The following is a 57,671-nucleotide window of genomic DNA, read 5'->3' on the forward strand; positions in this document are numbered from 1 at the left end:
CCGCAAGTCCTCCACCGCTCGCGTGTTCCTGCGCAAGGGTACCGGCAACATCACCGTCAACGACCGTCCGCTGGACGAGTTCTTTGGCCGTGAGACTGCACGCATGATCGTGCGTCAGCCGCTGGAACTCACCAAGAACACCGAAAGCTTCGACATCCTGGTCACCGCCTCCGGCGGCGGCACCACCGGCCAGGCCGGTGCGATCCGCCTGGGCATCGCCCGTGCGCTGGTCGAGTACGACGAAACCCTGAAGTCCGAGCTGCGCAAGGCTGGCTTCATGACCCGTGACGCCCGCGAAGTCGAGCGTAAGAAGGTCGGTCTGCACAAAGCTCGTCGCGCGACCCAGTTCTCCAAGCGCTGATCCATTGCGTTTGTTGCGTCCCGGTTCGCCGGGGCGCCTACTTCAAAAGCTCGGCCATGCCGGGCTTTTGTCGTTTTGGGGCCTGCGCAGTGGGCGCCTGCAGTCGGTGGCCTGCTGTGTCGAGGTAGATTTTTCCTTGCCCAGGTCTGGTGACTTTCGCAAACGCTGGCTGGTCATCTCGTGTGTACCGGCCGCTGCGCCTGCGCACGGCGGCATGGGGTGACGCCGCGGTGGCCGGGCTCTGTGCCTGACTGTTGGGTGCCTGTCTGACCCGGTATCCATTTTCGACCAGGGTGGGTGTTGCCTTCGGTGATCGCTGTTCGGCCTTGGGGCGGGAATGCCTGCTGCACGAATGCCGGCAAGCAGTAATCGGGCAACAAAAAAGGCCCGATCGTCAGATCGGACCTTTCGTGTTTGGCTGCCCCGGATGGATTCGAACCACCGAATGCCTGAGTCAGAGTCAGGTGCCTTACCGCTTGGCGACGGGGCAATAAAACGTGTTGAACCAAGAGTATTGCATGCCCAGGTGGGCCTGAAAACCTTGGTGGCTATGGGTGGACTCGAACCACCGACCCCAGCATTATGAGTGCTGTGCTCTAACCGGCTGAGCTACATAGCCTAGGGAGCCGGTAATTCTTACCAAGCGCCCGCGTGTTGTCAAGCATTTCGTTTTCAGCTTGTGAGCCAGCCGTCGCCGTGGCAGAGTCGGTGACAGTAGATTTTCAGGAGTCCGCATCGTGATCGATCCGGACGGTTTCCGGCCAAACGTCGGCATCGTGCTGATGCGAGAGGATGGTCAGGTGTTCTGGGCACGACGTGTGCGCAGGGACGGCTGGCAGTTCCCGCAAGGTGGCATGAATACCGATGAGACACCCGTAGAAGCCATGTACCGCGAGTTGCGCGAAGAAACCGGGTTGTTGCCCGAGCATGTCGAATTGCTCGGTGCCACCCCCGGATGGCTGCGCTATCGCCTGCCGAGCCGGGCAGTGCGGCGCAATGAGCGTCAGGTGTGCATCGGCCAGAAGCAGGTCTGGTTCCTGCTGCAGTTCACCGGCCACGAATCCCATCTCAAGCTCGACCACACCGACACGCCGGAGTTCGACCACTGGCGCTGGGTGGATTTCTGGTATCCGGTCGAGCATGTGGTGATGTTCAAGCGTGGGGTCTATGCGCGCGCGCTGCGTCATCTGGCTCCGCTGGCGCAGACCATCGCGGGCTCTGCGGCGGTCGGGGTGATGCCCGAGCGCGCGCTGGAGGCCTGGTTGCCGGGCAGCAGCGCGGCCGGGCACGACAGTCCGCGCAAGCGTCCACGCAAGCGGGGCGGGCCTCGTGCGGTACGGATTAATAATGATTAACGTTTGGAATTGACACCTATTCTCGTTTGCGGTGCAATCAGCGCCGGTCCTCTCCGGATCGCCAGCACCCGACCGATACCGTGTACGTCTGCATCTGTAATGGGGTCACCGACCACCAGATCCGCGAAGCGGCCGAGAATGGCTGCGCCAGCCTGGCCGAGCTGACCATGCGCACCGGCTGTGGTTCGAACTGTGGGTCGTGCCTGGAAATGGCGGGCGACGTGCTGAGCCAGGCCCATGCGAGCCGTGCGCTGCCGTTGCCCATGCTGGGGCTTGCCAGCGCTGCCTGAGCGCCTTCCGCTGTGCTCGCGCACTGTCGGTAACGGACTGCTGCGAGCAGGTTGCCGGTCTGGCTCGCTCTACCGTCGTTCTGTCGCGCCGCCAAGGCGCGATCGATAGGTCGCCTTCCTGGCTGACCATCATGCGGTCAGGTCGTAACCCTGCGGTTGCCGTTCGATCGACAGCGCGCGATCGTTCGGCGAATGATCGATGCGCACGTTACGTGCAACAGGCCATCTGCCGGCCACCTGCGGGCGGGCAGGCGTCGCGCAACTGATCACGATTCGCGTTCCTTCATGCGCCGCAGCAACGCGCTACAGTGCGGCCGGCTCACTGTCTCGGAGACATCGCATGAAGGGCGATACCAAGGTCATCGAGTACCTCAACAAGGTGCTCTACAACGAACTCACTGCGATCAACCAGTACTTTCTGCACGCCAAGATGCTGAAGAACTGGGGCCTGAAAGAACTGGCCGAGCATGAGTACAAGGAATCCATCGACGAGATGAAGCATGCGGACAAGCTGTCCGACCGCATCCTGTTTCTCGAAGGACTTCCGAATTTCCAGGCGCTGGGCAAGCTGCGCATCGGCGAGAACCCCACCGAGATGTTCCGCTGTGATCTGGCGCTGGAGCGTGAGGCGGTTGCGGTGCTGCGCGAGGCCGTGGCCTATGCGGAGACCGTCAACGACTACGTGAGCCGCCAGCTGCTGGTGGACATCCTGGAGTCGGAAGAAGAGCACATCGACTGGCTGGAAACGCAGCTGGATCTGGTGGCACGTATCGGCGAGCCGAATTACCTGCTGACCAAGCTGGACGACTGAGCGCGCTCGGTGCGGTGCTGGTCAGCGGTGTGTCGGGATCAGCGCAAGAGGGTCTGAGTCAGTAAGCGCCTGCACTGCTGGGGAGCATGCGGGCGCTGCATGGGTGTCGCGCTGTCGCTGTGATTGGCCGCATGTGGCTTCGCGCGCTACCTAAGCCGCGCCGCAGCCCGCGTTTGCGGCGCTGGCGCTCCAGGGCACGCATGCCAGTGGCGAGCAAACCCTGCCTTCTCGCCCTGGCGCGAGCGAGGCGAGATTTTTCTTCTCGGGATGTCTTCGACTGCGTTACCTGGCCGGTTGTTGTCGTCGGCTGCAGGCTTGCGCGGTTCAGCCGGCTGTGCGGGCCTTGGCCTGCAGGCGGGCGACCTGGCCGAGCAGCGCCAGACGGGCGCGTGCGTATTCGGCGATGACCAGCGCCACCATCACCGAGGGGCGTTCGATGGTGCCGGTGCGCGCGGCCAGTTCGATCCGGCGCGCGGCATTGGCCAGCGCCTGGGCGCCGACATTGGCGCTTGAGGATTTGAGCGTATGCGCCAGATCGCGCAGCTGCATGCTGTCGCGGTTGGTGGCTGCGGTTTCCAGGCGCTCGATGATGCCGGGTGCGTCTTCCAGGAACAGCTGCAGGATGGTGATGGTGTCCGCGCCCGCCACCTCGTACAGCTCATCGATCACGCTGTTGTCCAGGATCGGCAGGGCGCGCGTCTGTGCGGCGCTGACGCTTTCGGAGTCGCCTGCTGCCTGGCTGCCGATGGCCGGGCCAGGCAGCAGCGGTTGGCGCGGCAGCCAGCGCTGCAGGCAGGCGTCGAGCTGCTCGCGGGCGACCGGTTTGGACAGATAGTCGTCCATGCCGGCGGCCAGGCAGCGTTCGCGATCGCCGGCCATGGCGTTGGCGGTCATCGCCACGATCGGGATCGGGCGGCCGCCGCTCTCGGTTTCCATCGCGCGCCAGCGGCGGGTGGCGGCATAGCCGTCCAGCACCGGCATCTGGCAATCCATGAAGACCATGTCGTAGCGGGTGGACTCCATGCTGCTCAGCGCGGCTTCGCCATCGGTGGCGGTATCGGCGTCGAAGCCGAGCACGGCCAGCAGTTTCTGCGCGACCAGCAGGTTCACCGGGTTGTCTTCCACCAGCAGGATGCGTACATCGCGCGCGTTGGCCAGCGCCGGCGCCATCGGCTCGGGAATCATCGCCGCGGCCAGCGTGGCCGCGTGGGCCGGCCTCGGCTCGGGCGGCAGCACCAGCGAGCGCAGGGTCTCGTCCGGGCTCTGGCGCGGCACCAGGGTGGCATTGTCCTGCAGCTCGGACGGCACCGGCTCGTCGCCGTACAGCCAGATCAGGCGTGCGCCGCTGAGGTCGTCCGGGCGCGCGAGTGCGCGATGCACGGCGCGCGCGCTGTAGCGCAGCGTGTCGTGGTCGGCGATGACGCAGCGGAAGCCTTCGCTGTCGCTGTGGCGACGCACCCGCTCCAGCGCTTCCTGGGTGGTTTCCATCAGCACGTGCGATACGCCCCAGCTGTCCAGCAGGCGCTTGAGGCGCTGCAACAGGCGGGTGTCGGAGCTGATCACCATCACCCGCGCGGCATCGGCGCCGGCGTTCTGCTGCAGGTCGCCGATGACCTTGAGCAGCGGGATTTCGAACCAGAACGTGGCGCCGCGCCCGTGCTCGGATTCCACGCCGATGCGGCCGCCCATCAGGTCGATGATGCGCTTGCAGATCGCCAGCCCCAGGCCGGTGCCGCCGTACAGGCGCGTGGTGGAGGCGTCGGCCTGGGCGAAGGAGCGGAACAGGCGTGCCTGCTGATCCGGGGCGATGCCGATGCCGGTGTCGCGCACCTGGAAGCGCAGCAGATGCTGGGCGCGGGTCTCGCCCAGGCGACGCAGCTGGATGTCGACGCTGCCGCGCTCGGTGAACTTGATCGCATTGCCGATCAGGTTGCCCAGCACCTGGCGCAGGCGGATCGGGTCGCCGCGCACCAGCAGGCGCACCGACGGTTCGATATCCAGCCCCACGCGCAGCTGCTTGCCTTCAGCGGTGCGCTGCAGCAGCTGCACGACGCCGTCGAGCAGCTCGCGCAGGTTGAAGGTGGTGATCTCCAGTTCGAGCTTGTTGGCTTCGAGTTTGGAGTAGTCGAGGATGTCGTCGACGATGCGCAGCAGTTGCAGCGAGCTGCCGGTGGCGGTCTGCAGCATGTCGCGCTGGTCCAGGCTGAGCTGGCCGCTGGAGATCAGTTCCAGCATCGGAATGATGCCGTTGAGCGGGGTGCGGATCTCGTGGCTCATGGTGGCCAGGAATTCGCCCTTGGCCAGCGTGGCGGCCTCGGCGGCCTGCTTGGCGCGCAACAGTTCCTGTTCGAGCGCGCCGTGACGCTGCAGTTCCTGCTGCAGGCGCTCACGGGCAACGTCGGCTTCTTCCAGGCGTTGCAACAGGGCGTGCTGCGCGCGCGCGCTGCGGTAGCCGGCAACGGCAGCGCCCAGACCGAATACCACCGCCAGTGCTGCAGAGAGTGCCGTCACTGCGCGCCACGGCCCGTCGATGGCCGACCACTGCAGGCCGGCACTCAGCGAAGCGACCAGCGCGGTCAGCGTGGCCAGGCTGCTCCAGGCGCGGAGGCCTCCTGCCCGCGCTGTCACTCAGAGCACCGCGTTCGTGAAGTCGAAGTCCAGTTCCTTGCCGACCGTCTGCACCAGGTTGCCCTGGATGAAGTCCACGCCGCTCATCCACATCGCCGCAGCCGCCTGCGGATCTTCGATGCGTTGGCCGATGATCAGCAGGCCGCGCTGATGGGCGATATTGATCACGCTGCGCAGTTCGTCGCGGACTGCCGTGTTGCCGTGGGCATCGGCGAAGCGGTTGGCCATGCGCACGAAGCTCAGCGGCAACTGGCCCAGCAGCGCGTTGGCCTCGTCGCCGGGCTCGAACTGGCTCAGGCAGAACTGCACGCCGGCCGGCATCAATTTGGCGCAGAACTGCTGCACGGTGACCGCGTGGATCAGGGCATCGTCCAGGCGCAGGTCGACGATCAACGATTGCCCGGCCACGCCGCGCTCGAGCAGCGCCTTGAGCAGCCAGTCGGCAAAGGCATCGCGTGCCAGCGTGCGCGGCGACTGCGACACAAACAGCCGCAGCGGCGGGTGGGCGTGCTGGTACAGATGCAGCAGGCCGAGCGCGTGATCCATGACCTGCTGGTCGAGATCGGCGATGCGTCCGGCCGCTTCGGCGGCGGGAATCACCTGGCCGGCCGACAGCAGCGTGCCGTCGGCCTGGCGCAGCCGCAGCAGCACCTGGTATTGCGCGGTGTCGCCGCCGGCCACCGCCACGATCGGTTGATAGGCCAGTTCGAGCTGGCCTTCGACCAGGCGCAGTTGCTCCTGTTGTTCGGCCTGGCTGGGGGCCAGATAGGCCTGCACGCCGTCGCTGCGCAGGCGTGCCTGCAGCGCGGTGCGCTCGACCGCTTCCAGCGCGCTGCCGGTGTCGTCGAAGCCCAGGCCCAGCGGTGCCACGCCGATGGCGCAGCGCACGTGCACCGATTCTTCCTCGCGTACCGGGAAGGCATGCGCCGACAGCCGCTGGCGGATCTCCAGCGCATGCTGCTCCAGGCTGGATTCGGGCATGTCCACGCCCAGCAACAGGAAGCTGTTGTCGTTCAAGCGCGCCAGCGGATACGGGTGCGCTGCACTGGCCAGGCGATGCCCGGCCTGGGTCATCAGACGCTCGTAGGCGGCATAGCCGTAGCGTTCACGCAGGCCGAGCGCGCTGGCGATTTCGATGAAGAACAGCCCGCCGGCCTGCTTGCGTGCCAGCGCATCGGCCAGCAGTTCCATCACATGGCCGCGCGTCGGCAGGCCGGTTTCCGGATTGCTGCGCACGCTGACCGGTTCGCCGGCCTGCTGCAGCGCCTGTTGGCGGGCGCGGCGGATGCGGTTGGACACCGCGGCGATCAGGTGGCGTGGGCGGATCGGCTTGGTCAGAAAATCGTCGGCGCCGCTGTCGAGCACTTCGAACTGACGCTCCGGATCGGGGTCGCCGGTCAAGAACACGATCGGCAGCAACTGCTGGCCCGGCTGCTGGCGGATCAGGGTGGTCAGGCGGATGCCGTCCAGCTCGGGCATGTGCAGGTCCATCAGGATCAGATCCGGGTGGTAGTCCTGGATCGCCTGCGGCACGCTGGCGGCGGTCATTTCCACCTGTGCATGCATGCCGGCGCCGTGCAGCACGCTCTGCGCAAACAGCGCCTGCGAGCGGTCGTCCTCGACGATCAGCACGCGGTACGGCGCGTCGGCGGCGGCGTTGTCATCGCCCTCGCGCGGGGTTGAGGCGGTCGTTGGTGTCGGCGCTGCGGCCGTCGCGTGCGCGCTGCTGCCTTGTGCAGCGGACTGCGCTGGCGCCATCGGCAGGATCATTGCGGGTGCGGCAGCGAGCGCCGGCGCCGGAATGATGGCCGCGCTCACCGGCTCGGCAACGGTGGACGCCGCTGCGGTCTCGTCGGCCCAGCGGCGCCAATAGTCGGCCGGCGGCGTTTCTGCGCGCAATGGACGATTGCGCGTGGCGGTGTCGTCACGGGTGAAAGGAACCGGATCTCGGGCGGCCATCGATACTCCCTGCAGTCGCGATGATTATGCGATGAACTTCACGATAGCGGGGAGCGACGTGCAGCCGGCGTGGTGGTGGAACGCATCGGCGCGACCAGCCGGCGCATGCCCCGCCACAGCAGTCGCCAGACCCACCACACAACCAGCGTGGCCAGCACGCTGGAGCCCACCGCAACACTGAGTGCCAGCAACGGGTGCGCCAGTGCCAGCGCCAGCGCGGTGGTGGTGATGGTGTCTTCGGCCAGCGAGGCGACCCAGTTGCTGGCCGGTTCCGGCGAGGTGTTGAGCAAGGCGCGGGTACCGGCCTTGAGGGTATGGCTGGTCAGCGCCACGCCCGCGCCGGCGGCCAGTACGCCGGTGCTCAGGTCACCGTCCGGCGACAGCGTGGCCGCGGCCAGGAAGGCGCCGGCCGGCACGCGTGCCAGGGTCTGCAGCAGATCCCAGCCCGAATCCACGCCGGGAATCTTGTCGGCGAAGAATTCGGCCACCGCCAGTGCACCGGAGGTGCCCAGCACCCACCACGACTGTGCCGGGTGCAGGGCGGGCGGCAGCTCGATCCAGCCGAGCAGGCCGGCAAGGCCGACACCGAACACGGTGAGATAGACACGGATGCCGGCCAGCCAGGCCAGCAGGATGCCGATCACGAACAGATGGGCTTCGCTCATGGCGTTGTCGATCCCTGCAAACAATTGCAGAACTATCGCAGAACTTTGGGATAACCGCCGGTCCAGCGCCAGCACGATGGTCAGTGGCGCTCTGGCACACTACGCCGCCCATGACTGCGCCGGCCCGTCCGGACCCGATGCCCATGCGACCAGCCGCACGCGTTCAGATCGTCCAACGTGACTCCGGCGGTGGCCGTTCCCGCGGCCGCTGGTTATGGCTGGTGATTGCGTTGGCATGGCTGGCATCGCTGGGCGGGGTGTGGTGGATGGCCAGCCGCACTGCCGCGCCGCGTCTGGTCCAGGCCGAGGCGGCGCTGCAGCAGGCGCAGCGCAACCAGGCCCAGCAGCGTCGGCAGATCGCGCAGCTGCAGCAGCGCCAGGTCAACCTGGCGATGTCCGACAAGATCAGTCGCGCCGCCAATACCGAGGTGCAGGCCTCGCTGGCCGAGCGCGACGAGCAGATCGCCGCACTGCGCGCGGATGTGGCGTTTTACGAGCGCCTGGTGGGCTCCACCGCGCAGCGCAAGGGGCTGAACGCGCACTCGGTGCAATTCACCGCCGAGGCCGGCGGCACCTGGAACTATAGCGTGGTGCTGACCCAGAACCTCAACCGCGGCGCGATCAGTCAGGGCCAGCTGCGCTTTGCGGTGGAAGGCGTGCGTGCCGGCAAGCTGGTCACGGTGAGCTGGAATGAGCTGCACCAGAAGCCGGATGCGGCCGGGCAGCCGTACTCGTTCCGCTATTTCCAGCAATTGGACGGCAGCGTGATCCTGCCGAAGGATTTCACTCCGCAACGTGTCAAAATCTCCCTGAGCGGCGATGGGGCGCCGGTCAATCAGACATTCGACTGGAAAGTCGCCGGGAATGGCGCGGGGGAGTAGCTGATGTTCGGAAACAAATCCAACCGTGGTGCGCAGACCGTGGTCGACACCTTGATCGGGCCGCAGGTGGTCATCCGCGGCGACCTGATGTTCAGCGGCGGGCTGTATGTGGAAGGCCGCATTCTGGGCAAGGTGATTGCCGAAGACGGCGCCAGCGCCACCTTGACGGTGGCCGAGCAGGGCAGCATCGAGGGCGAGGTGCGCGCGCCGGTGGTGATCATCAATGGCCAGCTGACCGGCGACGTGCATGCCGCCGAGCGGGTCGAACTGGCCGCCAACGCGCGGGTGCAGGGCAATGTGCATTACCAGGTGGTGGAGATGAGCGCCGGCGCGCAGCTCACCGGCCGCCTGATCCATGCCGCCACCGCTGGCGCGACCGCCGCGTTGCCGTCGCCGGAGGCCGGCCGCGTCGAGCCGGTCAAGGCCTTGCAGGCCGAGACTGCCGACGCCTGAGGGTATGGCCTGCAGCTGAAGCGGGCGCCGGATTTGGCAAGCAGCGCTTGAAGTGGGGCCGCCTGGCCCCCATGCTGACGCCATGAGCACGCTCGTTTCGCTTCCCACCGCCGCCCCGGCCCCGGACTATCAGTCCATCGACCGGCCGCTGAACTTTTCCGTGGCTGCCGCCAGCAAGGTGCGTGAGCTGATCCAGGAAGAAGGCAACGCCGAGCTGGCATTGCGTGTCTACATCCAGGGTGGCGGCTGTTCCGGCTTCCAGTACGGCTTCGAGTTCGACGAGAACCGCGCCGAGGACGACCTGGCCGTGGCTACCGACGGGGTGACGCTGCTAGTGGACCCGCTGAGCCTGCAGTATCTGATGGGCGCCGAAGTGGACTACACCGAAAGCCTGACCGGGGCGCAGTTCGTGATCCGCAATCCGAACGCCAAGACCACCTGTGGGTGCGGTAGCAGCTTCAGCGTCTGAATCGACGCGGTTGCTGGTGCCTGGTTGTTCGTGTGTGATGTTGCGGTCGAGTCGCGGGCAACCTGCTGCCTGCGACGTTTTCAGGTCTGACATGGTGCAGTGATAACGGCAGTCGCGTGAGTGTGTCGATACGGCCTCACGCTGTGCGTCGCTTGCACGCGCTGTATGACTCTTGATGCGACGCGTGTTGCGGGTCAACGACACCGCAGCCGGGCGGATTTTCAAACGCCGATCTATGTGATCCATGCACTGCGCAGATGCTCGCCGATGCACTGGCGAAGCGCACCGCGCTATCGATGTACATGTCCAACGCGCTGTGAACATTCGCCTGCTGCGGGGTTCGCCATGCGCGCGCAAGCTTCGTGCGCGCGAGCTGGGCCGCGTGCGGCGATGGCGATACTGCACGCATGCCCAGCGCTGGTGCCAGCACATGCCGATTTTGATTCATGCATCGCGTCTTGCGTTGCGTGACGCGCGCGGGCGGTCGCCACTGCGCTGACCGAGCGTACCGCGCACCGCGCCGATTCCATCCCATGGCGCAGTCACCGCGCCGCCCAGCCCGCGGACGTTGATCGCGCAACGGATCTCGATCCTTCGACACGCCAGTCCCCTGCCCATTGCAGTCATCCACGAGAGAAGCCTCACCATGTTGCAGATCAGATCCCGTTCGACGCTGGGCCTGCTGGCCATGCTTGGTATCGCCAGCGCAGTGCTTGCACCCAGCGCGCAGGCGTCGCCCGCACGCGGCAGCTTGCTCAGCAGCAACTTCCTGACCAGCTACACCCGTGATGCGATTGCCGCGTTGCTCACCTCCGAGCCGCAGGCCGAACAGCCCAGATGCAACGTGCGCGTGGCCGAGTTCACCTATGCCACCGTCGGTGTCGATGGCGAGCCGGCCACTGCGTCGGGCGTGGTGCTGATTCCAGGCGGCGAGCGTTGCAGCGGGCCGTATCCGTTGCTGGGCTGGGGGCGGTCGACAGCGACGATCCGCAATGAGGAACAGGCCAAGGACATCCGTGACGCCAAGGGCGACGACCCGCTGGTCACACGGCTGGCCAGTCAGGGCTATGTGGTGGTCAGCAGCGATTATCTGGGGCTCGGTCAATCCAGCTATGGCTTCCATCCCTACCTGCATAGCGCGACCGAGGCCAGTGCGACGATCGATGCCCTGCGCGCGGCACGCAGCGTGTTGCAGCGCTTGAAGACGCCGTTATCCGGCAAGGTCATGCTGTCGGGGTATTCGCAAGGCGGCCATGCCGCACTGGCAACCCAGCGGGAAATCGAAGCGCATCTGTCCAGCGAGTTTCATCTGGTTGCCAGCGCGCCGATCTCCGGGCCCTACGCGCTGGAGCAGACCTTCGTGGACAGCTGGAGCGGGAGCAACGCGGTTGGCGAAAGCAGCTTCGGCATCATCCTGGGCAGCTACGCGATCGTCGCGATGCAGCACACGTATCGCAATATCTATCTGGCGGCCGGACAGGTGTTTCAGGATCCGTGGGCGGCCCGAGTCGAGGCGCTGTTCCCCGGCAAGCTGGGCCTGACCGATCTGGTCCTGGGCGATACGCTGCCCGGGATCGACCAGCTCAAGGCGTACTTCCAGCCCGGGTTCTATCGCGATTTTGCCAATAATCCCGCCAATCCGTTCCGCAAGGATCTGGCACGCAACGACCTGCTGGACTGGGCGCCGCAGACGCCGACGCTGCTATGCGGTTCGTCCAACGACGCCACCATTCCGCTGAAGAATGCGGTGACCGCGATTGCCGCTTTCAAGCATCGCGGCAGCACCCAGGCAGCATTGGTCGATATCGGCAGTGGCGACCCCAACGACAACTCGGCGTTCGTGCATCTGACCACCAACGAACCGTGCATCGTCGCCGTGCGGCATCAGCTGCTGGACAAGCAGCGCTGAGGCCGGGAGGGCGTGTCGCTGACAGCGCTGGATGGTCGTCGCGTCCGGCATCTGCGCTGCACGCCTCACCCTGCGATGGAGCCTTGTCGCTGTCACCGGCGACAAGGCTGAAGATGCCGGGATTCGGACCCGGATGGCTGCAACACATGTCGATCGCACATAGCCTGCTCTGCGATGTGGCGCGCAATGTGACGCGCTCATGACCGCCCGGCGGGCGCCAGGTGGTGTCGACGTCTGAACGCGCGCCGCCGGGCGGGCCTGCATCTGTGGTGCGCTGCTTGCGGGCGATGCCGATTATCGGCAGGCTTGCGCCGATGTCAGAGTCTTCTTTTTCAACCTCCGGTTTTGCCTTCACCCATGCGCCGCTGGATCGTGGCGATCTGTTGCGTGACGATCCCGCTGCGCTGGCGCGTCTGTGGCCGCAAGGCCGCGTGCTGCTGCTCGATGCCAAGGGCACTGCGCTGGCCGATGCGGATGGCCAGCCGCTGCTGATGGACGGTGCCGCGCTTGGCGACGGGCCGGACGGGGCGATCTTTCTTGGGCTGCGCGATGACGTCGGTTGGTTCTGCCTGCCATCCGATGTGCTCGGTGTGGAAGCGCCGCAGCGCATCGACCTGCGCCAGGCCGCCGCCGACTGGCCGGCAGACATATCCACTGCTTTTGCCTATGCGCGCGCGATGCTGCACTGGCAGTCGCGCACGCGCTTCTGCGGCGTCTGCGGCGGGGCGATCGCGTTCCGCCGTGCCGGCTTCATCGCCCATTGCACGCAATGTCAGACCGAGCATTACCCACGCGTGGACCCGGCGATCATCGTGGCGGTCAGCGATGGCGCGCGCTTGCTGTTGGGGCGGCAGGCAAGCTGGGCGCCGGGGCGTTATTCGGTGATTGCCGGCTTTGTCGAACCCGGCGAGTCGCTGGAGCAGACCGTGGCGCGCGAGGTGTTCGAGGAAACCCGCGTGCAGGTGCAGGACTGCCGCTATCTGGGCGCGCAACCGTGGCCGTTCCCGGGTGCGTTGATGCTGGGCTTCACCGCGCGCGCTGCGGCAAGCGAGGTGCCGCAGGTCACCGGTGAGCTGGAAGACGCGCGCTGGGTCAGCCATGCCGAGGTCACCGCGGCATTGGCCGGCGAAGGCCAGATCGGGCTGCCGCCGCGCATTTCCATCGCGCGGGCGCTGATCGAGCATTGGCATCGCGCGCATGGCTGAGCCGGGGCGGGCGCTGCAGCGCAGGCGGATCGGGTGCGCCTGCATCGGCTCGGCTAGACTCGGCTGAGGAGGCCCACCCATGTTCACCACCCTGGTTGCTGTCGTCGTCGCACTTGCGTTGGGCCACCTGGCGCCTGCCCAGGTGGCGCGGCTGCGGCGTTTCGAATGGTTCGGCCAGTGGCTGCGCCGGCTGGACAGCCATGCCGCCGGGCGCGGTGCGTGGCAGGGGCGCTATGGCGTCGCACTGGCGCTGTTGCCGGCCTTGCTCGTGGTCGTGCTGCTGCAATGGCTGCTGGACGATGTATGGCGCGGGTTCTGGGCCTTGCTGTTCGGCGTGGCGGTGCTGGCCTGGACCTGGGGGCCGCGCGATCTGGACCGCGATGTGGAAGCGGTGATCGACGCCGACGAACCGGGCGCGCGCCGCGATGCGATCGCGCAGCTGCAGGCCGCCGGCGGCAGCGTGCACGAGGATGCGCCGTCGCTGGTGGAAGCGGTGGTGGTCAATGGATTGCGGCGTTGGTTTGCGGTGCTGTGGTGGTTTTTGCTGCTGGGGCCGTTCGGCGCGGTGCTGTATCGGCTGACGGCGCTGGCGGTGGAAAGCCCGCTCTCGGTGCTGCTGCCGCCGCGCAACCTGGCCGGCGCGCGCTGGCTGCTGGCCGCGCTGGAATGGCCGGTGGCGCAGTTGATCACCGTGTCGATGGCGCTGGTGGGCAATTTCGACACGGTGTTCCGTGCCTGGCGGCAGGCGCATGGCAACCGCTGGTCGCTGGAGCCGCATTTTCTCGGTGCGGTGGCGCGTGCCAGCGTCAGCGCCGAGCTGCGCGAGGAGGCGCACGACTACACCGATTCGGGGCTGGTGCCGGTCTGGCGCCGGCTGCCGGAGGTGCGCGATGCGATGAGCCTGGTCTGGCGCGTGCTGCTGCTGTGGATGGTGGTGCTGGCGTTGCTTGTGATTGCCGGCTGGGTGCGGTAGGCGCGCAGCCTGATTTCGATCGCGCGGCTGTTCGCGACCTGCTAACCCGGTGCCAGCAAGGTAAACGGGTACCAAGGCAAATTCCTGGCAACCCAATACGTCGGCAACGCCCATAACCAGAACTTCGGCTCGGACATCACTGCCACCACCGGTGCGAACCAGCGCGAGCGCCAGCCGGCTTTCCAGGCAATCAGGCCGGGCAGGGTGAACAGGCCGAGCACGGCGGCCGGGTTCATGGCGAAGGCGCCGGGGAGATCGAAGTGCACCAGCGCATACAGCGCGCGGGTCATGCCGCAACCGGGGCAGTAGCAGCCGGTCACGGCACGGAACACGCAGGGCGGGAACGGGCTGTTGCTCGCGTTCGGATCGAAGCGATACAGCAACGACACACCGAAAGCGGCCACGCTGGTGGCCGCCCCGAGTCCAAGCCAGTGGCGTGGACGCAGTTCCATTACTGCATGTGCTGCAACTGCTGCATGTAGTCCATGTAGCCCTGCATGCCGCCGGTGGCGACCATGCCGATGTTGATCAGCAGGCCAATGACGGCCAGCACGCTGGTCACGATGCACCAGGTCTTGGCGGTGTTGGAGGCACGCCGTGCGCCGTCGATGTCGCCCTGGTTGAGCAGGCCGTTGACCTTGCTGGAGAACACGATCGCCACGATGCCGGTGATCAGGGCCGGGCAGCACAGGCAGAAGCCGAGTACGGTGGAGACGATCGCCCAGATCAGGTGATTGGGAATCGGGCCCGGTGCGGCGCTGGGCGAGGGATGGATCGGCGGTGGGATGGCACTCATGGTGAAGCTCCTTGGGTGGTAAACAACAGCGAGATGTTGCAGCGCGTGGGGAAGGCAGCGATGGGCCGCGCAGGCAGCGTCCACCGATCACGGCGAACGCGTCTGACACGGTGATGTGGCGTACGACGACTTCCCCCGGTCCTTCTTGTCGCGCCCGCTAGGCGAGCGCGGCGGCAATGCGTGCAATGGCGCACAGGCTACTCGCGGCACGCGGCGGACGCAAAGCCCGCGCTGGCCGCAGTCACGGTTGATCCTGGCGCAGTGCACGGACCTGCTGTTCGAGCAGCGCGGCGGTCGCCGCGTCGCCGGGAACCGCTGGGCCGGCGGCCACTTCGATATGCGCGCGCATCCGGCGCGGCACGCGCATGCGGCCCAGGCGGGTGTCGCGGCGGCTCCACATGCTCGACCACATGCCACGCAGCGCCATCGGAATCACCGGCACCTGGCGGCGTTGCAGGATCTTTTCCACGCCCGACTTGAACGGTGCGATCTCGCCATCCCGGGTCAATGCGCCTTCGGGGAAGATGCACACCAGCTCGCCGTCGGCCAGCGCCGCATCGATACGGTCGAAAGCCTGCTGCATCAGCGCGGGGTCTTCGCGTGCGCCGGCGATCGGGATCGCCTTGGCGGTGCGGAAGATCCAGCGCATCACCGGGATGCGGAAGATCTTGTAGTACATGACAAAGCGCACCGGGCGCGGAATCACTGCCGACAGGATCAGCGCGTCCATGTAGCTGACGTGGTTGCAGACCAGCAACGCGGCGCCTTCGTCGGGCACGTGGCGGTCGATGTCGCGCGTGCGCAGCCGGTACAGCACGCTCACCAGCACCCAGCTGAGAAAGCGCATCAGGAACTCGGGCACCAGGGTGAAGATCCACAGCGCCACCAGCGTATTGGCCAGCGCCAGGGCCAGGAACACCTGCGGAATGCTCAGGCCAGGCAACGGGATGCGCACGCCGAACAGCACCAGCTGCGGTAGCTGCAGCGCAATGCCGATGATGGCAGCGGTGACGATGAACAACGAATTCTGGATATTGAGCCCGGCGATCACGCGCGAGAGTTCGGCCTTGGGCGTGCGGCTCTGGATCAGCGCAAACAACGGCACCACGAACAAGCCGGTGAACAGGCCGATGCCGACCAGATCCACGATCAGGCGCACGCTGCCGGCCTGCTGCACGAACTGGCCGATCGACAGATCGCTGACGGGCGCGCCGCCGGGACGCGCGAAGTACAGGTCCAGCAAAAATGCGCTGATGCCGAACGCGCCCAGCGGCACCAGGCCGATTTCCACGGTGCGCCCGGACAGCCGCTCGCACAGCAGCGAGCCGACACCGGTGCCGATCGAAAACAGCGCCAGCGCGAACACGTACAGATCCTGCTGCCCGCCAAGATTGACGTGCGCGTAGGTGGGCAACTGCGCGGTCAGCACGGTGCCGACGAACCAGAACCACGACACCCCGAGCACGGCGTTGCGCACCGCCGGCGTACGCCGGGTCAGGCGCATGATGGCGCGCGATTCGGGGATGGGGTTCCAGTTTATCTTCAGCTCGGGCGCGCCGGCGTCGACCTTGGGCACCAGCCGCGCGACCAGGTTGCCGGTGACGGCAATCGCGATCACCGCGGTGGCCGCGGCGACCGGCCCATGGCTGCCGGCGATCTGGAAGATCAGCCCGCCGAAGATCATGCCGCACAGGATCGAGATCGAGGTGCCCATCTCGACCAGGCCGTTGCCGCCGGTGAGTTCCTCCGGTTTCAGCACCGAGGGCAGGATGGAATATTTCACCGGCCCGAACAGCGTGGACTGCAGGCCAGTGCAGAACAGCGCAACCAGCAGGATCACCATGTTCTCGGTGATAAACCCCACCGCCGCCAGCGACATGATCGCGATCTCCATCGTGGTGGTGATCACGATGAGTTTCTGCTTCTCCAGCTTCTCGGCGATCTGCCCGGCCAGCGCGGAGAACAGGAAGTACGGCAGGATGAACAGTGCCGGCGCCAGATTGGTGTACAGCGTGCGCTGCGCCGCATCGATGCCCAGGTAGAACAACAGGCCGATGATGGCCTGCCGATAGACGTTGTCGTTGAACGCGCCCAACGCCTGCACGGCGAAGAACGGCAAGAAGCGGCGCTGCCTGAGCAGGGCGAACTGACTGTGACCGGACATGCAGTTTCCTTTGCGAACGCGCGCAGCCTAGCAGGCTTCTACGGCGCGCTGGTGCATGCCGATGGGCTCAGCGCGGCGCGCGTGCCGATGACGCACGTCGCGCGGCCTGGGCGCGCAGCAACGCCATGAAGGCCCGTGCGGCCGGGGTGGGATCGGGCCGCCACACCGCATAGGTCAGAAAGCCGAAACGCTCCTTCAGCGCAACCGTCACCACCCCGCGCATGGCCGTGGCCATGGTCTGCGGCACGATGCCCACGCCCAGGTCGGCGGCGACCAGTTCGCGCATCAGATCGGCATGGGTGACCTCGTATTGCTGGCGCTGCCGCAGGCCGGCCTGCGCGAAGGCCGCATCGACGATGCCGCGCACGCCGGCGCCGGCGATCAGCCCGGCCATCGGTTCGTCGTCCAGCTCGGCCAGCGCCACCCGCTTGCGCGTGGCGAAGCGATGGGTGGGCGCCACGATCAAGGCCAGGGCTTCCTCGTGCAGCAGCAGCCGCTGTTCCGGCACCGCGACCTGCGGGCCGACGCCGACCAGGGCCACATCCAGCCGGCCTTCGCCCAGGTCGTGCAGCAGGGCCTCGCTCATGGCGGTGCGCAGGTGCACGTCCACCCGCGCATGCGCGCTGCGAAAGGCACGCAGCAGCGTCGGCAGCTGCACGGTGGTGAGCGAGGAGATCTGCCCCAGCGTGAGCCGGCCGCGCACCGTGCCCAGGGCCTGGGCCATTTCCTCGTGCAGGCGTTCGGCCGCGCGCAAGGTGGCGCGGGCGTTGTGCAGAAACACCTCGCCGGCCGCGGTGGGCCGCACCTGACGGGTGCCGCGCTCGAACAGGCGCGCACCGAGGGACTCCTCGATCTTGGCGACCTGGTGGCTGAGCGCCGATTGCACGGTGTTGCACCGGCGTGCGGCGGCGGTAAAGCCGCCTTCCTCGGCCACGGCCACGGCAAACTCCAGCTGGCGCAGGGTCAGCATGCGATCTCCAAACGCGATGGACACGGTGAAAACAATACATTGGAAAGATGCCGCGTCGCTGCCCACACTGCGCCCATTCCTACAGCAGGCACCTGCCATGACCGTCGAACCGATTGCCCACCCGCCATTGCCGCGCCGACTGGTGCTGCTGATGGCCGCCGCCACCGGGCTGGCGGTGGCAAGCAACTACTACGCCCAGCCCTTGCTGGAGACGCTGGCGCAGGCGTTCGGGATCCAGGTGCGCAGTGCCGGGGCGGTGGTGACCGCCGCGCAGCTGGCCTACGCGGCGGGGCTGCTGTTGCTGGTGCCGCTGGGCGACCGGCTGGAGCGGCGCGGGCTGATCGTCGGCCTGTTCGTGCTCAGTGCGCTGGGGCTGCTGGTGAGCGCCGCCTCGCATAGCTTCGGCATGTTGCTGGCCGGCACGATCGTCACCGGTGCCAGCTCGGTGGCGGCGCAGATCCTGGTGCCGTTTGCCGCGACCCTGGCCGCCCCGCACGAGCGCGGGCGGGTGATCGGCACGGTGATGAGCGGCCTGTTGCTGGGCATCCTGCTGGCGCGCACCGCGGCCGGGGTGCTGGCCGGCGTTGGCGGCTGGCATACGGTGTACTGGATCGCTTCCGGCCTGTTGCTGGTCACCGCCTTGCTGCTGTGGCGCGGACTGCCGCGGCACCCGGGCAATGCGCAGCTGTCGTATCCGCAGCTGGTGGGTTCGGTGCTGACGCTGCTGCGCGACGATGCGGTGCTGCGCTCGCGTGCGGTGCTGGGCGGGCTGATCTTTGCCGGCTTCAGCATGTTCTGGACCACGCTGGCGTTCCTGTTGTCCGGGCCTGCGTATGGCTATGGCACGGCGGTGATCGGGCTGTTCGGCCTGATCGGTGCGGCCGGCGCGCTGGCGGCCAACCGTTCCGGTCACTGGTCCGATCACGGCCATGGCGACCGCGTCAGCTGGGGCGGGCTGGTGATGCTGCTGCTGTCGTGGGGATTGCTGGCGTTTGCGCCGCAGTCGATCGCGCTGCTGATCGTCGGCGTGCTGCTGCTGGATATCGCGGTGCAAGGCGTGCACATCGCCAACCAGAGCGTGATCTACCAGCGTAATCCGAACGCGCGCAATCGCATCACCTCGGCCTACATCACCTGCTACTTCATCGGCGGTGCGGTGGGTTCCACGCTGGGCACGGCGGCATATGCGCAGGCCGGCTGGAACGGTGTGGTGAGCGGTGGGGCGGTGCTGGCGGTGGCGGCACTGGGCTGGGTGGGACTGAGCGTGGCGCGCAAGCACTGGAAGTAGAGGCGGTTGCCGGAACGGCGCAGCGGCCACCGGATCAAGTGGCCTGCGCGCGCACCGCGAGGCGTCGGCATCGCCGCCCACATCGACGCGGCAGTGGCTGCGCGGCGCGCATGCGCACCGCCGACGACACACTAGGCCTTGCTGGTCGCCAGGCGCGGTGCGCCCTCTGCCGGCGCGGTGGTGACCGCCACGGCAGCGGCACGCAGTTTGGGCAGCAGCCGCAGGGTCAGTGCCAGCTGGTCGCGCACCAGGCGCTGCTTGGGCGGCAGTTGCACGGCATGCTGCTCCAGCGCTTCGGCGGTGGCGATTTCCTGGCTTTCGTCGTGCGCCGGCAGCGGCTGGCGTTCGCGCAAGGCGGTGGCGATTTCGCCCAGCGCGCGCTGCAGGTAGTCGCCGGCCTGCGCGATGGCAGGATCGTGTTCGCCATCGAGCGCGGCGCGGTGCGCGCCGAGCGCAGACAGATAGCCGAGCAAGGTGTTGGACAGCGCCAGGAAGCGGAAACCGGCATCCAGGTTGCGCCGATAGCGGCCCGGTTCGCGCAGCATGTTGGACAGCGCCACCGACAACGCGGCATCGGCGTTGTGCATGTCGCGGCGCGCGATGCGGTAGGGCAGGTCGTCGCGCATGCCGCTGGCGTATTGCTCCAGCACCTGGGCCAGATAACGCGCACAGCTGGCCAGCACCGTGGCCATCACCTGATTGAGGCGGCGGCCCTGCCAGTCCGGCAGGATCAGGAACGAGGCGGCCGCGGCGATCGCGCAACCGATCAGCGTGTCGATCAGGCGTGGCCAGATCAGCACGAAACCATCGCCAAGCAGGTTGAAGCAGAACAGCGCCATCACGGTGATGCCGGCGGTGGCCAGCATGTAGCGATCGGTGCGGGTGATGAAGAAGATCAGCGCGGCGGCCAGCGCCAGCAGCAGCTGCACTTCGGTGCCGGGGAACAGCTGCATCAGTGCCCAGGTGGCGACCAGGCCGATCAGGGTGCCGGCGATGCGCTGCACCAGCCGCAAGCGGGTGGCGCCGTAATTGGGCCGGCACACGAAGGCGGTGGTGAGCAGGATCCAGTAGCCATTGTCGGCATGGATGGACTGCATGATGGCGTAGCCGACCACCAGCGCGATGGCCATGCGCAGGCCGTGGCGGAACAGCACCGAGCCGGGCGTGAGTTGCTGCATCAGACGCGCGGCCATTTCGCGCAGGGTGTGCGGCGAGGAGTCGCGCAGGCGGGTGTCGAGGTTGTCGCTGGTGGAGTCGGATTGCGCCGCTTCCGACAGCTTGCGCTCGATGCTCTGCAGGTTGGTCACCAGCAATTCCAGCGCGCCGAGCAGACGCGCCAGTGCGGGGTCGGCACGCGCGTGCAGATAGTCCAGCGATTGCCGCAGGTCTTCGGTGGCCAGGCGGCTGTTGTCGCCGTAGTCGAACGGATGGCGCAGGCGGATCGCCTCGCCCAACGCGGCGCAGGCCTTGCCCTGCAGCGCGAGCAGGCGCTGGCAGCGGTACAGCACGTCGCTGTGGAAGAACGCGTCGGTCAGCGCTTCGTAGGGATAGTGCGAGGAGCTGGCGCGCTCGTGGAATTCCTGCGCCATGTAGTACAGGCGGAAATACAGGCCCGATTGCACGCCCGGACGCCCCGAGCGGCCGAAGCGGCTCATGATCGCGGTCTTGGCGGCGTTGAGCGCGCCGACCACCTTGGCGTTCTGTTCGGCCAGCGCCAGCCGGCGTGCGTGCAGGTCGCTCTGCCGCACCGGTTCGAACAGGTCGGCCTTGAGCTTGAGATAACGGCCCAGCTCGAAGAACAGCCGCGACAGCCGTTCGCGCACCGGGCGATTGGCGAACAGCAGGGTCCACAGGATCGACAGCACGCCGTACCACGTGGCACCGATCAGCAGCAGCATCGCGCCATGCCAGGCGATCGACGGATCGTGGCTGCCGTGCTGGTCCATGCCGATCATGGCGTAGATCGACAAGGCCACGGTGGCCTGCGCGATCGAGGCGTAGCGCTCGCCCAACGCGCCGAGCAGGGTCAGCGAGAAGGTCGCCACCGCCATGCCGGTCACGAATGCCAGCGGATACGGGAACAGCAGCACCACCGACGCGGCGGCGGCGGCGAAACACAGCAGCGACAGCAGCACCGACTTGATGCGGCCCAGCCAGTTGTCGTCGGTCTCGGCGATGGCGCTGGCGATCGCGCCCAGGAACAGCGCCGGCACCGCGGTGAGCTGCTGCCAGTGCCAGCACACGCCCATTGCCACCGCCAGTGCGATGAACACACGCAGGCCATAGCTGGCCTTTTCATGGGCCCACAGGCGGCTCAGGCGGGTTTCGAAGGAAGAAGTGGCCACAGTCTCTGCAAGGCAAGGTGCCCGGGCATTATTGCCGCAGGCACGCGCCATCGGGGTGGAGGGCGGCTAGTTCTTTGTCAGTAGCCGCGTTGTCGTAAGTGCCTTAGGCAGGCCGCTCAGGCCTGTGCGCCCTGCTCGCGGGCGATCGCACGCCAGCCGATGTCGCTGCGCTGGAAGGCGCTGGCCCAGTGGATCGGCTGCAGACCGGCATAGGCATTGCGCTGCGCTTCCAGCACGCTATCGCCCAGCGCGGCAACGCATAGCACGCGGCCACCGGCGCTGACGACCTCGCCATTTGCATTCAACGCGGTGCCGGCATGGAAGACCTTGGCGGTGGCTGGCACTGCGTCCAGGCCGCTGATGACCTCGCCGGTGATCGGGGCTTCGGGATACGGCTTGGCGGCAATGACCACGCCCAGTGACGGACGCGGGTCCCACTGCGCCTGCGTATTGTCGAGCTTGCCGTCGATGGCGGCGTCCAGCAGATCCACCAGGTCCGACTGCAGGCGCAGCATCACCGGCTGGGTTTCCGGGTCGCCGAAGCGCACGTTGAACTCGATCACCTTGGGCGCGCCATGCGCATCGATCATCAGCCCGGCGTACAGGAAGCCGGTGAACGGCACGCCGTCGGCGATCATGCCTTGCACGGTCGGCTCGACCACCTCGCGCATCACCCGCGCGTGCACCTCGGGCGTGACCACCGGGGCCGGCGAGTACGCGCCCATACCGCCGGTATTGGGGCCGGTGTCGCCATCGCCGACACGCTTGTGGTCCTGGCTGGTGGCCATCGGCAAGGCGTGGGTGCCGTCGACCATCGAGATGAAGCTGGCTTCTTCGCCATCGAGGAATTCCTCGATCACCACGCGCGCGCCGGCATCGCCGAACGCGTTGCCCGAGAGCATGTCGCGGACCGCGTCTTCGGCCTCGCTCAGCGTCATCGCCACGATCACGCCCTTGCCGGCGGCCAGGCCGTCGGCCTTGACCACGATCGGTGCGCCTTTCTCACGCACGTAGGCCAGCGCGGCGTCCACCTCGGTGTGCACCGCGTAATACGCGGTGGGGATGCCATGACGCGCGAGAAAATCCTTGGCGAAGGCCTTGCTGCCCTCCAGCTGCGCGGCCTTGGCGGTTGGCCCGAAGATGCGTAGGCCCAGCGCGTGGAAACGGTCGACCACGCCCAGCACCAGCGGCACCTCCGGGCCGACCACCGTGAGCGCCACAGCTTCGCGCTGCGCCAGCGCCAGCAGGCCATCCAGGTCGTCGACCTTGATCGCGACATTGCGGCACTTGGCTTCGGTCGCAGTGCCGGCATTGCCGGGTGCCACCAGCACCTCGCTCACCTGCGCAGACTGCGCGATCTTCCAGGCCAGGGCATGTTCACGGCCGCCGGAGCCGATGACGAGGATTTTCATTTGAGTGCCGGGAATGGGGAATAGGGAATGGGGAATAGCAAAGTCTTTGGTTCTGCAGGCCGTACGGTGTGGAGTGGCATCCAGGGAGCCGCTTTGCCGATTCCCGATTCCCAACTCCCCATTCCCGGCACGTCAGTGCCTGAAATGCCGTACGCCGGTGAATACCATCGCGATGCCGTGTTCGTCGGCGGCGGCGATCACTTCGCCATCGCGCATCGAGCCGCCGGGCTGGATCACCGCCTGGATGCCGGCCGCCGCGGCGGCATCGATGCCGTCGCGGAACGGGAAGAACGCATCCGACGCCATCACCGAGCCGGCCACCGTGAGCTTGGCTTCCTCGGCCTTGAGCGCGGCGATCTTGGCGCTGACCACGCGGCTCATCTGCCCGGCGCCCACACCGATGGTGCGGTGGTCCTTGGCGTAGACAATCGCGTTGGATTTGACGTACTTGGCCACGCGCCAGGCGAACAGCAGGTCGCCCAGTTCGGCCTCGCTGGGCGCGCGCTGGGTGACCACGCTCAGTTCACCCAGCGACATGCCGCGGTTGTCGGACGACTGCATCAGCAGGCCCGAGCCGATCCGCTTGGTGTCATAGTTGTTGAGGCCGTTGCCGTGCGGGATCTTGAGCACGCGCACGTTGGCTTTCTTGGTCGCATAGTCGAGCGCGCCGGGCTCGTAGTCCGGCGCGATCAGCACCTCGACGAACTGGCGATCCAGGATGGCCTTGGCGGTCGCCGCGTCGAGGGTCTTGTTGAAGGCCAGGATGCCGCCGAAGGCGCTGGTCGGGTCGGTCGCATAGGCCAGCTCGTAGGCATCGCCGCAGGCCGCGCCCACCGCCACACCGCAGGGGTTGGCGTGCTTGACGATCACGCAGGCCGGCGCATCGAACTGGCGCACGCATTCCCACGCCGCGTCGGCATCGGCCAGGTTGTTGTAGCTCAGCTCCTTGCCCTGCAATTGCTGGAAGGTGGCCAGCGTGCCCGGCACCGGATACAGGTCGCGGTAGAACGCACCGGCCTGGTGCGGGTTCTCGCCGTAGCGCAGGTCCATCACCTTGACGAAGTTGGAATTGATCTGCGCCGGGAACGGGCTGCGCGTGGGCACGTTTTCAGTGCTGTCGGCCACCGCCGACAGATAATTGCTGATCGCCGCGTCGTACTGCGCCACGCGGTTGAACGCGGCCACCGACAGCGCAAAGCGCCTGGCCGCCGACAGCTGACCGTCGTTGGCGTCGAGTTCGGCCAGCAGCTCGGCGTACTGCGCCGGGTCGGTGGCCACCGCCACGCGGGCGAAGTTCTTCGCCGCGCTGCGCAGCATCGCCGGGCCGCCGATATCGATGTTTTCCACCGCATCGGCCAGCGTGCAGTCGGCCTTGGCGGTCACCGATTCGAACGGATACAGGTTCAGCACCAGCAGGTCGATCGGCACGATGCCGTGTTCGGCCATCACCGCTTCATCGATGCCGGCGCGGCCGAGCAGGCCGCCGTGCACCAGCGGGTGCAGGGTCTTGACGCGGCCGTCCATCATCTCCGGGAAACCGGTCAGCTCGGCGACGTCGGTGACCGGCAGGCCCGCCTCGCGGATCGCCTTGGCGGTGCCGCCGGTGGACAGCAGCGCGACGTTGCGCGCTGCCAGCGCGCGGGCCAGATCGATCAGGCCGGTCTTGTCGGAAACGGAGAGCAGGGCCCGGCGCACGGGCAGGAGATCAGAGGCCATCGGTGGGGGATATCAAAGCGGGGCAGCCCATATTGTAGGCCGCGCCGGCGCTTGAATGGACCCGTGCGCCCGCAATGGCGTCGATCCATGCGCCGAAAAGGCGCTGCCAGGCGCTGCTGCGGCCGATGGCGAGCACGCTGTCGCGCGGCGGCATCACTGCCAACCGGCTCGCTCACCGCAGCGGTGGCGTTGCTGGTGGCCGCCGCGGCATCCGCTGTGGCCGGGCATGTACGTGTGACCCACCTCGGCGCAAGACTTGCAGCGGCGCCGAGCACCGGGATGGCGACGATGCCGCGGTGCGGGCAGAGGGTGCCAGCGCTTTGATCGTGATGTGATGCGTCGCAACGCTCGAGGCGTTCGATGCTGCGGCGGCGATTGCATCTGCAGGCCGCCAGTCGCAAAAGTTGCTGATGCCTGCACGTGTTCTTGCGCACGTTGCCTGACTGCAGTTACCGCTTCGGGCAATCCTCCGCAGGATGAAACTGCCAACGGTGCAGCGTCTGAACGCGACGATGGATCACTTGCAAGCAATAACGCAGTTCTCATTTAAAGCCCCGCACGGCATTGCTACGGTGCGTGGCTGCATGCCTGCGCGTGGCGATGGCATTCCATTGTCAGTCCTGAAATCTTTCGCGACGGGATTCGATGGCTGCGCAAAAATCTCTTTGGTTCCGGTCGTGCACTGACGAACACAATCCGGAGCCGGTCGCAGATTGATCAAAAAGACCTGTCTTCGGGCGTGCAACGCATGCCTGTTCTTCGGTCATGCGCACCTGTCTTCTGCTGCGGCGACAGTTGCCAGCGACGGGCTGACCGACGATCTGTGCTCGCTGATCGATTCACTCAACCGGTTCACCAGCAACGACGCTTTCGGCGAGGCGTCCCGTCGCTACTTGCTGCAACGGCTGTCGCGCAGGAGCCAGCCTTCCCATCACTCCCCGCTGCGTCTTGCCGTCACGGCCGTCCATGACCCTGCGATTCAAGCAAGACACCGCAGCGCGCGTGCGCCTTGTGGCGTTCGTCGATGACCAACCGTCGCAGTGCCGGTACTGCCCTTGCCAATGGGCCGATCCGTCTCGCCCTCACGGCGGGACGCTCCGCACCCGTTCGTCGGCCAGGGCATGCATGCCGGTTTGCGCAGCTGCTCGGAACATTCCTATGAGATCACCCTTATGAATCGCGAAAAAGTCCTGGCATTACGCACCTGCACCAACAACATGTCCGATCACTGCGGGCTGATCTGGCCGCAGTCGGGCAGTGTCGAATGCCGGCATTGGCAACCCACCATCAAGCAGGAAAACGGCCTGACCGGCCTGTTGTGGGGACAGGGAACCAATGCGCATCTGAACATGCATGCCGATGCGCACTGGGTGGTCTGCATGGTCGATACCGCCGACATCATCTGGCTGGGCGAGGAGGGCATGATCAAGTTTCCCCGGGCCGAGGTGGTCTACGCCGGCAGCCGTGCCGGTGCCATGCAGTGCATTGCCGCGGGCATTGCGCAGCACGCGCCGCCCCAGCCGGAGCCGCCGGCAACGCCGGTCATTGCCGCGGATTTCATTCCCAAGGCAGCGCAGGCGCAATTCACCGCACCGCTCGTCGAAAGCGCTGCGCATTCCACCGCGCCAATGCCGGTCGCGACCCACGGCATCGATCCACAAACCGCACAGGCTACAGCTGCGATCCTGCGCACACGCGAAATCGCCACCTACGGCAGCACGCTCACCGGCGCCGATCAGAGCCAGCTGATCGCAGGCTATGGAAGTACCGAAACCGCAGGTAACGGCAGCGAGTTGATCGCCGGCTATGGCAGCACCGGCGTGGCCGGATCCGACAGCACCATCGTCGCCGGCTACGGCAGTTCCCAGACCGCAGGCGGGGGCAGCACACTGACGGCCGGCTATGGCAGCACCCAGACCGCGCGCCATGGCAGCGATCTGACTGCAGGTTACGGCAGCACGGAAACCGCGGGTGCAGACAGCTCGCTGATCGCCGGCTATGGCAGCACACAAACCTCCGGCGGCGACAGCTCGTTGACTGCCGGTTACGGCAGCACCCAGACCGCGCAGAACGGCAGCGACCTCACCGCCGGCTACGGCAGCACCAGCACCGCGGGCACCGACAGCTCGTTGATTGCCGGCTATGGCAGCACCCAGACTTCGGGCGGAGAAAGCTCGCTGACCGCCGGCTATGGCAGCACGCAGACCGCGCAGGACGGCAGTGACCTCACCGCCGGCTACGGCAGCACCGGTACCGCAGGTGCAGACAGCTCCCTGATTGCCGGTTATGGCAGCACGCAGACCTCGGGCAACGACAGCTCGCTGACGGCGGGCTACGGCAGCACCCAAACCGCCCGCACCGGCAGCGACCTCACCGCAGGTTACGGCAGTACCTCCACCGCCGGTGCGGACAGCACGCTGATCGCCGGCTATGGCAGTACCCAGACCTCCGGCGGCGACAGCTCGCTCACTGCCGGCTACGGCAGCACGCAGACCGCGCGCAAAGGCAGCGATCTGACCGCCGGCTACGGCAGCACCGCAACCGCCGGTGCGGACAGCACGCTGATCGCCGGCTATGGCAGCACCCAGACCTCCGGTGGCGAGAGCTCGCTCACCGCCGGCTACGGCAGTACGCAGACTGCACGCAAAGGCAGCGACCTGACCGCCGGCTATGGCAGCACCTCGACGGCCGGTGGCGACAGCACCTTGATTGCGGGGTACGGCAGCACGCAAACCTCTGGCGGTGACAGTTCACTCACCGCCGGCTACGGCAGTACGCAGACCGCGCGCAGCGGCAGCGACCTGACCACCGGCTACGGCAGTACCTCCACCGCCGGCGCCGACAGTACGCTGGTCGCCGGCTATGGCAGCACGCAGACGTCCGGTGGTGCAAGTTCGCTCACCGCCGGCTACGGCAGCACGCAAACGGCGCGCAGCGGCAGCGACCTGACCACCGGCTACGGCAGTACCTCCACCGCCGGCGCCGACAGCACGCTGGTCGCCGGCTATGGCAGCACGCAGACGTCCGGTGGTGATAGTTCGCTCACTGCCGGTTACGGCAGCACGCAAACGGCGCGCAGCGGCAGCGACCTGACCACCGGCTACGGTAGTACCTCCACCGCTGGCGCCGATAGCACGCTGATCGCCGGGTACGGCAGCACCCAGACATCGGGCGGTGACAGTTCGCTCACTGCGGGCTACGGCAGCACGCAAACGGCACGCAAGGGCAGCGACCTGACCGCCGGCTACGGCAGTACGTCCACGGCCGGTGGCGACAGCACCTTGATTGCAGGGTACGGCAGCACGCAAACCTCTGGCGGTGACAGCTCACTCACCGCTGGCTACGGCAGTACGCAGACCGCGCGCAGCGGTAGCGACCTGACCACCGGCTACGGCAGTACCTCCACCGCTGGCGCCGACAGCACCTTGATTGCAGGGTACGGCAGCACACAAACCTCTGGCGGTGACAGTTCGCTCACCGCCGGCTATGGCAGCACGCAGACCGCGCGCAAGGGCAGCGACCTCACCACCGGTTACGGCAGCACGTCGACAGCTGGTGCCGACAGCACGCTGATTGCCGGTTATGGCAGTACGCAAACCTCCGGTGGCGACAGTTCCCTGACGGCGGGATACGGCAGCACGCAGACTGCCCGGAAAGGCAGTGACCTCACTGCCGGCTACGGCAGCACCTCCACCGCCGGTTCGGACAGTTCATTGATCGCCGGCTACGGCAGCACGCAGACGGCCGGCTTCAAGAGCATCCTGACCACCGGCTATGGCAGCACCCAGACCGCGCAAGAGGGCAGCATGCTCACTGCCGGCTATGGCAGTTCTTCCACCGCGGGCTCGGACAGCTCGTTGATCGCCGGCTACGGCAGCACCCAGACGGCCGGCTTCAAGAGCATCCTCACCGCCGGCTACGGCAGCACGCAAACCGCGCAGGAACGCAGCACGCTCACCACCGGTTACGGCAGCACATCGACAGCAGGGCATGACAGTACGCTGATTGCCGGCTACGGCAGTACGCAGACGGCCGGCTACAAGAGCATTCTCACCACCGGCTATGGCAGTACCCAGACCGCGCAGGAAGGCAGTTCGCTGATCGCCGGCTACGGCAGTTCTTCCATGGCCGGCCCGGACAGCTCGCTGATCGCAGGGTATGGCAGTACCCAGACCGCCGGTTACGACAGCACCCTGACTGCCGGTTACGGCAGCACCCAGACCGCGCAGAGCAGCAGCTGGCTGATCACCGGTTATGGCAGTACCTCCACCGCCAGCTTCCAAAGCTCGTTGATTGCCGGCTATGGCAGCACGCAGACGGCCGGTTACGAAAGCACGCTGACCGCCGGATACGGCAGCACCCAGACCGCGCAGGAAATCAGCTGGCTCACCACCGGTTACGGCAGTACGCAAACCGCCGGCCATGGCAGCATCCTGACTGCCGGTTACGGCAGCAATTCCACCGCCGGCTACGAAAGTACCCTGATTTCCGGCTATGGCAGCACGCAGACCGCCGGTTACGAAAGCACCCTGACGGCCGGTTACGGCAGCACGCTGACCGCGCTGGAAAACAGCTCGCTCACCGCCGGCTACGGCAGTACCGAAATCGCCGGGTTTTCCAGCACCCTGATCGCCGGTTACGGCAGCAGCCAGACCGCCGGTGGCGACAGCACGCTGACTGCCGGCTATGGCAGCACCCTGACCGCGCAGGACAACAGCTCGTTGACCGCAGGCTACGGCAGCACCGAAATCGCCGGGCAGGACAGCTCGCTGATTGCCGGCTATGGCAGCAGCTTGACCAGCGGCGTGCGCAGCTATCTGACCGCCGGCTACGGCAGCAACCAGATCGCCAGCTATGGCAGCTCGCTGATCGCAGGACACGAAAGTACCCAGATTGCCGGTCACCGCAGCATGCTGATTGCCGGCAAGCTGAGTTCGCAGACGGCCGGTTCGCGCAGCACGCTGATCGCCGGCATGGGCAGCGTGCAGACCGCGGGTGACCGCAGCAAGCTGATCGCTGGCGCCGACAGCACCCAGATCGCCGGCGATCGCAGCAAGTTGCTGGCCGGCAGCAACAGCTTCCTCACCGCCGGGGACCGCAGCAGGCTCACCGCCGGCGATGACTGCACGCTGATGGCGGGCGACCGCAGCAAGTTGACCGCCGGCAAGAACAGCATCCTGACGGCGGGCGCCAACAGCAGATTGATCGGCAGCCTGGGCTCCACCCTGACCGGTGGCGAAGACTCGGTGCTGATCTTCCGCTGCTGGGACGGCAAGCGCTACACCAACATCATCGCCAAGACCGGGGAAGAGGGCGTCGAGGCCGACACCGCCTATCAGATCGATGACGACAAGAACGTGGTGGAGAAGTTCGACGATCCGTTCGACACGCTCGCCACCATCGTACCGGACCATGGCGGCGGCCCGGCCCCGGCAGCGGATCAAGCAGCGGTGACGCAATTGTCGAACTGAGCAGGCAACTCGCCCAGGCAATCGGCATCGCCGATTGAGCACTGCAGCCAACCGCCGGATCCCCGGCGGTTGACCCGATCAGATGAAGAGCGCGCGCGAGCAGGGCACGCTGGGCGCGACGGAAGTCCTGCGCCAAGGCGTGGGATCAAGAGCGAACACTTTGGGCAGCCCGACCGGGCATCAACACGCAGAACATTCCACAACGTGCAACGAGATCGGCCATCGGCCGCGTCATCACCAAGCGTGCCAGCGCAGCGCACTGCCAGCCCGCAGCACACCCCAACGCTCTAACGATTCCCCAATCCCGATTCCCGATTCCCGTCCTACGTCAGCCCGTACTCTTTCAGCTTCTTGCGCAGCGTGGCGCGGTGAATGCCCAGCATCGCCGCCGCGCGGCTCTGGTTGCCTTCGCAGTGGTTGAGCACTTCCACGAACAACGGGATCTCCATCTCGCGCAGCACGATTTCGTACACGTCGTCGGCGTCGCTGCCGTCCAGGTCGCGCAGGTAACGGCGGACGGACTGGGCCACGTGTTCGCGCAGCGGCGACTTCGGGGCGCCACGACTGGTGTCAGGACGAGAGGGGGCTGCGTTCAAAGGAGGTTTCCCAGTGTCACGAAGCCGGGACGCGTGGCCGGCGAGGGGGAGTGAGTCTAGCGCGTGACCTCCCCGCTCGCCACGCCCGTGTGGCGGTGGGCGCAGGTCGGGTCCGCTCAGCGGAAGTCGAAACTGAAGGCGGCCGTGCTCGCGGCCGGTTCGCGCACGCGAAACGCCACCTGCACCGCCTGGCCCGGCGCGAGCGTGTCCTGCGCGGCCGGCGGCTGGCCCAGATACTCCTGCGGCGCCAGCACGCGCGTGCCGATCACCCGCCCGTCGGCGTCGGACAGCGACAGCTGCAGCCACGGCCAGGCCTGCGCCCAGCGCGCCTCGTTGCGGAAGCTGGCCTGGATCTGCAGCACGCCCGGCACCCCGGGCAGCGGGCGCACCTCGCGATTGAGCAAGGTCAGCGCGCCCGGCTCGCGCCAGGCCGGCAGGGTGCAGCGCGCTACTGCACAGGCGGCGCTGACCAGCGGGCGCCAGCGCGCATCGGCGGCCAGCTGCGCACGGTCGGCGATGACGATCTGCAAGGCCAGCAGGCCGACCAGCCCGACCAGCAACGCCCATTGGCGGCCGCTGGCGCGCAGCCGTGGCCGGCTCAGCCCGCGCCGTGCGAATGCAGGCGCGGCCTGGGCTGGCAGTGGATGGAACTGGGCGGGCGCCGCTGCGCCGGCAGCGTCCGCGTCGTTGTCGCTGGGCTCGGCGTCCGTGTCCGGAGCGGTGCCGGGTGCCGGCGGGGCGGCCAGGTCGGAGGCGGGAGCAGACGCGTTGCCGTGCTCACGCTGCCGGTCTGTGCCTGCCACGCCGGCGGCCGCCACGCTGCGCGGATGCGTGGTGGTCGGCTGTGCAGCGGCAGTGCCGGCGAGCGCGCTGGGGATGTCGCCGGGACCGGCCGCTGTGTCTTCGGCAGGATCGCCGGGCAGCTGGCGCGTGGTCGCGGTGGTCCACGCCAACCGGTCCGGCTCGGCGGCATCTGCCGCGGCCTGGCCGGCATCGCCGGGTGGCAGCGCGACGTCCACCGGAACCGAATCGCTGCGCGGCGCGGCCGCCGGTGGCGCAGACGGTGGCGGGACGAGCGGCGCCGCCGGGGCGGCCACCGGCTCCGCCGACGGCGCCGACACCAGTGCGCCGGCCGGCACCGGCGGCGCGTGCAGCGGCGCGTCGGCCGCAGGCACCACCGGGGTCGGGATCAGCGACGGGGCAGCCGGCGTCGCACGCAGGAACGTGGCCAGGGGGCGGCGCGGTGGCGGGGTCTCGGACATCGGCAGGCGTGCAGCGGGAAGAACCCTATTCAACCACGCGCACGCCAATGGGCGAACCCGGGCGCGTCATGCGTGCGGCCCGCAGCCGCAAGCGTAGATGCCGCTTCCATCGACTGCCGGGGACGCATCTGCGGGGTACGCATCCCGTTGGCTGGCCAACCGTCGCGCCGCTGTGACCACCCCGCCGCAGGCCAAGGCCGCATTCCAGCGCAGACCGCACTTCAGCCAACGAGCAAACGCAACGACCGGTGCACGTCATGCACTCCGACTGAGCCAGCTACCAACACCGAGCTTGCCTCACAAACGAAGCCCCCAGCAGCCTGCCCCCGAATCCCAATTCCCAATTCCCAACTCAACGCCGACGCCGCGTCTTGCCCTCGGCCAGCAACAGATCGAGCAGGCCGCTGCGCTGGCGCGGCGCCAACGTGTCGAAGCGGTTCAGCAGCACGCGTTGCTGCTCGTCCAGATGGCGGTACTGCGCGGGTTCTTCGGCGATCGTCGGTACCGGTGGGCCGAAGGTGCGCTCGCCGCGGCCGGTAGCCAGGTATTCGAACGCCATGCCGCTGCGCTTGGCCAGGCCGATCAGGTTGTCCACCGAGGGCGCGGTGCCTTCGGCCATCTCCCACTGCGCCACCGCGCTACGGGTCACGCCCAGCTCGCCGGCCAGGCCTTCCTGGGTCAGCTTGGTCAGGGCGCGGGCTTCGCGGACGCGTTCGTACAACTTGCTCACACGGCACCGTGAGTGGGGAACGGGCCGGGAGATATAGCCCTAGCAGCAATCAGGGATAGTTCGTATACCTTTCATATGCCGATATGTTTGCGATACTGTCCGGGCGTCAATGATGACGGGATCACAGCGAACTCAAGGAGGACATCCATGGTCGAGCCAGCCGCTCCCAAATCCGCCCGTTCCACCACGCCGGCAACGCCGCCCGCCGCGCCACCGCCCGCCGCATGGCCGGCACATTCGCCGCTGGATCCGGCGATCACCCGCTTTCGGGGCGCGCCGTGTTACCAGGTCTGGCAACGCCAGGACGCGTGGACCGCAGTGGCCGACGGCCCGCAGTGGTCGGCCGGGCTGGCGCCGCGGTGGTGGGCGCTGCGCCAGCGGCACTGGCGGCTGCTGGCGCTCAGTGTGGGTTTGCTGGCGCTGGCCGGCGGCCTGGCCAGTCTGGGCCCGCGCACGTGGTCGCTGCCGGCCTGGGCGGCGTTGCTGCTGGCCGAGCTGGGCCTGCGCGTGCAGCTGGCCCATCAGGCCGGGCCGTGGCGCAACGCGGCGCTGCGGCGTGCCGGCTGGCAGGCGGTGACCCGCCTGCGCGCCATCAGCGTGGCCGATGCGGTGACCACCGCGCAGATCCGCGCCGGCCGGCCACACCGCTGACCCGACGCGGTGTCAGTGGCGGCGTACGCCGTCGATGCGCATCCAGTCTTCGTCGCGTTCGCAACGCAGTTGCTCGAACCAGGGCGCGTAGCGCTGCAGCAACTCGTCTTCCTGACCATGCAGGATGCCCGACAGCGCAATCCGTCCGCCCGGTGCCACGCGCGCGGACAAGGTGTCGGCCAGCGCATCCAGCGCCGAGGCCAGGATGTTGGCGACCACCACCGGATAGGTCTGCACCGGCTCGTCCTGCGGCAGGTACACCGCTAGCTGCGCCTGCAAGGCGTTGCGCTCGGCATTGTCGGCAGTGGCCAGCAGCGCCTGCGGATCGTTGTCCACGCCCACCGCGCTGGCCGCGCCCAGCTTCAGCGCGGCGACGGCGAGAATGCCCGAACCGCAGCCGAAATCCAGCACGCTGCGGCCCTGCAGCTCGCCACTGCCGGCCAGGCTGTCCAGCCAGCGCAGGCACAGCGCGGTGGTCTGGTGCGTGCCCGAGCCGAACGCCAGGCCCGGATCCAGACGGATCACTGCGGCGTCGGGCGCTTGCGCGGCCTCGGGCAGCGCGTGATTCCACGGCACGATGAAGGTGCGCGCGCCGAACTGCATCGGCTTGAACTGATCCATCCAGGCGCGTTCCCAGTCGCTGTCGTCGACCGTGCGGAACGCCACCTGGCTCCAGTCCAGCCCGGGGTCGAACGCTTCTAGCGCGGCGAGCAGCACCAGCGCATCGCTGTCGCCGTCGAACAGGGCGTTCAGCACCATGGTGTTCCACAGCGGCGTTTCGCCGACGCCGGGCTCGAGAATGGCGCGCTCGTTGCTGGTGTCGGCATTGGCGTCGAGCAGCGTCACCGCCAGCGCGCCGATGTCGTCCAGCGCATTCTGGTAACGGGGCTGGGTGGCGTCGGAGCAGGGCAGGGTCAGTTCAAGAAACGGCATCGTGGCGGTCGGGCAATTCGAAAGCGTGCATCGTAGACCATTCATGCAGGCGGACTCCTGCGCGACGGGCGCCGGATAGGCAGGCGCACCGCGTGCGTGATACCGCGGATGCCGTCGCCTGATCGGTGCAATCCGCACATGCGGCGCGGTGGCGCCGGCCGCTGCCGGCGCAGCACGCGGGCGCGCCGGCAACCAGACGCCCGCTGCGCGCCACCCACGCCACACCTGCGCAGATCACCGTCCTCATGCAATGCACCGTCCGCCGTTCGCTTCGGCAGCGTCCGCTTGCGCGCCAGCGTGCGCGGGCGCGGGTGCTAGACTCCGCGCCGTCGCTGCGGGGCTTTCCGCAGCAGGGTCGCCGCTGTCCATGCCGCTTGCTCGTGCCCGCCATCTCTGGCTGTTGCTGGCTCCCGTCGCGCTCGCGGCGGCGGCCTGGTGGCATGTGCGCGCGCAACCGGGCGATTCGCCCACCGCCGCGCTGCCGGCGGTTGCCAGCAATGCCCGTGCCGGCGCGCCGGCAGCGCGGGCGCACGCGCCCGCCGAACGCGGCACTGCCCTGCAGCTGCCCTACCGCGATGCGGTGGACGCGCAGCCTGACCTGTACCGCTATGCGCAGCAATTGCAGCAGCAGGTGCGCGCCGGCGATGCGCAGGCGGGGTGGCGCCTGAGCCGCGTCTACGATTACTGCGCGCCGTATGCGTCCAGCCCGGCCGGTTACGCCGCCGACAGCGCCTGGATCGCCGCGCAACACACGCCCGGCGTGGCGGCGATGCACGCGGCGCGCACGCGCGTGGCGCAACGCTGCGCCGGCTTTGCGCCCAGCGACGGCCTGAGCCCGCGGCTGGTGGCGCAGCAACGGCAGGCAGCCGCGCGTGCAGGCAATCTGGCTGCCGAGGCGGCGTTGCTGGCGCTGGGCGAGCCGCTGCAGCGCTCGCCCAGCTACAAGCGCGCGCTGGTGCAGCGCGTGCTGGCCTCGCGCGACCCGGAGGCCTACCTGGCGCTGGCGCCGGCGATGGGCGCGCGCGCCAGTGGCGATGACAGCCTCGACGGCTACGTGGCCGGCGATCAGTTCGCCGAGCTGGCCTGGCAGGTGGCTGCATGCCGGCTGGGGCTGGATTGCAGCGCAGACAGCACCCTGGTCACCAGTTATTGCGCCAATGCGGGCATCTGCTCGCGCAACAGCGCACAGGATTTCGTGTCGTTCGTATTCGATGCCGCGGTGCCGCGGCAGGGAGCAGACAGAGTGGATGAGATGGTCGATAGCTTGGTCTCAGAGCCGGGAGCGCAGTCATGAATTACCGTCGCCTGGCGCATGGCGCCAAGTTCTGGTTCTGGGTCGCGTTGTTCGTGGCGTATTCGGCCGCGGCCGTGGGCATCGTGATGATCGACACCGCCGATCACCGCTACCAGCCGCTGTCGGTCAAGTCGACCACGGTCGCCGCTAACGAACAGCAGCGACGGCATGGCGCCAGCCAGGTGGCCGCGGTGTACCGCGCCAGCAGCGCGATGCCGTTTTCGACACTGCCGGCCGGCTCCACCTTCCAGGTGGTGTGGCCGGATGGCTCCACCGAAACCATGACCGTGGTCGACCCGGCCTCCTCCAGCGGCATCGTGCCGGTGCCGGGCAGCCAGCAGCCGGCGCCGCGGATCCGGTAGTACCCAGGATCCGGTAGGAGCGCACCTGGGCGCGACGAGGTTCCACCGATAAAGCGCGGTCGCGCCCGGGTGCGCTCCTACGCATAGGTCGGCTGGCCTGCGCAATGCACCGGGCAACAACGCAACAAGCCCGGTTTCCCGGGCTTGTTGCGCGGTGCACTGGCCGGTGCGATCAGACCAGCGCGATCGACTTGTTCTTGCGCTCGGCCAAACGCTTTTCCAGATAGTGGATGTTCTGCCCACCGGCCTGGAAGCCCTTGTCGCGCATGATGCGCTGCTGCAGCGGGATGTTGGTCTTGATGCCGTCCACCACCATCTCGCTCAGCGCCACGCGCATGCGCGCAATCGCGGTCTCGCGATCGGGGCCATGCACGATCAGCTTGCCGATCATCGAATCGTAGTTCGGCGGCACCTTGTAGCCGGCGTAGATGTGCGTATCCACACGCACGCCCGGGCCACCGGGCGGATGGAACGCGGTGATCAGGCCCGGATTGGGCATGAAGGTTTCCGGGTCCTCGGCATTGATGCGGCACTCGATCGCATGCCCACGCAGCACGATGTCGCTCTGCTTGATGGTCAGCTTGCGGCCGGCGGCGATGCGCAACTGCTCGCAGACCAGGTCGATGCCGGTGATGCGCTCGGTGACCGGATGCTCCACCTGGATGCGCGTGTTCATTTCGATGAAGTAGAAACGCCCGTTTTCGAACAGGAACTCGAAGGTGCCCGCGCCGCGATAGCCGATGCGGATGCAGGCATCCACGCAGACCTTGCCGATCTCGTTGCGCAGTTCTTCGGTGATGCCCGGGGCCGGCGCTTCTTCCACCACCTTCTGGTGGCGGCGCTGCATCGAGCAATCGCGTTCGCCCAGATGGATCGCACCGCCCTGGCCGTCGGCCAGCACCTGGATTTCCACGTGGCGCGGATTTTCCAGGAACTTCTCCATGTAGACCTGATCGTTGCTGAAGGCGGCCTTGGCTTCGGACTTGGTGGTTTCGATGGCGGCCTTCAACGCGGCCTCCGAATGCACCACGCGCATGCCGCGCCCGCCGCCGCCGCCGGCGGCCTTGATGATCACCGGGTAGCCGATCTCGCGCGCCACCTTGGTGTTGGCGACGATGTCGTCGCCCAGCGGGCCGCCCGAACCCGGCACGCACGGCACGCCGGCGGCCTTCATCGCTCGGATCGCCTCGACCTTGTCGCCCATCAGGCGGATGGTGTCGGCCTTGGGGCCGATGAAGATGAAGCCGGATTCTTCCACGCGCTCGGCAAAGTCGGCGTTTTCCGACAGGAAGCCGTAGCCGGGATGGATGGCCTGCGCATCGGTCACCTCGGCCGCGGCGATCAACGCCGGGATGTTGAGGTAACTGTCGCTGGAGGCAGCCGGGCCGATACACACCGACTCGTCGGCCATGGCCACGTGCTTGAGGTTGCGGTCGACCGTGGAATGCACCGCGACCGTGCGGATGCCGAGCGTGTGGCACGCGCGCAGGATGCGCAGCGCGATTTCACCTCGGTTGGCGATGACGACTTTATCGAGCATGGGAATAGGGAGTCGAGAATGGGGAATGGGGAGAAGCGGGCATCATGGTGCGGCTCCACGTCTGCGTAAGGCATTCATCAATGCGGTGAGCTTGGCGAAGACCTGGTCGACCTGCTGGCTGACGATGTCTTCGTCTTCGGTGTTGCTATAGCCCAGTCGTACGGCGATCTGGACCTGTGTATCCAGTTCGGAGAGCGAGCCGCGCGCAATCGAGAGAAACCGCGCGTAATCGGGAGTTGAACGTCGCGCCGCACCTTCGGCGATATTCGACGGGACGCTGATGGCCGCACGGCGCAGTTGCGCCGTCAGACCGTAGCGTTCCTGCTCGGGAAAGACCTCGGTGAACCGATAGATCATTTCGACAAGCTCCATGGAATCGCGCCAGGCCTCCAGGCGTTCATGAGGCCGCTTTGCCGATTCCCGATTCTCCACTCCCGATTCCCGGCTCTCAGCCAATCACAAACAACGGCTGATCGAATTCCACTGGCTGGCCGGTTTCGCCGAGGATGGCCACGATGGTGCCGGAGACGTCGGCTTCGATCGGGTTGAACATCTTCATCGCCTCGATGATCGCCAGCGTTTCGCCGGCCTTGACCTGCTGGCCGACGGTGACGAAGGCCGGCTTGTCTGGCGAGGGCGAGGTATAGAACGTGCCGACCATCGGCGCGCGCAGCACGTGGCCTTCCGGCAGGGCGGCAGCCTGCTTGGCGCCGCCGGTGGAGGCCTCGGTGGGCGACTGCATCGGCATGCTGGGGGCGGCCTGGGCCTGCGCGGGCGGGGCAGGTGCGTACTGCTGCACCGGCGCACTCATCACGGTGGTGCCCTTGGGCACGCGTGCCAGGCGCACGCTTTCTTCGCCTTCCTTGATCTCGATTTCGGCGAGATTGGATTCTTCGAGCAGGTCGATCAGTTTCTTGATTTTGCGGAGATCCATACGGGCCTCATGAGGTGAATCGGTGGAGGTTGCCGGCGGCTGCCGGCGGAAGGGGGTCAGGCCGTCGGCGCGGGCGCCGGCGTGGGTGAGCGGGATGTCATGCGTCGCGTTCCAGCCGCGCGATCACCGCTTCCAGCGCCAGCCGGTAGCTGTCGGCGCCAAAGCCGCAGATCACGCCGTCGGCCTTGTCGCTGAGATAGCTGTGGTGACGGAACGGCTCGCGCGCATGCGGGTTGGACAGATGGATTTCCACGAACGGCAATCCCACGCCCAGCAGCGCGTCGCGCAGCGCCACCGAGGTGTGGGTGAAGGCGGCCGGGTTGATCAGGATGTAGGCGGTGCCGTCCTCGCGCGCGGCGTGAATGCGCTCCACCAGCACGTGCTCGGCATTGGACTGCAGGCAGGCCAGCGCATGCCCGGCGGCCTGCGCACGGTCCACCAGGGCCGCATCGATCTGCGCCAGCGTGGTGCGCCCGTAGACATCCGGCTCGCGGGTGCCAAGCAGGTTGAGGTTGGGGCCGTGCAACAGCAGCAGGTGGGCCATGACATCCGGGAGAGCGGAAAGGCCGGAAGTCTGCGCGATGTCGCCGATGCTGTCCAGATAGGCGAAGTTAGGTCTGTTTTAAACGGTTGTTTTAATTTCGTGGTGGCACGCTGCCGCGTTGGTGTGCCAGGCCCTGTGGGGCTGCGGTTTCGCGGCAGGCGCCCAGCCTTGCCGGTCTGTCGATCGCATGCCGACCATCTGCTGAATCGCCATGGTGCGTAGTGCAGCGCGTCCATTCGCGGAAGCGGTGCGTTCGCTGCCGTGCGTCCCGGCCCCTGCTATCTGTCGTGCTGTCGAGCGGCGTGCTCGGCAACGCCGGCTGGTGTTCGCCGGCATCCAGCCACTTCAGCGCCGATCGGCGCTCGTTCCCTTCATCATCGACCCATGCCGTCCATGCATCGGGCCGCCGTTCGAGCCGGCGTGCCGGCCCGCGGGTCTGACCGACCGGCTCACCTAGCCGCGCGCAGCAACGCATCCTCGGTGATCGCGTTGGTCAGCACGGTCGGCAGCACCGCCGGCGGCGCGCCGGGGCCGTAGACCACGTACAGCGGCACGCCGACGGCCTGGTGCTGGTCGAGGAAGGCGCTGATCCTGGGGTCGACATTGGTCCAGTCGCCTTTCATGTAGACCGCGTCGACGCGGCGCAGTGCGTCGCGGAAGTCGGCGCTGCTCAGCACGTTCTTCTCGTTGGCCTTGCAGGTCACGCACCAGTCGGCGGTCATGTTGACGAACACCACGCGGTTGTCGGCGCGCAGGCGGTCCAGCAACTGCGGCGAGAACGCCACTACGCCTTCGGCGGCAGTGGCGGCCGGCAGGCGCAGGCGGGTGACCCCGACCACCGGCACGATCGCCAGCACCAGCATCACCGCGGCCAGGCCCATGCCGATGCGATGGCTCTTCCAGCGGCTGCGCTCGAAGCAGAACAGGCCCAGCGCCAGCAGGGTGGCGCCGACCAGCATCAGCGCCAGCGCGTCCACGCCGCGCTGCTTGCCCAGCACCCACAGCAGCCAGATCGCAGTGAGATACATCGGGAACGCCAGCACCTGCTTGAGCGTTTCCATCCACGCGCCAGGCGTGGGCAGCCGCCGCGCCAGCGAGGGAATGAAGCCGATCAGCAGGAACGGCAGCGCCAGGCCCAGGCCCAGCGCCAGAAACACCAGCATCGCCAGCAGCGCCGGGGCGGTGAAGGCATACGCCAGTGCGGTGCCCATGAACGGGGCGATGCAGGGGCTGGCCACCACGCAGGCCAGCACGCCGGTGAAGAAATCACCCAGCGGGCCATTGCGCGCTGCCAGCGACTGGCCGATGCCGCCCAGATTGCTGCCCAGCGTGAACACGCCCGACAGGCTCAGGCCCACCGCAAACATCAGATAGGCCAGCGCCGCGACAAACCACGGCTGCTGCAGCTGGAAGCCCCAGCCGGCCGCCTGGCCGGCCGCGCGCAGGCCGATCACCAGCGCGCCGATCGCCGCAAACGACACCAGCACGCCCAGCGAATACCAGATCGCATGGCTGCGCGCGTGGCTGCGGCTCTCGCCGCTGTGGGCCAGGCCCAGCACCTTCAGCGACAGGATCGGCAGCACGCAGGGCATCAGGTTCAACACCAGCCCGCCGAGCAGGGCCAGCACCAGCATGGCCAGCAAGCCCTTGTCGGTGTGCGGCGGCTGGGTGCGCTGCGGATTGTCGGCCGAGGCATCTGCGGCCGGCGCTGCAGTCGCCGCGGGCGTCGGTGCCGGCGCCGGTTCCGCAGGCAGCTGCCCGGCCGGCAGCGGCGAGATCATCAGCGGCGCCGCCTGCGCCTGGTTCTGCGGCGACACCGTGCCGGCGGGCAACTCCAGCGCCACCCGACGGGTCATCGGCGGGTAGCAGATGCCATCGGTCTGGCAGCCCTGGAAGGTCGCCACCAGGGTCGCCTTGACCGGTTCGGCATGCTCGCGCAGCAGCGGCAAGGTGACTTCGGCCTGGTCGAAATACACCACCACATCGCCGAAGTGCTCATCGCGGTGCGCCTTGCCCTGCGGCCAGCGCGGCAGCCCGGGACGCACGCCGCCGGCGCCTTCCAGCGCCAGCGAGGTGCGGTCGCGGTAGATGTAATAGCCGGGCGCGGGGGTGAAGCGCAGCAGCAGGCTGTTGCCGTCGCCGACGATGGCTTCGAAGGTGAAGGCCTGCTCGGCCGGCAGCGGCAGTGCGTCCACGCCGGCGGCCTGGCCGGTGCTGCCGAACAGCCGCGGGCCTGCCGGTGCGCGCGGCACCAGTGCGCCCAGGTTTTCGCGTGGGGTGGCGGGCGTCGCGGCGGGAGCCGAGGCATCGGGCAGGCGCACGCGCAGCTCGCGGCGTTGCGGCGGGTAGCACACGCCGGCGTCGGCGCAGCCCTGGTATTGCACCTGCAGCACGGCGGTCTGCAACCCGGCATCGGCCTTGCCGGCCAGCCTTGCCTGCAGCTGCTTGCGGTAGGTCTGCACCTGGCCGAAGAACTCGTCGTGCTTGCTCTCGCCTTCCGGCAGCGCCAGCTCGCCGGCGGCAAAGCCTTGCCCGGATTTGACGCTGATGCGGTGGCGATACAGGTAATAGCCCGGCGCGATCTTCCAGTGCAGCGTGATGCTGTCGCGGCTATCGGCGGTGGCGCTCAGGGTGAAGGCCTGATCCACCGGCAGCAGGTCGGCCTCGGTGACCGCGGCCTGCGCGGGCAGGGGCGCCACCAGCGCCAGCGGCGCGGCGAGCAACGGTACGGCCAGCAATGCGCAGCGGGCGATCCAGCGGGACAGAGACTTCATGGACGTCAGGATTCCTTGCGGGTTTCGGCCCGGACCCAATCGAGATACGCCGGCAGCCCGGCGCTGGCTTGGACCGCGATCGCCTCCGGCAGTTCATACGGATGCAGCGCCTGCAGCCGCGCGATGGCGTCCGGCAGGCGGTCTTCCCAGGTCTTGATCAACAGCTGCACTTCCTGGCTGCGCTCGATCGCCCCGTTCCAGCGGTACAGCGACTGCACGCCGGGCAACTGGGTGACGCAGGCGGCCAGACGCTCGTCCAGCAGCACGCGCGCAATGCGCTCGGCGCTGTCGGCATCCGGACAGGTGCTGAACAACAGATGGAGGGAAGAGGCGCTCATGTGACCGCGCAGTGTAATCCCCTGTTTGCGGGGGATCGACCGCAGATTCCGGAACAGGGCGTCAAGTTCGCTGAGCCTGGCGGCTGGCCGGCGATACCGGTCCTGCGCCTGCCCGCTGATGTTGAATGTCGCAGGCCGACGGCTCGCGCGCCTGCTGCGCGAGCGGGCATGTGGATTGCCGCTGCAGGCCGTCTCCCGGCCTGGCGCCTGGGGCACCGGGCCGGGCCGGATCAATTGGCCAGCTGGCAGCTGGCCGGCTTGGCCGAGGTGAACAGGCTCGAGGTCGCCCATTCGGGGTGATCCACGAACGGGTTGCGGTTGCCCTGGAAGCTGAAGATCACCTGGTTGCGCGCCCGCTCGGCATCGTCCGGCGGGTCAGCCTGGTGCCAGGCCAGCAGCGTGGACAACAGGCCCATATAGGCGGGCGAAGCCGAGGTCTGCACGATCTTGCTGCGGTCGTCGGTGAGTTCCAGGTCCGGCTCGGACTGCCCGGTGGCCGCGTCGGTGCCGCCTTCATAGCGGATCGCCATGTACATCACCGCACGCGCCATGTCGCCCTTGCGCTTGCCCCATACCTCGAAGGTGCCGCCGTTGCCATCCGGGGTGCGCACCCAGTTGGAATTGCCCGGATAGCGCCCGCTGCCGCCGCCACTGCCGTCATTGACTTCGGTGACCCGCTCGCCGCAGCTGCTGGTGCAGGCCGCGTAGGGCTTGTTGCCGCGGTCGGCGTTGAAGGCGGTGTCGGTGAGATACAGCATGTGGGTATCGGTGTAGGGCGCATACGGCAGCCCCTTGTCGCCGCTGGCGCTGCCGAAGCCCAGCGAGTTGGGCCAGGTGTGCTCGCGGTTGTAGGTCAGCCCGCTCCCGGTGCCGGCACGGTCGCTGCCCTTGGCGTAGCTGCGGTTGCGGTAGGCGTCCAGAATCCGGCCGCTGTTGTTGGGATCCTCGTCGGCCATCTCCAGGATGGTCCAGGTGCTGGTGCCCGAGCCGCTGTACGGATAGACCGTGTGGCCCTTGATCACGGTGTGCAGCGAACAGCGCAACTGGCTGGCATTGGCGGTGTTGACCCGCGAATAGTAACCGGTGCCGCCGCCGCTGGCGGTGGCCACGGTGAAGGCGATCGACTGGTTGGCGGCCGGGCTCAGCCCGCTGGCATCGCGGATGGCGCTGGCGGTGATCGCCAGGGTGCAGCGCTCGCCACCGACCAAGGCGGTGTTGGTGGACAGGCTGAAGCGGGTGCCGCTGGTCGGGTAGCTCAGCGCCACCGTGCCGGAGCTGGCGCAGCTCAGTGCGAAGGCGCCGCTGCTCAGCGTCACCGCCTCGCTGAAGCCCACGCTCAGGTCGCCGGCGGCGGGAAAGCCGGTCGCGCCCTGGGTCGGGGTGGTGCTGGTGATCGTCGGTGCCGCGCCGGTCTCGCCGCCACCGCCGCTGCCGTTGAAGCTCTGGCCGCGGTTGCACGCGCCAAAGGTCTGCGCCGACGAGCCGGCCCAGCTGAAGTTGGACGCGCTGCTGCCGGTGCCGGTCAGTTGCAGCGAACTGCCGACCGCGCTGCTGTTGCTCTCGCTGACCGGCAGGTTCTGGCTGGTGATGCCGGCGGCAGGGCCGCCGCTGGCGGTGATGGCGCCTTCGTAACTGAGGAACTGCACCAGCTGCCCGTTGGGGTCGACCAGCGCCACCCCGTCGTTGGGCCCGTTCTGCACGCCATTGCTGGCGTAGCCGACCGTGGCCACGCGCACCTGGCTGCCGCAGCTGACCAGGCTGCCGGCCGGCACCGCCGTATTGGCGTAGACCGTGGCCGCGCCCGGTGTGCTGCCGTTGTACAGATAGATGCGGTAGCCGCTCAGCGATTCGCCGGCGGTGGCCACTACTTCCACCCCTTCGCCGCTGTCACCGGAGGCGCCTGCGTCGTCGTAATGCAGTTCGTTGATGAACACCGCCGCGTGGGCGGTAGGGACGGCCAGCGCTAGCGCACAGGCCAGGGGAAGCGCGCAGCTGGGGGACCAGCGCAAGGGGAAAGCACGGGCAGGGGACGGCAACCTCATCGACAGCTCCTTGTGATCGGGGAATGCGTGGCCGACTGTAAAACGTGCGCATGACAATCGGTGGAACCTGGTTCCATTTTTAGAGCGGCTGCTCCGGCGACTGCTCGGTGCGCACCGTCCGGCGTGCCAGTGGCTCGGTAGCCGGTCTCAGGCGCAGCTGGCGATTGCGCAGCCCGGTTCCCACCCGGCTGACCGTCGCCGGCGCGGCAATGCGCGCCAGGTCGTGTCGGCCGCGTCGCGGTCCTGGCATGGAACTGCCCGGCGAAAATTTTTTGCCCCCAGCCCTTGAAAGCTGGCCACACAGCACAATCTCTGGCCCGCACCCGCTCTGTCGGGTTTTTTCCGCGCGCTGTGCTGGCAGTCGTCACATACGAGTGCTAACATTGCCGACAATTTCCAGACCAATCAATCACTTAAGAGGGTCTTTCTCTATGAGCATCAAGCCGCTTCACGACCGCGTTGTAGTCAAGCCGATCGAAGCCGACGAAGTTTCCGCCGGCGGCATCGTGATCCCGGACTCCGCCAAGGAAAAGTCCACCAAGGGTGAAGTCGTCGCCATCGGCGCCGGCAAGCCCCTGGACAACGGCAGCCTGCGCGCGCCGGTGGTCAAGGTCGGCGACAAGGTCATCTACGGCCAGTACGCCGGCAGCAGCTACAAGTCCGAAGGCGTCGAGTACAAGGTACTGCGCGAAGACGACATCCTGGCGGTCATCGGCTGATCAGGCGCTATGCGCCGGGAATCGGGAGTTGGGAATCGGGAATGGGCAAAGCGGCTAACGCCCTTCGCCATCCCGCCCCGCCCCGATTCACGCTGTTGATCTACCGATTCCCCATTCCCTATTCCCCATTTCCGGAGTTACATACAAATGGCTGCTAAAGACATTCGTTTCGGTGAAGACGCACGTACCCGCATGGTTCGTGGCGTCAACGTGCTTGCCAATGCCGTCAAGGCCACCCTGGGCCCGAAGGGCCGCAACGTCGTGCTCGAAAAGAGCTTCGGCGCGCCGACCATCACCAAGGACGGCGTCTCCGTCGCCAAGGAAATCGAACTGGCTGACAAGTTCGAGAACATGGGCGCGCAGATGGTCAAGGAAGTCGCTTCCAAGACCAACGACAACGCTGGCGACGGCACCACCACTGCCACCGTGCTGGCCCAGGCCCTGATCCGCGAAGGCGCCAAGGCCGTGGCCGCCGGCATGAACCCGATGGACCTCAAGCGCGGTATCGACCAGGCCGTCAAGGCCGCCGTCGTCGAGCTGAAGAACATCTCCAAGCCCACCACCGACGACAAGGCAATTGCCCAGGTCGGCACCATCTCGGCCAACTCGGACGAATCGATCGGCAACATCATTGCCGAAGCGATGCAGAAGGTCGGCAAGGAAGGCGTGATCACCGTTGAAGAAGGCTCGGGCCTGGAAAACGAGCTGGACGTGGTCGAGGGCATGCAGTTCGATCGCGGCTACCTCTCCCCGTACTTCATCAACAACCAGCAGAGCCAGTCGGCCGACCTGGACGACCCGTTCATCCTGCTGCACGACAAGAAGATCTCCAACGTGCGCGACCTGCTGCCCGTGCTGGAAGGCGTGGCCAAGGCCGGCAAGCCGTTGCTGATCGTCGCTGAAGAAGTCGAAGGCGAAGCGCTGGCCACCCTGGTGGTCAACACCATCCGTGGCATCGTCAAGGTCGTGGCCGTCAAGGCACCGGGCTTCGGCGACCGTCGCAAGGCGATGCTGGAAGACATGGCCGTGCTGACCGGCGGCACCGTGATCTCCGAGGAAGTGGGTCTGGCGCTGGAGAAGGCCACGATCAAGGACCTGGGCCGCGCGAAGAAGGTGCAGGTCTCCAAGGAGAACACCACCATCATCGACGGCGCCGGCGACTCGGCCACGATCGAAGCCCGCGTTGGCCAGATCAAGACCCAGATCGAAGACACCTCGTCCGATTACGACCGCGAGAAGCTGCAGGAGCGCGTGGCCAAGCTGGCCGGTGGCGTTGCAGTGATCAAGGTCGGCGCGTCGACCGAAATCGAAATGAAGGAAAAGAAGGCCCGCGTCGAAGACGCCCTGCACGCCACCCGTGCAGCCGTCGAAGAAGGCGTGGTCCCGGGCGGCGGTGTGGCCCTGGTGCGTGCGCTGGTGGCCGTCGGTAACCTGACCGGTGCCAACGAAGACCAGACCCACGGCATCCAGATCGCCCTGCGCGCGATGGAAGCCCCGCTGCGCGAAATCGTGGCCAATGCCGGCGAAGAGCCGTCCGTGATCCTGAACAAGGTCAAGGAAGGCACCGGCAACTACGGTTACAACGCGGCCAACGGCGAGTTCGGCGACATGGTCGAGTTCGGCATCCTGGATCCGACCAAGGTCACCCGCTCGGCGCTGCAGAACGCAGCCTCGATCGCCGGCCTGATGATCACCACCGAAGCCATGGTGGCCGATGCACCGAAGAAGGACGAGCCGGCGATGCCGGCCGGCGGTGGCATGGGCGGCATGGATTTCTGATCCACGCCACTCGGCTGTTGCAGCAAAAAAGGACCCCGCCGAAAGGCGGGGTTTTTTTGTGGGCGGTCGTGGATGCCGCAAGAGGTCGTGCGTGGCCACGCAGACCCCATCATGACCCGTAGGAGCGCCCCTGGGCGCGAAGAGGCTTTATCGGGAACGCCCCAATCGCGCCCGGGTGCGCTCCTACCGGGCACCGATGCGGCCAACGGTTCGCGAACTCGACCGTGTCGAACCCACGCGTGCATAACCACGCAAACCCCATGACCCCGTAGGAGCGCCCCAGGGCGCGAAGGAGCTTCACCGGGAATGCCCCAATCGCGCCCGGGTGCGCTCCTACGCGGGGCCGATGCCATTGGCTTGCGCAATCGGTTCGCGGCCTCGACCGTGTTTGCATGGCCACGCAAACCCCATGACCCCGTAGGAGCGCCCCAGGGCGCGAAGGGGCTTCACCGGGAATGCCCCAGTCGCGCCCGGGTGCGCTCCTACGCAGGGGCGATGCCATTGGCTTGCGCAATCGGTTCGCGGCCCCAACCGTGTCGACGTGCGTGCCATCGCGTGGATCGCGAACCCCATCACACTTGCATGACAGTGTGTTGACATCGATGTCAGCGCCAACCTAGCGTCGCTGGGCAGGCGCTTGCGCCGAACGGTCGGGGGGCCATCGGACAGGGGGCGGCGATGCGGTGCATCGCTCGCAGGCGTCGTTGCAGTGGAACGCCACGCCGGCCATGCCGGCCTCTCCCGGGGATCTTATGAACTGCCGCAGTCATCGCCTTGCCTTGTCGATTTCCTTGTCCCTCGCCCTGACCGGCGCCATCGCACCGTCGGCGGCGGCCCAGCAGGCCGAGCCGGAGCAACCGCGCGCCACCTCCACCCTGGACGCGGTCAGCGTCACCGGCTCGCGCATCAAGCGCGCGCAGGTCGAGGGCGCGCAACCGGTGGTCACCATCTCTGCGCAGCAGATCCAGCAGGAGGGCTTTGCCACCGTCTACGACGTGCTCAACAGCATGAACCAGCAGGGCTCGGTGGAGGCCGATACGCAATGGGGCTCGCATACGCCCAACGCCTCGCCGATCAACCTGCGCGACCTGGGCCCGGGCCGCACCCTGCTGCTGGTCAACGGCCACCGCGTGGCCGACTACCCGCTGCCGTACGGCGGCGAGAGCAACTTTTCCAACTACAGCAACATCCCGTCCGCGGCAGTGGAGCGCATCGACATCCTGACCGGCGGCGCCTCGGCGATCTACGGCTCGGACGCGGTGGCCGGCGTGGTCAACGTGATCCTCAAACGCGATTACCAGGGCGACCAGGTGCGGCTGCGCGGCGGCACTGCCACCGAAGGCGGCCGCGACAGCTTCGACGTGTCCTGGGCCGGCGGGCGCACCGGCGAAAACTGGAGCCTGACCTACGCGCTGCAGGCCACCCGGCGCGATCCGTTGAGCGGGCGCGATCGCCCCGAGATGGACGATTCCGACGACATGGCCTACTCCAACTGGACCGGGCAGAACCGCCGCTACGGCTTCAACCCGTTCACCGGCCTGAGCCTGGTCGATGCCAACACCAACGAACGCCTTGCACCGCCCGCCGGCACCTGCGCGCGCTTCGGCGGCGAATTCATCGACGGGCAGCGGCTGAGCTACAACCAGAACACCGGGGTGGTCACCAACGCCGGCGATTACTGCGGCGTGGCGCGCGATTACGGCGACTGGGGGCTGGTCACCGGCAGCGAGGACTACTCGGCCTATCTCTACGGCACCTGGAAGTTCGGCGAGCACACCGAAGCCTGGGCCACGCTGTCGGCCAACCGCAGTATCGGCCGCTGGACCTACGACCCGCCGTACGTGTATCTGGGCCCGTTCCAGGACGCCGACACCGGCCGCTCGCTGTACGCGATCCGGCAGCTCACCCGGCGCGAGGCCGGTGGTTGGGACCGGCTGGCCAACTACAACAAGGAGCAGTCCTGGGACCTGAGCGCCGGCTTGCGTGGCGTGTGGGCCGACCGCTTCGACTGGGAGCTGAGCGTGGGCCGCTCGCGCTACACGGTGGACGAATACGTACGCACCGTGGACACCGCCCGCGCCACCGATTATTTCCTCGGCAGCCCCACCGGCAGCGCCGCCGACGGCACGCCCATCTATGCGATCAACCAGGCGCGCCTGTATGCACCGCTGTCCTCGAGCGAGTACGACGAGCTGGTTGCCAAATCGCATAACTCGGCGTATTCGTGGGTGAACCAGGCCAGCTTCAGCCTGAGCGGCGATCTGGTGCAGGGCTGGGCCGGGCCGATCCGCTTCGCCACCGTGGCCGAAGTCGCCAAACAGGGCTACCAGCTGTCGCCCGATCCCTGCGCCAACGAGTGCTATCCGGTCGATGTGGTGGACAGTGGCGGCGGCGAGCGCACGCGCAGTTCGGCCGGGCTGGAATTGCAGATTCCGCTGCTGTCGACGTTGAGCGCCAATGTCGCCGGCCGCTACGATCGCTATGGCAGTTACCGTTCTTCGGCGGCGATTCCGACCGATGTCGGCACCCAAAGCGACACCACCTGGAGCGCGGGTCTGGAGTGGCGACCGGTCGAGAGCCTGTTGGTGCGCAGCACGCTGGCCACCAGCTTCCGCGCGCCGGACATGCATTACGTGCTCGGCGAACCCAGCTCCACCAACCAGACCGTGATCGACCAGTACCGCTGCATCGCCACCGGTGCGTATCTCACTGGCGGCTGCAACGACGAAAACAGCAACATCTACTACACCGTGGACGTGAACCGTCGCGGCACGCCGGATCTGCGCTCGGAAACCGGCCGCTCCTTCACCGGCGGGGTGGTGTGGGACATCGTGCAGGGCCTGTCGCTGAGCGTGGATTACTACCGCATCGAGCTGGAGGAAATGATCAAGGATCTGGACCGCGACGAGATCCTCTCGGCCGAAGCCGGCTGCCGCACCGGCACCACCATCAGCGGCGGCGCCTGGAACAATCCCGGCGGCGCCGGCTATTGCGACACCATCACCTCGCGCGTGTTGCGCAATGCCGATGGCACCATCGCCAGTATCGAGCGCGGCCCGATCAACCTGGCGCAGATGGAAACCTCGGGCATTGACGCCTCGCTGAAATACCGGCTTGCCACGGCGGGTTGGGGCAACTTCCAGTTGTCGCTGGACTACAACAACCTGCTGGCCTATCGCGAGCAGATCTACCGCACCGACAGCGATGAAAACCGTCGCGACGAACGCGTGCGCAGCCGTGTGCGGGGCAGCGTGCATTGGGACAACGGCGGCGCCTGGGACTGGACGGTGTACTTCCGCCAGCTCGGCTCCATGCGCGCGGTCAACTGGGGCACCTGCGAGCGCTTCGACGACGGCTACCAACCCAGTGCCTCGGACGCATGCGTGGTCACCGACACCGCCAACGTGCATCTGGGCGAGAGCAGCAAGCGCTACTTCGGCCGCGTCGGCCCGGCGATCTACTGGAACCTCAGCACCGGCTACAGGATCACCGACCACGCCAAGGTCAACTTCTACGTCAACAACGTGTTCAACGAAGTGGGCTACGAGAACAAGGAGCGCTTCTACGGTTACGGCTTCTACAACACCACCTTGTTCAACCCGATCGGCCGCGAAGTGGCGGCGGAATATGTGTTTACGTTCTGATTGAAGGTGCTGGCCGCATCGCACGTCACGGCAGAGCGCCGTGGCGTGCTATGCATGGTCGATGCCACCTGCGCAGGCAAGCCGTACGCGAGCCCGGCCTGCCAGCGCGCGCGTGGTAATGCCGCGCATCGGTTCGCCCAGCTTGTCGTGCGCCGTGGTGGTCGGCGCGACACATGCCGCCTGCAGGCCCCCCGCATTGGCACTGCTGCAACGTTCCGTTGCCGATGAAACAGTGGCAACGGCCAAACGTGCGTGGTATCAATGCACTCAATGAACGCACCCCGCAGCCAGTTTTACTTTTGGTACTACGGTTTTCCGATGCCGCTGGCGGAGGACGGATTGCGCTCACCCTGAAGAAATCTTCAGCAGCATTCCCGAAAAGCCGCCAGCGCACACTGGCGGCTTTTTTGTTGCCGCCGCGCCTGGCTCCCTGATGCAACACCGCCCACCGAGACACTGTTATGCCGCCTGTGACCGATGACCTGCGTATCCGCAAGATCGAAGCCCTTGCACCGCCCTCGCAGCTGCTGTCGCTGCTGCCCTGCGACGAGCGCGCCTCCGAAACCGTGACCAATTCGCGTGCCGCGCTGCACGAGATCCTGCATGGCCGTGACGACCGCCTGGCGGTGGTGATCGGGCCCTGCTCGATCCACGATCCGGTCGCGGCGATGGACTACGCGCACCGCCTGCGCCCGCTGCGCGAGCAATTCGGCGACGCGCTGGAGATCGTGATGCGGGTGTACTTCGAAAAGCCGCGCACCACCATCGGCTGGAAGGGCCTGATCAACGATCCGGATCTGGATGGCAGCTTCCAGATCAACAAGGGCCTGCGGGTGGCGCGCGGTCTGCTGCGCGACATCAACAACCTCGGCCTGCCGGCCGGTGTGGAATTCCTCGACATCATCTCGCCGCAGTACATCGCCGACCTGGTGGCCTGGGGCGCGATCGGCGCGCGCACCACCGAAAGCCAGGTGCACCGCGAAATGGCCTCGGGATTGTCGTGCCCGGTGGGCTTCAAGAACGGCACCGGCGGCGACGTCAAGATTGCGGTGGACGCGGTGGGTGCGGCCTCGCACCCGCATCATTTCCTGGCCGTGACCAAGGACGGCCACACTGCGGTGGCCGCGACCGCAGGCAACCCGGATTGCCACGTGATCCTGCGTGGCGGCAAGCAGCCCAACTTCGACGCGGCCAATGTGGAAGCGGCCAGCCAGGTGCTCAACACGTCCGGCTTGCCGGCGCGGCTGATGATCGACGCCAGCCACGCCAACAGCGGCAAGAATCCCGAGAACCAGCCCAAGGTCATCGACGATATCGCCACGCAACTGGAAGGCGGCGAGACCCGCATCGTCGGCGTCATGGTGGAAAGCCACCTGGTCGGCGGACGCCAGGAACTGGTGCCCGGCTGCGCACTGACCTACGGCCAGAGCATCACCGACGGCTGCCTGGGGTGGGACGCCTCGGTGCAGGTGCTCGAGCGCCTGGCGACGGCCGTGCGCGCACGTCGCGCAAGGCGGGTTGCCGAAGCTGCGTGATCGGCGAGGCGGTGGGGTGAGAACACGAGGCTTCGCGCGTACCCTCATCCGGCGCTACGCGCCATCTTCTCCCGCCGGGAGAAGGGAGAAGCTCTCTCGAGCAGCCTGGCAATGAACACAAGCGCAGGCGTGCTGATGGCCGTTCCAGAACGAGAACGCCGGGCCGGCGCAGGGAGCCGGCCCGACGGATTGGACACCACCCAGTGGTGACCCGTCGCGCCCAGCGGCAGGAGGGGGAGAGAGCCGTCCTGCCGCCGAATGCGAGCGGGCAGAAACGTTATCCGCCACATCCGTGACATCGCGATGTCGCAGCATGTCGACGCCAGCAATGAAGTTCGCGAAGCGTTAAACACCGGCACGACGACCGTGCTCCGATCTCTCTAGCAACACCGTCACGCTGGGCTACAACTCTCGATTCCCGATTCCCGATTCCCGATTCCCGATTCCCGATTCCCAAATCCCCGCTCACCCCAACATATCCCCCGTCTCCAACCAGCGCTGATGCCACGACAGCGCCTCGGTCAGCAGATGCGGGGTGTGCTTGCCATAGCTGTCGCGATTGGCGCGCGCCACATAATCTTCCAGCGCATCGCGGTAGCGCGGGTGTACGCAGTGATCGAGCAACTGGCGTGCGCGTTGCTTGGGTGTGAGGCCGCGCAGATCGGCCAGGCCTTGTTCGGTGACGATCACCGAGACATCGTGTTCGGTGTGGTCGACATGGCTGACCATCGGCACGATCGACGAGATGCTGCCGGCCTTGGCGATGCTGGGGCTCAGGAAGATCGACAGGAAGCCGTTGCGGGCAAAGTCGCCGGAACCGCCGATGCCGTTCATGATGCGGCTGCCCATCACGTGGGTGGAATTGACGTTGCCGTACAGGTCGGCCTCGATCATGCCGTTCATGCCGATGCAGCCGAGCCGGCGCACCAGCTCCGGATGATTGGAAATCTCCTGCGTGCGCATGATGATGCGCTGCCGGTAGAAATCGATATTGCGCTTGAACTCCTCGTTGCCCTCCGGGCTGAGCGCAAAACCGGTGCACGAGGCATAGCGCAGCACGCCATCGCGCAGCAGCGCGAGCATGCCGTCCTGGATCACTTCGGTGAACGCTTCCAGGTCGCGGAAGCCGCTGCGTGCAAGCCCCGCCAGCACCGCATTGGGAATATTGCCCACGCCCGATTGCAGCGGCAGCAGACTGGCCGGCAGCCGGCCCTTGTCCACTTCATGGCGCAGGAACGCGATCAGGTGCTCGGCGATGCTTTCGCTGCTGTCGTCGGCGGCAGCGAACGGGCTGTTGCGGTCCGGGCCATGCGTGCGCACCACTGCCACGATCTTGTCCGGATCGCAGCGCAGGCTGGGCTCGCCGATGCGGTCGTCGCCGTGGATCAACGGGATCGGCTTGCGCTGCGGCGGCAGCGCAGTGCCGTAGTACACGTCGTGCATGCCATCCAGGCCGGCCGGCTGCCAATCGTTGACTTCGATGATCACCTTGCTGGCCAGGTCCAGCCAGGTCTTGTTGTTGCCGATCGAGGTGGACGGCACCAGGCTGCCGTCGGCGCGGATCGCCGAGACTTCCACCACGGCGGTGTCGATCTGCCCGTAGAAGCCGAACCACACGTGCTGGGCGACGTGGCTGAGATGGATGTCGATATAGTCCAGCGTGCCGGCGTTGATGCGTTGGCGCGCGTCCGGGTCGGACTGGAACGGCATGCGCATGGCGATGCCGTCGGCCTTGGCCAGCGCGCCGTCCAGTTCCGGCGCGGTGGATGCGCCGGTCATCAGCTTGATCTGGAATGGCTGGCCCTGCAGATGCGCCGCTTCGATGCGCTGTGCCAACGCCATCGGCACCGCCTTGGGGTAACCGGAGCCGGTGAAGCCGCTCATCGCCACGGTCTCGCCGGGCTGGATCAATGCGGCAGCGGCCTCGGCAGAAACCAGGCGCTCGCGCAGCGGCGCGTACAGGATGCGTTCGTCGGACATGGCGGCACAGCGGGACAGGGGACTGCCATTATCGCCGCTGCATGCGTCGGCCGCGCTGCGACCATGGTGCAATGCAATGGTGCGGATGGCCGCAACTGCGTGCGAAGCGGGCTGTTGCGTGGCGGGTCGGTTGGGGCAACACATCGACGCTTCATCCGCCTTCGTTTCTGCGTATGGAGCCTGGCGTTGGCGTCGCCGCTGGCAGGCCGGCGGTCGTCTGGCGAGCGTGTGCCGGCAAGTCCTGTGCACTGCTGCGCTGTAGCACTAATCGTCAACGCTTCCCCAGCTGCCGTGCAGCGGATACGGTGATGCGCTACCGGCCATGTTCACGCCTCGCCGCCAGCGCAACCGCGATAGTGGCGACAGACTCGACTTCTGCCTGCGCCCATGTCCTCTCTTCGCGACCGCTTCCAGCGCTGGCCCCGGCCAGGGCGCATCGCAGTGGTCGTGCTGGTGGCGCTGTATGCGCTGTATCTGCTGGCCGGCAACCTGTTTCTCAACACGCCGCTGTTCGATGCCGTCACCAACCGGCAGCCGCATAAATTCACCATGCAGACCGGCCCGGCACTGACCGTGTTTCCGGGGCAGGTGATGGCCTGGAACGTGCGCATGCGCGGGCAGGCCAACCGCACCGTGTACGTGTTTCACGCCGACCGCGCCAATGCGCGCGTGGCCTTGCTTGCGCTGTTGCGGCGTGAGGTGCGTCTGCCCTGGCTGCATGCCACCGGCCTGGAAGCGGAAGTGGAAACCTCCGACACGCCCATTCCGCCACCGCCGCGCGGCGATCAGGGCTGGACGCTGCGCTTCGATGCGATCACCAGCAACAGCATCCGCAGTGCGCGCCTGGGCAAGCTGCTGATCGCCGGGCAGGGCCACGGCAGCGTCGGCTTCCTCAAGCAGCTCAAGGGCGGCCCGTCGGAGCTGTTTCCCTCCGAAGCGGGCTTTCGCGATGCGGTGGTCAGCTATGACGGGGTGCAGGTGTTCAATGGCGCGCAGCTGGATACGCAATTCCAGTTTCCGCGCCATTACCGCGACCAGGCGCCGGGCCTGCGCAAGCTCGGCATTACCCATGCGCGCCTGCAGCTGAAGGCGGCGACCGTGGCGTTGAAGATCGACACCGGCGCGCCGCACGTGGACATCCGCAGCGGGCCGTCCGCGGCGCGGGTGGAGGCCGACATCACGCTGGATCGCGGCACCCTGCAGGAGGGCAGCCATGCGGTCTGGCGTCTGCCGTTGATGGCCGGCGTCGGCGCGACCGACCGCGGCATGCTGGCGCTGCAGCTGGACGTGGCGCGCGACATCCGTGTGCAGGCACGCCTGCCGCGCGACGAGAAGACGGGCAGCGAACTGCAGGCCGATCTGCGCATCGCCGGACGCAGCATTCCCTTCCAGGATCCTGCGCAGGTACTGCCGCGCCTGTCCGGGCAGGTGCGCGGACGCTGGCAGTTCGAATCGCTGAACTGGATCGCCGAGCTGTTCGTGCGCAAGCCCTGGTTCCAGCTCGCAGGCGGCGGCCTGGTCGAGGCCGACCTGCGGCTGGCGCAGGGCCGGCTCGCCAGCGGCAGCAGCCTGGAGATTCCACGTGTGGAGGCGGTGGCGCAGGTGTTCGATACGCGGCTGGCCGGTATCGCCAAGGCGCATGGACGCATCGACGATGCCGCCACGCCGCAGGCGCATCTGGAGGTGAGCATCCCCACCTTCAAGGCCGCACCGCGCGATGCGCCCAGGCAGGTCCTGCTGGACGGCCGCGATCTGCAGCTGGCCATGCATGGCGATGCCGAACTGGCGCGCCTGCGCGACACGCTCAAGGCGCAGCTGCGTTTCAGCGATGCGCGCGTTCCCGATCTCACCGTCTACAACCGTTACCTGCCCGGCAAGAACGTGCGCCTGCTCGGCGGCAGCGGCAGCCTGACCGGCGATGTGGCGCTCAATGCCGCCGGCGATGTGGGCAGCGGCCACGCCAACCTGCGCGGGCAGGGCGCGCACCTGGCGCTGGCCGGCGTGCAGATGCGTGGCGATGCCGAATTGCAGGCGCAGCTGCAGCGTGCCGATTTCAAGAACAAGTTCTTCGACCTCAGCGGCACGCGCGTGCGCCTGCGCAATATGCGTGTGGGCGACGACAGCAGCGATGCCAACTGGTGGGGGCAGATGCAGGTCGGTGCCGGCACCATCCAGGCCAGCGCACCGTTCCAGGTGGATGCCGATGCGGCGATCCGCATGCGCGATGTCGCGCCGCTGCTGTCGGTGTTTGCGCAACGTGCCGACTATCCGCGCTGGGTACTGGGCTTGCTGGATTCGGGCGAGCTCGACGCCACCGGCAGGGTGCGTTGGCGCAAGCAGCAGTTGCTGATCGACGACCTGCATGCGGAGAATGCGCGGCTGTCGCTGCGTGCAAGGCTGGCCTTGAACGATGAGCAGCGGCGCGGCGATCTGTATCTGCGCTGGGGCGTGCTGGGCGCCGGGATCGAACTCGATGGCAAGCAGCGCCAGTGGCATCTGGCCGGCGCGCGCGAGTGGTACGACGCGCAGCCGGGGCTGTTGCCGGCGGTGTCGAAGGCGAAGTAAGCGGCTCGTGGTTTGAGCTTGCGTATTGCGGCCAGCTTTGCCGTCTTCGACGAGGCGTGCGCACACTGCCGGCCGTGTAGGACATCCATGCACACCGGGCAGCCTGCCGGTGCCCAGCCGCAATCGCCGCTGCGCACCGCGCTCACGGTTTCCTTGGCACACTGCGCCACGCCGCGTGCGCGGTCTTCAGGAGCCTGCCGTCATGACGATGCCTGTTCGCGCCCGCTGGCAGACCTTGCCCCGCCCGGTGCGTTGGCCGTTGCTGGCGTTACTGGTGGTGTACGCAAGCTATCTGCTGCTCGGCAACCTGTTGCTCAACACGCCACTCGGGCCGGCCGCGCTCAATCGCAAGCCGGACCGGTTCACCATGCACTGGGGCCCGGCAGTGACCTGGTGGCCGGGCCGGCTGACGCTGTGGAAGGTGGAGTTGCAAGGCCGCTCCACACGCACCCGCTGGAACGTCAGCGCGCAGCGCATGAGCGGGCAGGTGCGGCTGTTGCCGTTGCTGCATCGGCAGTTGCTGGTGCCGGAGCTGCATGCGCACGGGGTGCGCGGCGGAATGCAGGCGGCTGTACCCACAGCCGGTACCGTGGCGACGCCAGCGCCGGGGACAGCGCCGAACACGCAAGTCGCTGCCGCAGCGCCGGCTGACGCAGCCGGTACGCCGCCGCCAACGACCGCGCAGGACAAGCCACCCACACGCACCCCAGACGTCGCGGCGAGCACGCCGCCGCCCGCACGGACGACCGGCGCAGCCGCCCGCATGCCGCCATCCGCCGGGGTCGCCAATACCGCTGGCGCACCCGCAGGTCCCGCATCGACCGCTCCGGCCTGGACCCTGCAGTTCGACCGCATCGTCGCCGATCAGGTGCAGGCAGTGACGCTGCGTCAGCTGCGGATCGAAGGCGATGGTCAGCTGCAGCTCGGTCTGTTCAAGCAGTTGCGTGGCGGGCCGATGGAAGTGTTTCCCTCGCAGGCGCGCTTCGACAACGCACGCATGCGCTGGGGTGACAGCGAAGTGCTGCGCAACGGCCAGCTGCGCATCGAAGCCAGCATCGCGCGGCATGCGCCGGAGCAGGCACGTGGGCTGGCCATGCTGCAGCTTGCCGATGCACAGGTGAGCGTGCATGGCGACACCGCGGCACTGGATGTCGTACGCAATGCGCAGGGGCGCCACACGCTCGCCACACGCGCCGGCACGGGGCGTGCGGATGGGCAGTTGCGCTGGATACGTGGCGCCTTGCAGCCCGGCAGCCAGCTGCAATGGCGCGCTCCACTACACGACAGCACGCGCACGCCAGCCGCCCTGCTGGGCGAACTTGCAGCGC

At 67.3% G+C, this 57,671-nt stretch carries 45 protein-coding genes, 2 tRNA genes and 2 pseudogenes (2 of these 49 cut by a window edge); 24 read left to right on the forward strand and 25 right to left on the reverse strand.

The window, feature by feature from the left end; all coding sequences use genetic code 11:
* Positions 1–361: the 3' portion of a 30S ribosomal protein S9 gene (gene rpsI / locus AC06DU_RS02460; RefSeq protein WP_016902423.1), read on the forward strand. 32 nt of this gene lie to the left of the window's left edge; the window shows 361 of its 393 coding nt (coding positions 33–393); its start codon lies beyond the left edge, outside the window; the stop codon is at positions 359–361.
* A 415-nt stretch (positions 362–776) separates the two neighbouring features.
* Here rpsI and AC06DU_RS02465 read toward each other — a convergent pair.
* A tRNA-Gln gene (locus AC06DU_RS02465) sits at positions 777–851 on the reverse strand.
* 52 nt (positions 852–903) lie between these two features.
* Positions 904–980, reverse strand: a tRNA-Met gene (locus tag AC06DU_RS02470).
* Positions 981–1,098: 118 nt separating this feature from the next.
* Here AC06DU_RS02470 and AC06DU_RS02475 point away from each other — a divergent pair.
* The 3 genes from AC06DU_RS02475 to bfr all read left to right on the forward strand — a co-directional run bounded on the left by AC06DU_RS02475 (position 1,099) and on the right by bfr (position 2,817).
* On the forward strand, positions 1,099–1,716 hold the full coding sequence (locus tag AC06DU_RS02475; RefSeq protein WP_024938192.1) for an RNA pyrophosphohydrolase: 618 nt from the start codon (positions 1,099–1,101) through the stop codon (positions 1,714–1,716).
* 80 nt (positions 1,717–1,796) lie between these two features.
* Positions 1,797–2,006 carry a (2Fe-2S)-binding protein gene (locus AC06DU_RS02480; RefSeq protein ID WP_024938191.1) on the forward strand — a complete coding sequence of 70 codons (210 nt, stop codon included), beginning with the start codon at positions 1,797–1,799 and terminating at the stop codon, positions 2,004–2,006.
* Positions 2,007–2,346: 340 nt separating this feature from the next.
* A complete protein-coding gene (gene bfr, locus AC06DU_RS02485; protein ID WP_005990707.1) occupies positions 2,347–2,817 on the forward strand; it encodes a bacterioferritin in 471 nt (156 codons plus the stop codon).
* A gap of 324 nt (positions 2,818–3,141) precedes the next feature.
* On the opposite strand, the gene AC06DU_RS02490 is transcribed toward bfr, so the two are convergent.
* From AC06DU_RS02490 to AC06DU_RS02500, 3 genes are read right to left on the reverse strand one after another with little or no spacing between them, the layout of a single operon-like run.
* A complete protein-coding gene (locus AC06DU_RS02490; protein ID WP_478204351.1) occupies positions 3,142–5,406 on the reverse strand; it encodes an ATP-binding protein in 2,265 nt (754 codons plus the stop codon).
* A 39-nt stretch (positions 5,407–5,445) separates the two neighbouring features.
* Positions 5,446–7,404, reverse strand: coding sequence for an EAL domain-containing protein (locus AC06DU_RS02495; RefSeq protein WP_184631478.1), 1,959 nt, complete (start codon positions 7,402–7,404; stop codon positions 5,446–5,448).
* Between the two features lie 38 nt (positions 7,405–7,442).
* On the reverse strand, positions 7,443–8,069 hold the full coding sequence (locus tag AC06DU_RS02500) for a DUF4126 domain-containing protein (RefSeq protein ID WP_102255577.1): 627 nt from the start codon (positions 8,067–8,069) through the stop codon (positions 7,443–7,445).
* 143 nt (positions 8,070–8,212) lie between these two features.
* Here AC06DU_RS02500 and AC06DU_RS02505 point away from each other — a divergent pair, with 143 nt between their 5' ends.
* The 6 genes from AC06DU_RS02505 (at position 8,213) to AC06DU_RS02530 (ending at position 13,959) form a co-directional block, all read left to right on the forward strand.
* Positions 8,213–8,950, forward strand: coding sequence for a DUF6776 family protein (locus AC06DU_RS02505; protein WP_478203458.1), 738 nt, complete (start codon positions 8,213–8,215; stop codon positions 8,948–8,950).
* Between the two features lie 3 nt (positions 8,951–8,953).
* Positions 8,954–9,403: a bactofilin family protein gene (locus tag AC06DU_RS02510; protein ID WP_478203460.1), complete on the forward strand. Its 450-nt coding sequence runs from the start codon at positions 8,954–8,956 to the stop codon at positions 9,401–9,403.
* Between the two features lie 82 nt (positions 9,404–9,485).
* On the forward strand, positions 9,486–9,872 hold the full coding sequence (erpA, locus tag AC06DU_RS02515) for an iron-sulfur cluster insertion protein ErpA (RefSeq protein ID WP_024938186.1): 387 nt from the start codon (positions 9,486–9,488) through the stop codon (positions 9,870–9,872).
* A 646-nt stretch (positions 9,873–10,518) separates the two neighbouring features.
* The gene (locus AC06DU_RS02520) at positions 10,519–11,781 is read left to right on the forward strand and encodes a lipase family protein (protein ID WP_024938185.1); all 1,263 of its coding nucleotides are present in this window, start codon (positions 10,519–10,521) and stop codon (positions 11,779–11,781) included.
* Between the two features lie 314 nt (positions 11,782–12,095).
* Positions 12,096–12,986: an NAD(+) diphosphatase gene (nudC, locus tag AC06DU_RS02525; protein WP_039531650.1), complete on the forward strand. Its 891-nt coding sequence runs from the start codon at positions 12,096–12,098 to the stop codon at positions 12,984–12,986.
* A gap of 79 nt (positions 12,987–13,065) precedes the next feature.
* A complete protein-coding gene (locus AC06DU_RS02530; protein ID WP_104646846.1) occupies positions 13,066–13,959 on the forward strand; it encodes a hypothetical protein in 894 nt (297 codons plus the stop codon).
* A 41-nt stretch (positions 13,960–14,000) separates the two neighbouring features.
* On the opposite strand, the gene AC06DU_RS02535 is transcribed toward AC06DU_RS02530, so the two are convergent.
* The 4 genes from AC06DU_RS02535 to AC06DU_RS02550 all read right to left on the reverse strand — a co-directional run bounded on the left by AC06DU_RS02535 (position 14,001) and on the right by AC06DU_RS02550 (position 17,889).
* Entirely contained in the window at positions 14,001–14,411 is a 411-nt protein-coding gene (locus AC06DU_RS02535) for a DUF2752 domain-containing protein (protein WP_104576671.1), read from the reverse strand.
* A complete protein-coding gene (locus tag AC06DU_RS02540) occupies positions 14,411–14,755 on the reverse strand; it encodes a CD225/dispanin family protein (RefSeq protein ID WP_016902410.1) in 345 nt (114 codons plus the stop codon). The genes AC06DU_RS02535 and AC06DU_RS02540 overlap by 1 nt, the downstream gene beginning before the upstream one ends.
* Positions 14,756–14,996: 241 nt before the next feature.
* A complete protein-coding gene (locus AC06DU_RS02545; RefSeq protein ID WP_478203462.1) occupies positions 14,997–16,919 on the reverse strand; it encodes an MFS transporter in 1,923 nt (640 codons plus the stop codon).
* 67 nt (positions 16,920–16,986) lie between these two features.
* The gene (locus AC06DU_RS02550; protein ID WP_046345548.1) at positions 16,987–17,889 is read right to left on the reverse strand and encodes a LysR family transcriptional regulator; all 903 of its coding nucleotides are present in this window, start codon (positions 17,887–17,889) and stop codon (positions 16,987–16,989) included.
* A 97-nt stretch (positions 17,890–17,986) separates the two neighbouring features.
* On the opposite strand from AC06DU_RS02550, the gene AC06DU_RS02555 reads away from it, so the two are divergent.
* A complete protein-coding gene (locus tag AC06DU_RS02555; RefSeq protein WP_102250941.1) occupies positions 17,987–19,177 on the forward strand; it encodes an MFS transporter in 1,191 nt (396 codons plus the stop codon).
* A gap of 131 nt (positions 19,178–19,308) precedes the next feature.
* Here AC06DU_RS02555 and yccS read toward each other — a convergent pair whose 3' ends face one another.
* The 4 genes from yccS to AC06DU_RS02575 all read right to left on the reverse strand — a co-directional run bounded on the left by yccS (position 19,309) and on the right by AC06DU_RS02575 (position 24,804).
* Positions 19,309–21,522: a YccS family putative transporter gene (gene yccS, locus AC06DU_RS02560; protein WP_039523150.1), complete on the reverse strand. Its 2,214-nt coding sequence runs from the start codon at positions 21,520–21,522 to the stop codon at positions 19,309–19,311.
* Between the two features lie 116 nt (positions 21,523–21,638).
* On the reverse strand, positions 21,639–22,934 hold the full coding sequence (gene purD / locus AC06DU_RS02565) for a phosphoribosylamine--glycine ligase (protein ID WP_434982183.1): 1,296 nt from the start codon (positions 22,932–22,934) through the stop codon (positions 21,639–21,641).
* A gap of 132 nt (positions 22,935–23,066) precedes the next feature.
* Positions 23,067–24,650: a bifunctional phosphoribosylaminoimidazolecarboxamide formyltransferase/IMP cyclohydrolase gene (gene purH / locus AC06DU_RS02570; protein WP_166767817.1), complete on the reverse strand. Its 1,584-nt coding sequence runs from the start codon at positions 24,648–24,650 to the stop codon at positions 23,067–23,069.
* The gene (locus tag AC06DU_RS02575; protein ID WP_478203464.1) at positions 24,640–24,804 is read right to left on the reverse strand and encodes a hypothetical protein; all 165 of its coding nucleotides are present in this window, start codon (positions 24,802–24,804) and stop codon (positions 24,640–24,642) included. The genes purH and AC06DU_RS02575 overlap by 11 nt, the downstream gene beginning before the upstream one ends.
* 559 nt (positions 24,805–25,363) lie before the next feature.
* Between AC06DU_RS02575 and AC06DU_RS02580 the strand changes: the two genes are divergently transcribed.
* Both AC06DU_RS02580 and AC06DU_RS02585 read left to right on the forward strand, forming a co-directional pair.
* A complete protein-coding gene (locus tag AC06DU_RS02580; protein ID WP_434982186.1) occupies positions 25,364–25,678 on the forward strand; it encodes a hypothetical protein in 315 nt (104 codons plus the stop codon).
* Between the two features lie 144 nt (positions 25,679–25,822).
* Positions 25,823–30,121, forward strand: coding sequence for a beta strand repeat-containing protein (locus AC06DU_RS02585; RefSeq protein ID WP_434982187.1), 4,299 nt, complete (start codon positions 25,823–25,825; stop codon positions 30,119–30,121).
* A 323-nt stretch (positions 30,122–30,444) separates the two neighbouring features.
* Here the strand turns inward: AC06DU_RS02585 and fis are convergent, their stop codons facing one another.
* The 3 genes from fis to AC06DU_RS02600 all read right to left on the reverse strand — a co-directional run bounded on the left by fis (position 30,445) and on the right by AC06DU_RS02600 (position 32,709).
* Positions 30,445–30,717, reverse strand: a complete 273-nt coding sequence (gene fis, locus AC06DU_RS02590) for a DNA-binding transcriptional regulator Fis (protein ID WP_002804983.1) — start codon at positions 30,715–30,717, stop codon at positions 30,445–30,447.
* A gap of 116 nt (positions 30,718–30,833) precedes the next feature.
* Entirely contained in the window at positions 30,834–31,979 is a 1,146-nt protein-coding gene (locus tag AC06DU_RS02595; protein ID WP_434982188.1) for a DUF3426 domain-containing protein, read from the reverse strand.
* A gap of 352 nt (positions 31,980–32,331) precedes the next feature.
* Positions 32,332–32,709 (reverse strand): helix-turn-helix transcriptional regulator, encoded by a 378-nt coding sequence (locus AC06DU_RS02600; protein ID WP_054591306.1) that lies wholly within the window; start codon positions 32,707–32,709, stop codon positions 32,332–32,334.
* A gap of 147 nt (positions 32,710–32,856) precedes the next feature.
* Between AC06DU_RS02600 and AC06DU_RS02605 the strand changes: the two genes are divergently transcribed.
* Complete coding sequence (locus AC06DU_RS02605; protein WP_434982190.1) at positions 32,857–33,360, forward strand: hypothetical protein; 504 nt, start codon at positions 32,857–32,859, stop codon at positions 33,358–33,360.
* Positions 33,361–33,372: 12 nt separating this feature from the next.
* On the opposite strand, the gene prmA is transcribed toward AC06DU_RS02605, so the two are convergent.
* Positions 33,373–34,293, reverse strand: coding sequence for a 50S ribosomal protein L11 methyltransferase (prmA, locus tag AC06DU_RS02610; RefSeq protein ID WP_065048446.1), 921 nt, complete (start codon positions 34,291–34,293; stop codon positions 33,373–33,375).
* A gap of 367 nt (positions 34,294–34,660) precedes the next feature.
* Here prmA and AC06DU_RS02615 point away from each other — a divergent pair, with 367 nt between their 5' ends.
* Complete coding sequence (locus AC06DU_RS02615; protein WP_434982192.1) at positions 34,661–35,587, forward strand: hypothetical protein; 927 nt, start codon at positions 34,661–34,663, stop codon at positions 35,585–35,587.
* A complete protein-coding gene (locus tag AC06DU_RS02620) occupies positions 35,584–35,949 on the forward strand; it encodes a hypothetical protein (RefSeq protein WP_349779740.1) in 366 nt (121 codons plus the stop codon). Before AC06DU_RS02615 ends, AC06DU_RS02620 begins: the two co-directional genes overlap by 4 nt.
* Before the next feature lie 172 nt (positions 35,950–36,121).
* Here the strand turns inward: AC06DU_RS02620 and accC are convergent, their stop codons facing one another.
* The 7 genes from accC to AC06DU_RS02655 all read right to left on the reverse strand — a co-directional run bounded on the left by accC (position 36,122) and on the right by AC06DU_RS02655 (position 44,121).
* The gene (gene accC / locus AC06DU_RS02625; protein WP_434982193.1) at positions 36,122–37,489 is read right to left on the reverse strand and encodes an acetyl-CoA carboxylase biotin carboxylase subunit; all 1,368 of its coding nucleotides are present in this window, start codon (positions 37,487–37,489) and stop codon (positions 36,122–36,124) included.
* A 42-nt stretch (positions 37,490–37,531) separates the two neighbouring features.
* The gene (locus AC06DU_RS02630) at positions 37,532–37,861 is read right to left on the reverse strand and encodes a four helix bundle protein (protein WP_180324602.1); all 330 of its coding nucleotides are present in this window, start codon (positions 37,859–37,861) and stop codon (positions 37,532–37,534) included.
* A gap of 76 nt (positions 37,862–37,937) precedes the next feature.
* Positions 37,938–38,423, reverse strand: a complete 486-nt coding sequence (gene accB, locus AC06DU_RS02635) for an acetyl-CoA carboxylase biotin carboxyl carrier protein (protein WP_434982194.1) — start codon at positions 38,421–38,423, stop codon at positions 37,938–37,940.
* Between the two features lie 97 nt (positions 38,424–38,520).
* Entirely contained in the window at positions 38,521–38,967 is a 447-nt protein-coding gene (aroQ, locus tag AC06DU_RS02640) for a type II 3-dehydroquinate dehydratase (protein ID WP_039811529.1), read from the reverse strand.
* A 449-nt stretch (positions 38,968–39,416) separates the two neighbouring features.
* Positions 39,417–41,741 (reverse strand): protein-disulfide reductase DsbD family protein, encoded by a 2,325-nt coding sequence (locus AC06DU_RS02645; RefSeq protein WP_478203466.1) that lies wholly within the window; start codon positions 41,739–41,741, stop codon positions 39,417–39,419.
* A 5-nt stretch (positions 41,742–41,746) separates the two neighbouring features.
* A complete protein-coding gene (cutA, locus tag AC06DU_RS02650; protein WP_024940554.1) occupies positions 41,747–42,079 on the reverse strand; it encodes a divalent-cation tolerance protein CutA in 333 nt (110 codons plus the stop codon).
* Between the two features lie 230 nt (positions 42,080–42,309).
* Positions 42,310–44,121: an endonuclease gene (locus AC06DU_RS02655; protein ID WP_434982196.1), complete on the reverse strand. Its 1,812-nt coding sequence runs from the start codon at positions 44,119–44,121 to the stop codon at positions 42,310–42,312.
* A gap of 431 nt (positions 44,122–44,552) precedes the next feature.
* On the opposite strand from AC06DU_RS02655, the gene AC06DU_RS02660 reads away from it, so the two are divergent.
* The 5 genes from AC06DU_RS02660 to AC06DU_RS02680 all read left to right on the forward strand — a co-directional run bounded on the left by AC06DU_RS02660 (position 44,553) and on the right by AC06DU_RS02680 (position 51,798).
* Positions 44,553–44,840: a co-chaperone GroES gene (locus AC06DU_RS02660; RefSeq protein WP_003483210.1), complete on the forward strand. Its 288-nt coding sequence runs from the start codon at positions 44,553–44,555 to the stop codon at positions 44,838–44,840.
* A 147-nt stretch (positions 44,841–44,987) separates the two neighbouring features.
* Positions 44,988–46,619 (forward strand): chaperonin GroEL, encoded by a 1,632-nt coding sequence (groL, locus tag AC06DU_RS02665; RefSeq protein WP_478203468.1) that lies wholly within the window; start codon positions 44,988–44,990, stop codon positions 46,617–46,619.
* A gap of 752 nt (positions 46,620–47,371) precedes the next feature.
* Positions 47,372–50,263, forward strand: a complete 2,892-nt coding sequence (locus AC06DU_RS02670; protein ID WP_478203470.1) for a TonB-dependent receptor plug domain-containing protein — start codon at positions 47,372–47,374, stop codon at positions 50,261–50,263.
* Between the two features lie 224 nt (positions 50,264–50,487).
* On the forward strand, positions 50,488–50,697 hold the full coding sequence (locus AC06DU_RS02675; protein WP_126750501.1) for a hypothetical protein: 210 nt from the start codon (positions 50,488–50,490) through the stop codon (positions 50,695–50,697).
* 27 nt (positions 50,698–50,724) lie between these two features.
* Positions 50,725–51,798: a 3-deoxy-7-phosphoheptulonate synthase gene (locus AC06DU_RS02680; protein ID WP_046345560.1), complete on the forward strand. Its 1,074-nt coding sequence runs from the start codon at positions 50,725–50,727 to the stop codon at positions 51,796–51,798.
* 465 nt (positions 51,799–52,263) lie between these two features.
* Here the strand turns inward: AC06DU_RS02680 and AC06DU_RS02685 are convergent, their stop codons facing one another.
* Entirely contained in the window at positions 52,264–53,778 is a 1,515-nt protein-coding gene (locus AC06DU_RS02685) for an acetyl-CoA hydrolase/transferase family protein (protein ID WP_478203472.1), read from the reverse strand.
* Between the two features lie 387 nt (positions 53,779–54,165).
* Here AC06DU_RS02685 and AC06DU_RS02690 point away from each other — a divergent pair, with 387 nt between their 5' ends.
* From AC06DU_RS02690 to AC06DU_RS02700, 3 genes and pseudogenes are all read left to right on the forward strand, one after another.
* Positions 54,166–56,343 carry a translocation/assembly module TamB domain-containing protein gene (locus AC06DU_RS02690; RefSeq protein WP_478203474.1) on the forward strand — a complete coding sequence of 726 codons (2,178 nt, stop codon included), beginning with the start codon at positions 54,166–54,168 and terminating at the stop codon, positions 56,341–56,343.
* A 202-nt stretch (positions 56,344–56,545) separates the two neighbouring features.
* Positions 56,546–56,951 (forward strand): annotated as a pseudogene (locus tag AC06DU_RS02695) (hypothetical protein); the annotation flags it as partial.
* 218 nt (positions 56,952–57,169) lie between these two features.
* A pseudogene (locus AC06DU_RS02700) lies at positions 57,170–57,671 on the forward strand (hypothetical protein); its annotated part runs 1,289 nt beyond the window's last position; the annotation flags it as partial.

This window comes from Xanthomonas sp. NCPPB 3200 (genome assembly GCF_056393585.1).

Coding starts and splice junctions, on each gene's coding strand:
- bfr (WP_005990707.1), top strand. CDS start 2,347: ATGAAGGGCGATACCAAGGTCATCGAGTACCTCAACAAGGTGCTCTAC.
- AC06DU_RS02495 (WP_184631478.1), bottom strand. CDS start 7,404: ATGGCCGCCCGAGATCCGGTTCCTTTCACCCGTGACGACACCGCCACG.
- AC06DU_RS02500 (WP_102255577.1), bottom strand. CDS start 8,069: ATGAGCGAAGCCCATCTGTTCGTGATCGGCATCCTGCTGGCCTGGCTG.
- AC06DU_RS02505 (WP_478203458.1), top strand. CDS start 8,213: ATGCGACCAGCCGCACGCGTTCAGATCGTCCAACGTGACTCCGGCGGT.
- AC06DU_RS02510 (WP_478203460.1), top strand. CDS start 8,954: ATGTTCGGAAACAAATCCAACCGTGGTGCGCAGACCGTGGTCGACACC.
- erpA (WP_024938186.1), top strand. CDS start 9,486: ATGAGCACGCTCGTTTCGCTTCCCACCGCCGCCCCGGCCCCGGACTAT.
- AC06DU_RS02520 (WP_024938185.1), top strand. CDS start 10,519: ATGTTGCAGATCAGATCCCGTTCGACGCTGGGCCTGCTGGCCATGCTT.
- nudC (WP_039531650.1), top strand. CDS start 12,096: ATGTCAGAGTCTTCTTTTTCAACCTCCGGTTTTGCCTTCACCCATGCG.
- AC06DU_RS02530 (WP_104646846.1), top strand. CDS start 13,066: ATGTTCACCACCCTGGTTGCTGTCGTCGTCGCACTTGCGTTGGGCCAC.
- AC06DU_RS02535 (WP_104576671.1), bottom strand. CDS start 14,411: ATGGAACTGCGTCCACGCCACTGGCTTGGACTCGGGGCGGCCACCAGC.
- AC06DU_RS02540 (WP_016902410.1), bottom strand. CDS start 14,755: ATGAGTGCCATCCCACCGCCGATCCATCCCTCGCCCAGCGCCGCACCG.
- AC06DU_RS02545 (WP_478203462.1), bottom strand. CDS start 16,919: ATGTCCGGTCACAGTCAGTTCGCCCTGCTCAGGCAGCGCCGCTTCTTG.
- AC06DU_RS02550 (WP_046345548.1), bottom strand. CDS start 17,889: ATGCTGACCCTGCGCCAGCTGGAGTTTGCCGTGGCCGTGGCCGAGGAA.
- AC06DU_RS02555 (WP_102250941.1), top strand. CDS start 17,987: ATGACCGTCGAACCGATTGCCCACCCGCCATTGCCGCGCCGACTGGTG.
- purD (WP_434982183.1), bottom strand. CDS start 22,934: ATGAAAATCCTCGTCATCGGCTCCGGCGGCCGTGAACATGCCCTGGCC.
- purH (WP_166767817.1), bottom strand. CDS start 24,650: ATGGCCTCTGATCTCCTGCCCGTGCGCCGGGCCCTGCTCTCCGTTTCC.
- AC06DU_RS02575 (WP_478203464.1), bottom strand. CDS start 24,804: ATGCCGCCGCGCGACAGCGTGCTCGCCATCGGCCGCAGCAGCGCCTGG.
- AC06DU_RS02585 (WP_434982187.1), top strand. CDS start 25,823: ATGAATCGCGAAAAAGTCCTGGCATTACGCACCTGCACCAACAACATG.
- AC06DU_RS02595 (WP_434982188.1), bottom strand. CDS start 31,979: ATGTCCGAGACCCCGCCACCGCGCCGCCCCCTGGCCACGTTCCTGCGT.
- AC06DU_RS02605 (WP_434982190.1), top strand. CDS start 32,857: ATGGTCGAGCCAGCCGCTCCCAAATCCGCCCGTTCCACCACGCCGGCA.
- prmA (WP_065048446.1), bottom strand. CDS start 34,293: ATGCCGTTTCTTGAACTGACCCTGCCCTGCTCCGACGCCACCCAGCCC.
- AC06DU_RS02615 (WP_434982192.1), top strand. CDS start 34,661: ATGCCGCTTGCTCGTGCCCGCCATCTCTGGCTGTTGCTGGCTCCCGTC.
- AC06DU_RS02620 (WP_349779740.1), top strand. CDS start 35,584: ATGAATTACCGTCGCCTGGCGCATGGCGCCAAGTTCTGGTTCTGGGTC.
- accC (WP_434982193.1), bottom strand. CDS start 37,489: ATGCTCGATAAAGTCGTCATCGCCAACCGAGGTGAAATCGCGCTGCGC.
- AC06DU_RS02630 (WP_180324602.1), bottom strand. CDS start 37,861: ATGGAGCTTGTCGAAATGATCTATCGGTTCACCGAGGTCTTTCCCGAG.
- accB (WP_434982194.1), bottom strand. CDS start 38,423: ATGGATCTCCGCAAAATCAAGAAACTGATCGACCTGCTCGAAGAATCC.
- aroQ (WP_039811529.1), bottom strand. CDS start 38,967: ATGGCCCACCTGCTGCTGTTGCACGGCCCCAACCTCAACCTGCTTGGC.
- AC06DU_RS02645 (WP_478203466.1), bottom strand. CDS start 41,741: ATGAAGTCTCTGTCCCGCTGGATCGCCCGCTGCGCATTGCTGGCCGTA.
- cutA (WP_024940554.1), bottom strand. CDS start 42,079: ATGAGCGCCTCTTCCCTCCATCTGTTGTTCAGCACCTGTCCGGATGCC.
- AC06DU_RS02655 (WP_434982196.1), bottom strand. CDS start 44,121: ATGAGGTTGCCGTCCCCTGCCCGTGCTTTCCCCTTGCGCTGGTCCCCC.
- AC06DU_RS02660 (WP_003483210.1), top strand. CDS start 44,553: ATGAGCATCAAGCCGCTTCACGACCGCGTTGTAGTCAAGCCGATCGAA.
- groL (WP_478203468.1), top strand. CDS start 44,988: ATGGCTGCTAAAGACATTCGTTTCGGTGAAGACGCACGTACCCGCATG.
- AC06DU_RS02670 (WP_478203470.1), top strand. CDS start 47,372: ATGAACTGCCGCAGTCATCGCCTTGCCTTGTCGATTTCCTTGTCCCTC.
- AC06DU_RS02675 (WP_126750501.1), top strand. CDS start 50,488: ATGAAACAGTGGCAACGGCCAAACGTGCGTGGTATCAATGCACTCAAT.
- AC06DU_RS02680 (WP_046345560.1), top strand. CDS start 50,725: ATGCCGCCTGTGACCGATGACCTGCGTATCCGCAAGATCGAAGCCCTT.
- AC06DU_RS02685 (WP_478203472.1), bottom strand. CDS start 53,778: ATGTCCGACGAACGCATCCTGTACGCGCCGCTGCGCGAGCGCCTGGTT.
- AC06DU_RS02690 (WP_478203474.1), top strand. CDS start 54,166: ATGTCCTCTCTTCGCGACCGCTTCCAGCGCTGGCCCCGGCCAGGGCGC.